Annotated in this window: 51 protein-coding genes and 3 riboswitches (2 of these 54 cut by a window edge); of the genes, 5 read left to right on the top strand and 46 right to left on the bottom strand. The window is 46.9% G+C overall.

The window, feature by feature from the left end; genetic code table 11:
* The 9 genes from pruA to GLV98_RS13525 all read right to left on the bottom strand — a co-directional run.
* Positions 1-1,539, bottom strand: partial view of an L-glutamate gamma-semialdehyde dehydrogenase gene (pruA, locus tag GLV98_RS13565; RefSeq protein WP_160916097.1) — the 5' portion only. Its footprint begins 12 nt before the window's first position; only the first 1,539 of its 1,551 coding nucleotides appear in the window; it begins with the start codon at positions 1,537-1,539; its stop codon lies beyond the left edge, outside the window.
* A 437-nt stretch (positions 1,540-1,976) separates the two neighbouring features.
* Complete coding sequence (locus tag GLV98_RS13560; protein WP_160916095.1) at positions 1,977-3,152, bottom strand: CamS family sex pheromone protein; 1,176 nt, start codon at positions 3,150-3,152, stop codon at positions 1,977-1,979.
* 88 nt (positions 3,153-3,240) lie between these two features.
* Positions 3,241-5,241 carry an NAD-dependent DNA ligase LigA gene (gene ligA, locus GLV98_RS13555; RefSeq protein WP_160916092.1) on the bottom strand — a complete coding sequence of 667 codons (2,001 nt, stop codon included), beginning with the start codon at positions 5,239-5,241 and terminating at the stop codon, positions 3,241-3,243.
* Between the two features lie 14 nt (positions 5,242-5,255).
* Complete coding sequence (pcrA, locus tag GLV98_RS13550) at positions 5,256-7,490, bottom strand: DNA helicase PcrA (protein ID WP_160916090.1); 2,235 nt, start codon at positions 7,488-7,490, stop codon at positions 5,256-5,258.
* Positions 7,487-8,197: a heptaprenylglyceryl phosphate synthase gene (locus tag GLV98_RS13545; protein WP_160916088.1), complete on the bottom strand. Its 711-nt coding sequence runs from the start codon at positions 8,195-8,197 to the stop codon at positions 7,487-7,489. The genes pcrA and GLV98_RS13545 overlap by 4 nt, the downstream gene beginning before the upstream one ends.
* Before the next feature lie 281 nt (positions 8,198-8,478).
* Positions 8,479-9,066, bottom strand: coding sequence for a YitT family protein (locus tag GLV98_RS13540; RefSeq protein ID WP_160916341.1), 588 nt, complete (start codon positions 9,064-9,066; stop codon positions 8,479-8,481).
* A 129-nt stretch (positions 9,067-9,195) separates the two neighbouring features.
* Complete coding sequence (locus GLV98_RS13535) at positions 9,196-9,498, bottom strand: YerC/YecD family TrpR-related protein (protein ID WP_089651501.1); 303 nt, start codon at positions 9,496-9,498, stop codon at positions 9,196-9,198.
* 13 nt (positions 9,499-9,511) lie between these two features.
* Positions 9,512-10,570 (bottom strand): DUF3048 domain-containing protein, encoded by a 1,059-nt coding sequence (locus GLV98_RS13530; protein ID WP_160916086.1) that lies wholly within the window; start codon positions 10,568-10,570, stop codon positions 9,512-9,514.
* 37 nt (positions 10,571-10,607) lie between these two features.
* Positions 10,608-12,353 (bottom strand): adenine deaminase C-terminal domain-containing protein, encoded by a 1,746-nt coding sequence (locus tag GLV98_RS13525; RefSeq protein WP_160916084.1) that lies wholly within the window; start codon positions 12,351-12,353, stop codon positions 10,608-10,610.
* Positions 12,354-12,426: 73 nt separating this feature from the next.
* On the opposite strand from GLV98_RS13525, the gene GLV98_RS13520 reads away from it, so the two are divergent.
* Positions 12,427-12,681: a YgaP family membrane protein gene (locus tag GLV98_RS13520; protein ID WP_160916082.1), complete on the top strand. Its 255-nt coding sequence runs from the start codon at positions 12,427-12,429 to the stop codon at positions 12,679-12,681.
* Positions 12,682-12,874: 193 nt separating this feature from the next.
* Positions 12,875-12,982: an EYxxD motif small membrane protein gene (locus GLV98_RS20350; protein ID WP_337193754.1), complete on the top strand. Its 108-nt coding sequence runs from the start codon at positions 12,875-12,877 to the stop codon at positions 12,980-12,982.
* Here GLV98_RS20350 and purD read toward each other — a convergent pair.
* The 14 genes from purD to GLV98_RS13450 form a co-directional block, all read right to left on the bottom strand.
* The gene (gene purD, locus GLV98_RS13515; protein WP_160916080.1) at positions 12,944-14,227 is read right to left on the bottom strand and encodes a phosphoribosylamine--glycine ligase; all 1,284 of its coding nucleotides are present in this window, start codon (positions 14,225-14,227) and stop codon (positions 12,944-12,946) included. The genes GLV98_RS20350 and purD overlap by 39 nt on opposite strands.
* Positions 14,228-14,245: 18 nt before the next feature.
* Positions 14,246-15,778 (bottom strand): bifunctional phosphoribosylaminoimidazolecarboxamide formyltransferase/IMP cyclohydrolase, encoded by a 1,533-nt coding sequence (gene purH, locus GLV98_RS13510; RefSeq protein WP_160916078.1) that lies wholly within the window; start codon positions 15,776-15,778, stop codon positions 14,246-14,248.
* Positions 15,775-16,353: a phosphoribosylglycinamide formyltransferase gene (purN, locus tag GLV98_RS13505; RefSeq protein WP_160916076.1), complete on the bottom strand. Its 579-nt coding sequence runs from the start codon at positions 16,351-16,353 to the stop codon at positions 15,775-15,777. The genes purH and purN overlap by 4 nt, the downstream gene beginning before the upstream one ends.
* Positions 16,350-17,354 carry a phosphoribosylformylglycinamidine cyclo-ligase gene (gene purM / locus GLV98_RS13500; RefSeq protein WP_160916074.1) on the bottom strand — a complete coding sequence of 335 codons (1,005 nt, stop codon included), beginning with the start codon at positions 17,352-17,354 and terminating at the stop codon, positions 16,350-16,352. The genes purN and purM overlap by 4 nt, the downstream gene beginning before the upstream one ends.
* 12 nt (positions 17,355-17,366) lie before the next feature.
* On the bottom strand, positions 17,367-18,779 hold the full coding sequence (gene purF / locus GLV98_RS13495; protein ID WP_160916072.1) for an amidophosphoribosyltransferase: 1,413 nt from the start codon (positions 18,777-18,779) through the stop codon (positions 17,367-17,369).
* Positions 18,755-20,980, bottom strand: a complete 2,226-nt coding sequence (purL, locus tag GLV98_RS13490; protein WP_160916070.1) for a phosphoribosylformylglycinamidine synthase subunit PurL — start codon at positions 20,978-20,980, stop codon at positions 18,755-18,757. The genes purF and purL overlap by 25 nt, the downstream gene beginning before the upstream one ends.
* Entirely contained in the window at positions 20,964-21,647 is a 684-nt protein-coding gene (gene purQ / locus GLV98_RS13485) for a phosphoribosylformylglycinamidine synthase subunit PurQ (RefSeq protein WP_160916068.1), read from the bottom strand. The genes purL and purQ overlap by 17 nt, the downstream gene beginning before the upstream one ends.
* 1 nt (position 21,648) lies before the next feature.
* Positions 21,649-21,894: a phosphoribosylformylglycinamidine synthase subunit PurS gene (purS, locus tag GLV98_RS13480; RefSeq protein WP_160916066.1), complete on the bottom strand. Its 246-nt coding sequence runs from the start codon at positions 21,892-21,894 to the stop codon at positions 21,649-21,651.
* Positions 21,882-22,604, bottom strand: a complete 723-nt coding sequence (gene purC / locus GLV98_RS13475; RefSeq protein ID WP_160916064.1) for a phosphoribosylaminoimidazolesuccinocarboxamide synthase — start codon at positions 22,602-22,604, stop codon at positions 21,882-21,884. The genes purS and purC overlap by 13 nt, the downstream gene beginning before the upstream one ends.
* A gap of 128 nt (positions 22,605-22,732) precedes the next feature.
* Entirely contained in the window at positions 22,733-24,025 is a 1,293-nt protein-coding gene (gene purB, locus GLV98_RS13470; RefSeq protein WP_160916062.1) for an adenylosuccinate lyase, read from the bottom strand.
* Between the two features lie 10 nt (positions 24,026-24,035).
* Positions 24,036-25,163 carry a 5-(carboxyamino)imidazole ribonucleotide synthase gene (gene purK, locus GLV98_RS13465; RefSeq protein ID WP_160916060.1) on the bottom strand — a complete coding sequence of 376 codons (1,128 nt, stop codon included), beginning with the start codon at positions 25,161-25,163 and terminating at the stop codon, positions 24,036-24,038.
* Positions 25,153-25,644 (bottom strand): 5-(carboxyamino)imidazole ribonucleotide mutase, encoded by a 492-nt coding sequence (purE, locus tag GLV98_RS13460; protein ID WP_160916058.1) that lies wholly within the window; start codon positions 25,642-25,644, stop codon positions 25,153-25,155. The genes purK and purE overlap by 11 nt, the downstream gene beginning before the upstream one ends.
* Before the next feature lie 106 nt (positions 25,645-25,750).
* Positions 25,751-25,851: riboswitch (purine riboswitch) on the bottom strand.
* Positions 25,852-25,932: 81 nt separating this feature from the next.
* On the bottom strand, positions 25,933-26,142 hold the full coding sequence (locus GLV98_RS13455; protein WP_160916056.1) for an NETI motif-containing protein: 210 nt from the start codon (positions 26,140-26,142) through the stop codon (positions 25,933-25,935).
* On the bottom strand, positions 26,102-26,680 hold the full coding sequence (locus GLV98_RS13450; RefSeq protein WP_160916054.1) for a DUF2179 domain-containing protein: 579 nt from the start codon (positions 26,678-26,680) through the stop codon (positions 26,102-26,104). The genes GLV98_RS13455 and GLV98_RS13450 overlap by 41 nt, the downstream gene beginning before the upstream one ends.
* A gap of 142 nt (positions 26,681-26,822) precedes the next feature.
* On the opposite strand from GLV98_RS13450, the gene GLV98_RS13445 reads away from it, so the two are divergent.
* Positions 26,823-27,248: an Hsp20/alpha crystallin family protein gene (locus tag GLV98_RS13445; protein WP_160916052.1), complete on the top strand. Its 426-nt coding sequence runs from the start codon at positions 26,823-26,825 to the stop codon at positions 27,246-27,248.
* 151 nt (positions 27,249-27,399) lie between these two features.
* Here the strand turns inward: GLV98_RS13445 and GLV98_RS13440 are convergent, their stop codons facing one another.
* The 13 genes from GLV98_RS13440 to GLV98_RS13380 form a co-directional block, all read right to left on the bottom strand.
* Positions 27,400-28,734, bottom strand: a complete 1,335-nt coding sequence (locus GLV98_RS13440) for an NCS2 family permease (RefSeq protein ID WP_160916050.1) — start codon at positions 28,732-28,734, stop codon at positions 27,400-27,402.
* Positions 28,735-28,797: 63 nt separating this feature from the next.
* Positions 28,798-28,941 carry a hypothetical protein gene (locus GLV98_RS13435; protein WP_160916048.1) on the bottom strand — a complete coding sequence of 48 codons (144 nt, stop codon included), beginning with the start codon at positions 28,939-28,941 and terminating at the stop codon, positions 28,798-28,800.
* 75 nt (positions 28,942-29,016) lie between these two features.
* A riboswitch (purine riboswitch) is annotated at positions 29,017-29,119 on the bottom strand.
* A 79-nt stretch (positions 29,120-29,198) separates the two neighbouring features.
* On the bottom strand, positions 29,199-30,737 hold the full coding sequence (guaA, locus tag GLV98_RS13430) for a glutamine-hydrolyzing GMP synthase (protein ID WP_160916046.1): 1,539 nt from the start codon (positions 30,735-30,737) through the stop codon (positions 29,199-29,201).
* A gap of 108 nt (positions 30,738-30,845) precedes the next feature.
* A riboswitch (purine riboswitch) is annotated at positions 30,846-30,947 on the bottom strand.
* 34 nt (positions 30,948-30,981) lie between these two features.
* Positions 30,982-33,177 carry a transglutaminase TgpA family protein gene (locus GLV98_RS13425; protein WP_160916044.1) on the bottom strand — a complete coding sequence of 732 codons (2,196 nt, stop codon included), beginning with the start codon at positions 33,175-33,177 and terminating at the stop codon, positions 30,982-30,984.
* The gene (locus GLV98_RS13420) at positions 33,177-34,442 is read right to left on the bottom strand and encodes a DUF58 domain-containing protein (RefSeq protein ID WP_160916042.1); all 1,266 of its coding nucleotides are present in this window, start codon (positions 34,440-34,442) and stop codon (positions 33,177-33,179) included. Before GLV98_RS13420 ends, GLV98_RS13425 begins: the two co-directional genes overlap by 1 nt.
* On the bottom strand, positions 34,439-35,404 hold the full coding sequence (locus tag GLV98_RS13415; protein WP_160916040.1) for an AAA family ATPase: 966 nt from the start codon (positions 35,402-35,404) through the stop codon (positions 34,439-34,441). Before GLV98_RS13415 ends, GLV98_RS13420 begins: the two co-directional genes overlap by 4 nt.
* 573 nt (positions 35,405-35,977) lie before the next feature.
* Positions 35,978-37,051, bottom strand: a complete 1,074-nt coding sequence (locus tag GLV98_RS13410) for a HAMP domain-containing sensor histidine kinase (RefSeq protein WP_160916037.1) — start codon at positions 37,049-37,051, stop codon at positions 35,978-35,980.
* Positions 37,038-37,721, bottom strand: a complete 684-nt coding sequence (locus GLV98_RS13405) for a response regulator transcription factor (RefSeq protein WP_160916035.1) — start codon at positions 37,719-37,721, stop codon at positions 37,038-37,040. The genes GLV98_RS13410 and GLV98_RS13405 overlap by 14 nt, the downstream gene beginning before the upstream one ends.
* Positions 37,722-37,731: 10 nt before the next feature.
* Positions 37,732-38,295, bottom strand: a complete 564-nt coding sequence (locus GLV98_RS13400) for a redoxin domain-containing protein (protein WP_160916033.1) — start codon at positions 38,293-38,295, stop codon at positions 37,732-37,734.
* Between the two features lie 15 nt (positions 38,296-38,310).
* Entirely contained in the window at positions 38,311-39,063 is a 753-nt protein-coding gene (locus GLV98_RS13395; protein WP_160916031.1) for a cytochrome c biogenesis CcdA family protein, read from the bottom strand.
* Positions 39,053-39,655 (bottom strand): hypothetical protein, encoded by a 603-nt coding sequence (locus GLV98_RS13390; protein ID WP_160916029.1) that lies wholly within the window; start codon positions 39,653-39,655, stop codon positions 39,053-39,055. Before GLV98_RS13390 ends, GLV98_RS13395 begins: the two co-directional genes overlap by 11 nt.
* Positions 39,656-39,823: 168 nt before the next feature.
* Positions 39,824-40,510, bottom strand: a complete 687-nt coding sequence (locus tag GLV98_RS13385) for a cytidylyltransferase domain-containing protein (RefSeq protein WP_160916027.1) — start codon at positions 40,508-40,510, stop codon at positions 39,824-39,826.
* A gap of 95 nt (positions 40,511-40,605) precedes the next feature.
* A complete protein-coding gene (locus GLV98_RS13380; RefSeq protein ID WP_160916025.1) occupies positions 40,606-41,589 on the bottom strand; it encodes a ring-cleaving dioxygenase in 984 nt (327 codons plus the stop codon).
* 244 nt (positions 41,590-41,833) lie between these two features.
* Between GLV98_RS13380 and GLV98_RS13375 the strand changes: the two genes are divergently transcribed.
* The gene (locus GLV98_RS13375) at positions 41,834-43,228 is read left to right on the top strand and encodes an L-cystine transporter (protein ID WP_160916023.1); all 1,395 of its coding nucleotides are present in this window, start codon (positions 41,834-41,836) and stop codon (positions 43,226-43,228) included.
* 42 nt (positions 43,229-43,270) lie between these two features.
* On the opposite strand, the gene GLV98_RS13370 is transcribed toward GLV98_RS13375, so the two are convergent.
* From GLV98_RS13370 to pgsB, 4 genes are read right to left on the bottom strand one after another with little or no spacing between them, the layout of a single operon-like run.
* The gene (locus GLV98_RS13370; protein ID WP_160916021.1) at positions 43,271-45,118 is read right to left on the bottom strand and encodes a gamma-glutamyltransferase family protein; all 1,848 of its coding nucleotides are present in this window, start codon (positions 45,116-45,118) and stop codon (positions 43,271-43,273) included.
* A gap of 13 nt (positions 45,119-45,131) precedes the next feature.
* Complete coding sequence (locus tag GLV98_RS13365) at positions 45,132-46,388, bottom strand: CapA family protein (protein ID WP_160916019.1); 1,257 nt, start codon at positions 46,386-46,388, stop codon at positions 45,132-45,134.
* A gap of 13 nt (positions 46,389-46,401) precedes the next feature.
* Positions 46,402-46,851: a poly-gamma-glutamate biosynthesis protein PgsC gene (pgsC, locus tag GLV98_RS13360; RefSeq protein WP_160916017.1), complete on the bottom strand. Its 450-nt coding sequence runs from the start codon at positions 46,849-46,851 to the stop codon at positions 46,402-46,404.
* A 20-nt stretch (positions 46,852-46,871) separates the two neighbouring features.
* Positions 46,872-48,119 carry a poly-gamma-glutamate synthase PgsB gene (pgsB, locus tag GLV98_RS13355; RefSeq protein WP_202410063.1) on the bottom strand — a complete coding sequence of 416 codons (1,248 nt, stop codon included), beginning with the start codon at positions 48,117-48,119 and terminating at the stop codon, positions 46,872-46,874.
* Between the two features lie 375 nt (positions 48,120-48,494).
* Between pgsB and GLV98_RS13350 the strand changes: the two genes are divergently transcribed.
* Positions 48,495-51,014 (top strand): cyanophycinase, encoded by a 2,520-nt coding sequence (locus tag GLV98_RS13350; protein ID WP_160916013.1) that lies wholly within the window; start codon positions 48,495-48,497, stop codon positions 51,012-51,014.
* A 66-nt stretch (positions 51,015-51,080) separates the two neighbouring features.
* Here GLV98_RS13350 and GLV98_RS13345 read toward each other — a convergent pair whose 3' ends face one another.
* The 6 genes from GLV98_RS13345 to GLV98_RS13320 form a co-directional block, all read right to left on the bottom strand.
* On the bottom strand, positions 51,081-53,075 hold the full coding sequence (locus GLV98_RS13345; protein WP_160916010.1) for a penicillin-binding transpeptidase domain-containing protein: 1,995 nt from the start codon (positions 53,073-53,075) through the stop codon (positions 51,081-51,083).
* Between the two features lie 128 nt (positions 53,076-53,203).
* Positions 53,204-54,736: a BCCT family transporter gene (locus tag GLV98_RS13340; RefSeq protein ID WP_160916008.1), complete on the bottom strand. Its 1,533-nt coding sequence runs from the start codon at positions 54,734-54,736 to the stop codon at positions 53,204-53,206.
* A gap of 110 nt (positions 54,737-54,846) precedes the next feature.
* Positions 54,847-56,070 carry an MFS transporter gene (locus GLV98_RS13335; RefSeq protein WP_160916006.1) on the bottom strand — a complete coding sequence of 408 codons (1,224 nt, stop codon included), beginning with the start codon at positions 56,068-56,070 and terminating at the stop codon, positions 54,847-54,849.
* 312 nt (positions 56,071-56,382) lie between these two features.
* Positions 56,383-56,826: a DUF6376 family protein gene (locus GLV98_RS13330; protein WP_160916005.1), complete on the bottom strand. Its 444-nt coding sequence runs from the start codon at positions 56,824-56,826 to the stop codon at positions 56,383-56,385.
* A 55-nt stretch (positions 56,827-56,881) separates the two neighbouring features.
* Positions 56,882-57,253, bottom strand: coding sequence for a VOC family protein (locus tag GLV98_RS13325; RefSeq protein WP_160916003.1), 372 nt, complete (start codon positions 57,251-57,253; stop codon positions 56,882-56,884).
* 55 nt (positions 57,254-57,308) lie between these two features.
* A protein-coding gene (locus GLV98_RS13320) for a ZIP family metal transporter (RefSeq protein ID WP_160916339.1) crosses the window boundary here: on the bottom strand, positions 57,309-57,671 show its 3' portion. Its footprint extends 348 nt past the window's final position; the window shows 363 of its 711 coding nt (coding positions 349-711); its start codon lies beyond the right edge, outside the window; its stop codon occupies positions 57,309-57,311.

Raw genomic sequence — 57,671 nt, 5'->3', positions numbered from 1 at the left:
AGACGTTGTTTTTCCTTGCATATGATGAATAAGATAATCAGGTCCTCCGGCTTTCGAGTCGGTTCCGGACATATTGAAGCCCCCGAACGGATGATAGCCAACAATCGCTGCCGTACATCCACGGTTGAAGTAAAGGTTCCCCACGTGGAAATCTTCACGTGCTTTTTCAATATGTTCGCGGTTATTGGAAATGACCGCACCTGTAAGTCCGTATTCGGTATTGTTCGCAAACTCGATCGCTTCATCAAAAGATTTCGCCTTCGTGAAGCCTACCACAGGACCGAAGATCTCCTCCTGCATGAGACGTGCATCCGGCGCAAGGTCAGCAAAAACGGTCGGCGCGACGAACCAGCCTTTGCTGTCGTCTCCTTTTCCGCCTGTCATCAGCCTTCCTTCTTCCTTACCGATTCCGATATAACTCATAATCTTGTCATACGCGCCCTGATCAATGACCGGCCCCATGTAGTTGCTGTTATCGGTTGGATCCCCATAATTCACTTGTTCCTTCGTCTTCTGAACCACTCGATCGAGCAGCTCATCATATACAGCTTCATGTGCAATGACACGGGAACATGCGGAACATTTCTGTCCAGAAAAACCGAAAGCCGAGTACGTAATCGCATCTGCCGCTAGCTCAAGGTCAGAATCGCTGTCAACGACGATCGTGTCTTTCCCACCCATTTCAATGATGGTACGCTTCAACCACTTTTGACCTTCATGAACTTTTGCGGCACGTTCGAACAAGCGTGTACCGACTTCACGTGATCCTGTAAAGCTGATAAAACGCGTGCGAGGATGATCGACAAGATAGTCACCGACCTCTTTTCCGCTTCCCGGGATATAGTTGATGACCCCCTTCGGCAGACCCGCTTCTTCCAACACTTCCATCATCTTATAAGCGATGATTGGAGTTGCACTCGCCGGCTTCAGAAGAACCGTATTCCCGGACACCATTGCAGCAACAGTCGTTCCACACATAATGGCAAAAAGGAAATTCCACGGAGAAATAACCACCCCTACCCCGAGCGGGATGTAATGGAACCGGTTATTTTCAATCGGACGGGAATTGATTTCCACGCCTTTATCAATTTCAAGCATTTGTCGCCCATAATATTCCATGAAGTCGATGGCTTCTGCTGTATCCGCATCCGCTTCTTTCCATGGCTTCCCGCCTTCTTTCACGAGATGTGCCGTGAACTCATGCTTACGACGGCGAACAATCGCAGCAGCGCGGAAAAGGATGTCCGCACGGAATTTCGCTTTCGTCTTTCTCCACCAGTCAAACGTCTCGTCTGCCACCTGGTGAGCTTTCTCAGCCAAATCCTGGTTCGCCTTCGACACGTAGCCGATGACTTCTTTCTTGTTGGCTGGATTGACGACTTCGATTTTGTCATCCGTCATGATCCGCTCCCCACCAATGATCAGAGGATACTCTTTTCCAAGGTCCGCTTCTACCTGCTTGATTGCCGCCTGCAGAGCTTTCCGATTTTCTTCCACTGTGAAATCAGTAAATGGTTCGTGTTTGTAAGGGACTACCATAAAAAACCGCCTCCTTGAAAAGTAAAATGGGTGACGCTATGCAATAGTTTGAAAATTACCACATTAAGCGTTTCCACAACTATTCTATCGTAACTACGCATCTAGTTCAAACGATTGAGGCTGATTTCAACGCAAATATTACACTGTGTAGAACTGAGTCCAAACATTTGCTTATATAATCAAAATTCCTCGATATTTTTCTACTTTTGTCGAAATTCCACCAATCCATTAGCCAGATCTCTTAAAAAAAGCTCCCGATTGTGGAAGACTCAGTTTCTAGATACCCGGGGTTCGTTGCCTTTGTTAAGCGTTAGGGGTGGCTGGGAAACTACTCATTTCCATCAGCCCTCAATCCGCTCAACAATAGTCTCGAAATTGATTCTTCCAGTTTATTTAATAATAAAGACCGCATGGGGCAGGCCCACGCGGTCTTATTGTTACTCGTACACATGAACGAAAGGTTCCTGCTCGCCGGCTTTTTTGACGATCAGGCTTTCCGGTTCATCCATACTGTGGATATTCACTTGAACATGATAATGGTCTGCAAACATTTCGTTTACAAGACTGTACACATATTGTGTAAAACCGACAACTTCCGATTCGGATTGGAATTGAATCGGTATTTCAATCGACACTTCACGCAATTCGTTATTGACGTAAAACCCATTGGCGATCATCCCTACGAAGTTCGGGAAATAGTCGGAGACCTCTTTTCTGAAGTCCGTAAAGATCTGCGAATCATCGAAGTGATCCTCTTCTGCTTCGTTTGAAGGAAACAAAACATGCTTTTCTTTGATATTATCCCAACCATTGATGGTCATATCGGAACCCTTGACGTATGTTTTACTTAAAAACTTACCTGGAACTTTCGAACTCGCTTCTTCTTCTTCATACAGGGCAAATACGACCGGAACATCGTTGAGCTCTTCTCTTTTACGAATTCTTTCTAATATTTCCCCCGCATATTCTTTCCCTTTTTTGAGGAGCTCTTCCGTTGAATGATCTTCAGATAGACTCTGCCCCTCTACAGTGAAATTATATACCGTTCGCAAGGAAATTCCGATGGTTATTCCACTCAGTTCGACCTTATTTTCGGCTTTTCGAACTAAATAATTCTGTTCAATGATGTTGGAGATATACCGAGGACTCTGTCGAAAATCCTCCTCCGTTGCTTCGTCTTCATTCAATTCAGGATTCAATCCATCTTCTACTTCTTCAGGATCCTGATCTTCTTCTACTGGCACGTTCCCATCACGCCCCAACCATGTAAGAAGCGTATCTCCATCTAAGTATTGTCCTGGCTGGAAAAAGTAATTTTCCGGATCGAAGTATTCTTTAGAATGACGACGGAGACCACTTTCGAATTCATCGATGTCCATCCGGTTCCCCATCTGGTTCGTCGTCACGGCCCGGGCAGATGAAACCTTCGGACTGCTTTCTGTCAGGATCATACGGTAATCTTGTTCCGACATGTTGTAGTTCGGGATGATGGCGGATTGATTGTTTTTTTCATCTTTCGTTTCTTGTATGACTTCTTCTCTGTTGTCAAAAACGGGCGTACACGCGCTTACGACGAGCAACGAACTAAGCAACAGTGCGTGCATCTTCCTCATGCTTTCCACTCCCTTAATGAGACCAGCCGGAGCGCGTATGACCTCTCACGCTCCGGCTCCTCTTGTATAACCATAAAACGTTTGTCAATCAGGAGAGAGCGTTTTTGAACTGCTCTTCATCCCAAATTTCAATCCCCAAGTCTGATGCTTTCGTGTATTTGGAACCGGCGTCTTCGCCAGCGATGAGAAGATCGGTTTTCTTACTGACACTTCCTGTCACTTTCCCGCCCAGTTCCTCGATCAATTTCTTCATTTCCGAACGGCTGTATTCTTCCATTTTCCCTGTAAGGACCACAGTCTTATCGTTGAAAGGAGAATCGATCGGCTGATCGCTTTTCTTCGCACCCTTGTATTCCATGTTAAGGCCGAGCTGCTTCAATTCTTCCAATAACTGTATGACCTGGTCTTCATCGAAATAGCTGGCGATCGATTCGGCCATTTTGCTGCCGATTTCAGGGATGGCTTCAAGCGCAGCGGCATCCGCTTCAACAAGCGCGTCCATATGTTCAAAATGCTGGGCGAGTGTGCTTGCCGCTTTGGAACCGACGTAACGCACGCCCAAACCGAACAGCAAGCGCTCGAGGGAGTTTTCTTTTGAAGCTTCAATGGCTTTCAAAAGGTTCTCCACTGATTTTTCACCCATCCGATCCAGCTGTAGCAGCTCTTCGCGGTCGAGCTTATACAAGTCTGCGATCGTATGAATCAAGTTTTCCTGGAACAGTTGAGCAATCACTTTTTCTCCGAGACCTTCGATATCCATCGCATTTCTTGATACGAAGTGAATCAAGCCTTCCCGTAGTTGAGCCGGGCAGTTCGGGTTCACACAGCGTAAGGCGACTTCTTCATCGAGACGGACGAGCTGGCTGCCACATTCCGGACATTCTTCCGGCATGCGGTACGGCTCTTCTTCACCAGTCCGCTGATCTTCAACCACACGGACGACTTCAGGGATGATGTCTCCGGCTTTTTTGATGACGACCGTATCTCCGATGCGGATGTCTTTTTCGATGATGAGGTCTTCATTATGCAAAGATGCGCGTTGGACCGTTGTTCCCGCGACCTTGACGGGATCAAGAATCGCTGTCGGAGTCACCGCTCCTGTACGCCCCACACTGAGTTCAATGTCCTTCAGTTTCGTAATCGCTTCTTCGGCTGGGAATTTGTAAGCCGTTGCCCAGCGCGGGCTCTTCGCTGTAAAGCCGAGGTCTTCCTGTTGATCGAGACTGTCTACTTTGATGACGATGCCGTCAATCTCGTAATCAAGATCGGCACGGTGTTCGACCCAGCTATTTACATAGTCGATAACCTCTTCGATATCGTTACACTTTTTCCATTCTGGATTCGTTTTCAGTCCAAGCTCTTTCATTTTCTCCAGGCGCTCACTGTGAGCTTCGGTCGGATCGTTCTCCCACACGCCAATGCCGTATAAGAAAATGTCCAGATTACGCTTGGCGGCGATTTTCGGATCCAACTGTCTTAAAGATCCCGCAGCTGCGTTACGCGGGTTGGCAAAAGGTTCTTCACTATTGGACTCTTTCGCTTCATTTAATGCCATGAACGACTTCTTCGGCATATAAGCTTCGCCGCGGACTTCGACGGTCATCGGCTCTTTCAGGCGAAGAGGGATGTTGCGGATGGTACGCAGGTTTTTCGTAATGTCTTCCCCTGTCGTCCCATCTCCCCGTGTCGCTCCTCGAACGAAAATGCCATCTTCATATTTCAAAGAAACCGCAAGGCCGTCGATTTTCAGTTCACATACGTAATTGACCTCGGCATCGGTGCCATTTTTGACACGACGGTCGAAGTCGCGCAGTTCTTCATCATTGAAGGCATTTCCCAGGCTCAGCATCGGGATATCGTGCTGCACTTTTACAAAAGCATCAAGAGGCTTGCCTCCAACCCGCTGAGAAGGTGAATCGGGTGTCTGTAAATCTGGATGCTCTTCTTCAAGCTTGATCAATTCCTGCATTTTTTTATCATATTCATAGTCCGAAACACTCGGATCGTCGAGCGTATGGTATTCATAGCTGTACTGCTCGAGGTCCTGTCTCAGTGCTTCGATCTTTTGCTTAGCTTCCGTTGCGTTCATATCCATCCACTTCCTTACGCTTTCGTAATCGGAGCAAAACGGGCAAGCAGGCGCTTGATGCCTGTCGGTGCCGGGAAGGCGATATCGAGTTCCATCGCATCTCCTTCGCCCTGCACTTTAACGACCGTGCCTTCGCCCCACTTCTTGTGCTGCGCTTTGTCACCTGGTTGCCAACCGATTTTCTCGCCGCCGGAAGATTTTTTCTCAGGTTTCTTCGCGGCACGTTTTTTCGGAGCGGCTTGAGGCTTCGTACCGAACGGTGTGCTTTCACGTTTTTTATTGAAAAATGGCAGTTCTTCTTTCTGTTCTTTTCCTTCAACCAGCTCTTCCGGAATTTCATGGATAAAGCGACTGATCGGGTTCATGTTCGTACGGCCATAAAGGGTACGCATTTTCGCGTGAGAAATGAACAACTCTTTCTCTGCACGAGTGATCCCGACATAAGCAAGACGGCGCTCTTCCTCCATTTCCTCTTCCTCCATAAGTGCACGGCTGTGTGGAAAGACGTTCTCTTCCATTCCGATCAGGAAAACAACCGGAAACTCGAGACCCTTCGCTGAGTGCAGCGTCATCAACGTAACCGTATCGTCACTACTAGGGTCTTCATTCATAGAATCAATATCCGCAATCAAAGCGAGATCCGTCAAGAAAGCGACCAGCGTCTTATCTTCCGCGTTTTCTTCAAAGTTCTTTGTAACAGACTTGAATTCTTCGATGTTCTCAAGACGGCTTTGCGCTTCGATGCTTTTCTCGTTCATCAGCATCTCTTCATAGCCGGTCTTATCGATAACTTCCTGGACCATATCGGTCGCAGAAAGGAACTCCTGCTGCTCGGCCCATGTCTGGATCATTTTACGGAAGCCCATGATCGCTTTCGCTGCTTTGGCACTGACGCCGACAAAGTCGACTTCGGCCGCGGCTTCATATAGGGAGATGTCGTGATCTGCTGCATAGGCAAGCATCTTGTCCATACTCGTTTTCCCGACACCACGCTTCGGTTCATTGACGACACGCTGGAAGCTTAGGTCGTCGTTCGGGTTGGCGATCAGACGGAGATAGGCAAGCATGTCCTTGATTTCCTTACGATCATAGAACTTCGTCCCACCGATCATCTGATACGGGACACCTGCTTTGACGAACGTTTCCTCAATCGTACGGGACTGCGCGTTCGTGCGGTACAAAATCGCCACGTCCTGGTAACGGAACTTTCCTTGGCGGACGAGGTCCTCAATTTTATCTGTAACAAAAAGACCTTCCTCACGCTCCGTGCCTGCCTGATGGTAATGGATTTTCTCTCCACCTTTATTATCTGTCCAAAGACGCTTCGGTTTACGGCCACTGTTTTTATCAATAACATTGTTGGCAGCATCCAGGATTAATTCCGTCGAGCGGTAGTTCTGCTCAAGAAGAATCGTCCGTGCTTTGGGGTAGTCACTTTCAAAGTTCAGGATGTTTTGAATATCCGCTCCGCGCCACGCATAAATCGACTGATCGGAATCACCGACGACGCATAGGTTCTGGTAACGGCTCGCCAAATGTTTGACGAGTTGATACTGGGCATGGTTCGTATCCTGATACTCATCGACGTGAATGTACTGGAAGCGGCGCTGGTAGGATTCCAGCACTTCCGGCACTTCGTCGAAAAGTCTCAGCGTCTGCATAATCAAGTCGTCGAAATCGAGCGACTGATTTTTGCGGAGTTTCTTTTGATAGCCTTTATAGATTTGGGCGATTTGTTCTTCGTGCATGTTGTTCGCCTGTTTTTCATAGTCCTCTGCGGTCATCAATTCGTTCTTCGAATTACTGATCGCGCCGAGCATCGCACGCGGGTCCCATTTCTTCGGATCGAGGTTGATTTCTTTCAGCACTTGTTTAATAACAGAAAGCTGATCGCTCGAATCCAAAATGGAAAAGTTACGGTCATAACCGATCCGGTCGATGTCACGTCTCAGGATACGCACACACATCGAGTGGAACGTAGACATCCAAATCTTTTCCCCGTCTTTGCCGACAAGAGATTCGACACGCTCTTTCATTTCGCGTGCCGCTTTATTGGTAAACGTAATCGCTAATATATTCCGTGGTGCTACATCTTTTTCACTAAGTAGATAGGCGATGCGGTGTGTCAGTACACGTGTTTTACCACTTCCGGCACCTGCCATGATGAGCAGCGGGCCTTCTGTGTGGGTCACCGCTTCTCGTTGTTCTGTATTCAAGCCTTGAATCAATGCGTTCATAGCCTGTGTCATGAGGGTCCACCATCCTTCATCTTCATTGATTTAACGGCTTCGACCGTTTTAAGAGCAATCTCTAGGTTATCATAAATCACATCGCCGACAACGATGACATCTGCATAGGCGGCCATTTCTGACGCCTGTTTTTCCGAAGTGATGCCTCCGCCGTAGACGAGGGATGTGTTTTTTAATTCACAAGCCACGTCTCTGACCAAGCCGGGGTTCCCGTAAGTACCACTGTATTCCATATAGAAAACGGGCAGATGGAAGATGTGTTCCGCCATCCGGGCATAGGCGAGGACATCTGCATGATCCGGGAGCGAGCATTCGGTCCGTTTGAAAACCTTCGCTTCAGGATTAAGTACACAGTACCCCTCGGTCAGCATGTCCTGCCATTCGATCACATCTGCATACTCTTTGATCGCCTGGTGCTGCACATCCATCATCCACTTTTTATCTCCGCTATTCAGCACCAAAGGAATGAAATAAGCGTCAAATCCAAGCGTGATCGCTTCAATATCCGACACTTCAAGTACGAAGCTGATATCATACGCTTCGATGCGTTCCTGCAAATCCGTGACGTTTTCGAACGTGACGCCGTCTGTGCCACCGACAATGATCGCATCCGTCCCTGATGTGCATATCTTCTCTAAGTCTGCGTCTGTGATCGTCTTATTCGGATCAAGCTTGAACACATGATCCCACTCGCTTATATTGTACATTTCCGTCCTCCAAAACAACAGTTATCCATCTACCCATTATAGCAAATTTTCATCCCCGGGTTGAGGGGCACAACCAAACAATTCTATGACCATGATGAGAAGAGGATGTGAATGGGCATGGAAATATATGTATGACCTGGTACACCATAAATTGTAAACACAAAAAACCCATCCTCTCTACCTTAAAGAGAGCTGGGCTTTGGTTTTGTACTGCTATAAAATGATAGATGACCAGGTCATACAAATGGGTCATACAAATTTTCCCATCACCCCCCCTCAAATCAGGAAGGCTGTTCGGGGAGAAGGCGGGTGGATGTGAAGGTCATGGTGACGAGTCCGACACTTAGGATGGTGATGGCGGAGAGCATAAGCGTCTCGAGTGAGAACAGGTAGCCGCTGGCACCGATGACCACAGCGTCGATCGCGAGGATGACGAAGCCGACATTGACTTTAAACCAATCGGCGATCATTTGCGCGAGAAGGTCGGTACCGCCCGTACTTGTATGCACCCGGAGCATCAATCCAATTCCTCCTCCCACGAGCGCCCCTCCAATGATGGAGCTGATTGCTGGATCCAGCGACAGGTGATGGACCCGTAACCCTTGGAGGACGTCAATGGAAAAAGAAGAAATCAACAACCCGTGCAGACTATTGTAGAAATACGTACGATAATAGAACCAGGCGAGCGTAAAGATCGGAATACTGAAGCAGATGATCGTCAGTCCGACTTCAAGCCCCCATATATAATTGGCGATCATTCCTATTCCAATGATGCCACCATCTAAAACATGATCCGGAATTAGGAAAAAGTTGATGCCGAGTGAAAGTATCATACTGCCGAGGATAATCATCGCGCCTTTTTTCAACATCGTTTTCATCGGACAGGTCCCCTTCCATAGTACTAGCCTATGCCTGTCCGCTTTTCCTTAGAATCATGGAAATATTTCTCCAACGCCAACAAAAAAGACTGCCCACAAACGGTGGCAGCCCCTCATAAACTATTCGGTTTGTTTCGCTTGTACACGGTCAAGCGCTTGTGTATAAGCGTCATTGCCATAATTCAAGCAGCGTTTCACACGGGAGATCGTCGCCGTGGATGCACCTGTTTCGGTTTCAATTTTATGATAAGTGAAGCCTTCACGCAGCATACGCGCGACTTCCAATCGCTGAGCGAGTGACTGGACTTCATTCATCGTTGCGAGATCATCAAAGAATTCATAGCACTCTTCTACACTTTGCAAAGATAAAACCGCTTCGAACAGTTGATCGAGCGTCTTTCCTCTCAATTTATCGATCTGCATGCCTTTTCCCTCCTTACTCTGTTTCTACTGCAGCGCTTCCTGGAATGATGTTCACCCAAGTCTTCCCGGGCGTGAATGCCAGAGGGCTGCCGTCTTTATAGGGAAGCAATCGTCCATCGACGTTCTTCCACTGTACTTCTTTCATTTTTCCTTTTTGCAAAAGATACCCGTTCCCGCCTGATGTAAGATCAATCGCACGCCGTCCGACGTTATCGATGATCTGATGGTCTGTTTCAATGATCCACACATTGTCGACAGCCACCCGTTCTTCGTTCAAGCGGTCGATGGTCGGCTCTCCATCACTAGAACGTAAAAACTGCTCGTTCTCGTCATCGTAAGTAAAACTCACATTCGTCCGACTGCCATAAGTGATCTGGACGTCATCCACGGGTGTTCCGTCTAACGAACCTTCTTCAGCAAACGGCAGGGCCTCAGGTTCTCCTGAAGCATCGTAGCCTTTACTTGAAACGGCTTGCTCAACTCCATCAGTCAAAAGGTAGGAGTTGTGTGGAGCTTTACGTTCCGAGGACCGTTCGAATAACCAGCCATTGTTGTCATACATCGCTCCATCTAAGTGATCGACACCGCTATTGGCAACTTTTTGATTGATGGCCGCCGACGCACCGTGGTACGTGTACAGCGCATCAAATCCATCAGCGATTTCGAAATAGTATGGGCGTGCACTTCTTACCGGACCTATTGTATCAGGAATGTCACTATGGAACAAAGCAAGGAAGCGCGTGATCTGCCCCTCTGCCAAAATCTCATAGACGATATCGGCATGACTCAACCCTGATTGAGGCCTTGCCTTCGGATGGTTATTCACCATAACGGATAAAATCCGGCGCTCGGTTTGTTCAGCCTTCGGTTTCCCAGTCAGTGGAAACGTTTCTGTGTAGGCTTGTTCGGTTTCTTCCTTTTCATCAACGGTCACGTTCTCTTCTGTCTCTATTTGTTCTTCGACCGCTGTTTCTTTCTCTTGCGTTTCTTCAGGTTGTGCGGCCCCTGCTTTCTCATTACAAGCGCTGAGAAAAAGGACGACAAGCAAGCTGAAGAATGTAAGCTTTCTCAATAAAAGCACTTCCCTTATCTGAATTCCCTCTCTTATTTTAACGCATTATTGAAGGAAAGAGTACCTCTTTCTTTTTCACATCCATGATTCCAAGCGGTGTGATTCGGATGAATGGCAGATGCATAGATGACAAAAAGAGAAGCGTGTAAACAGGATCATTGAACGTAAACCCATGCTCCAACAGGCATTCTTTCAATTTCGCTTCTTCCTCCATCAACTCTTTCATCGGCAGATCGGCCATCACTCCGCCAAGAGACAACGGCAGTTCAAAAAGAACGTCCCCATCATTCACCAGAACAATCCCGCCACCGATTTCCTTCATGCGCTGAAAGGCCTTTTTCATATCTTTACGCGATTTTCCTGTCAATATGATATCCCCTGTATTGCTATAGGAGCTGACGAGGCCACCCAACGTTTGTGTAAATCCTTTCAGCATCGTATTGACCATCCATTCCCCTTCACGGTCCATCAGCATGAGGTAGGATTCTTTATTGTCCTCACCCAGCCGGTCCGTGGAAGCGTCCGTATCCATGGCATAAGGTTTCATGATTACATCGTTCACCATCTCAAGACCGATGGGCATGGAAAATTGCATATCCGCATCGGTCACTTCCCAATCAAGATCGAGCGGCTTCACCCCATTTTTCTTCCACTGGATCGGTGTTTTTTTCCTCAAAACCTTTCCGTCCCGTTTCGTCCATTCGCCTTTAGCAATGACGGAGTGCGGCGTCGGGTCTTTCGGGTCTGATAAAAAGTTCAAGTGAGCGACGCGCCCGGCGTTCAAGCTTCCTACCCGATTCTCGATTCCGAAGTGACGGGCGGCCTGATACGTAGCCATCATGTACGCATCGATGTCAGGCACGCCGGCATCCAATGCGATTTGGATACATGGATTGATCAGTCCTTCACGATAAAAGCCAGGCGTCGACCCATCCGTTGTGTACATCATATGGTCGAAATGGGTGTGCCCTTTCTCCACAAGCCCTTGTAAAATATCCGGAAGATCCGGGCGGATGGAGGAATAACGCAATCCTGTCTGATAGCCGATTTCCAATCGCTTCAGAACATCGTCAGCACTCATCGATTCGTGTTCTGAATCCATGCCGAGCAGGCGCATCTTCACAAGCGTCTGTTCAGAAGCACCCGGCAAGTGGGCTTCCAAAGGCTTCCTTGAGCGTTTCGTTTCCTGCATAAAGTGCAGAATCTGCTCGTCCCCACGATGAAGAACATCCGGCCATGCCGTTAGTTCCCCACCCTGAATGACGGCATCGTGAGCAATCCAATCCGGAATCTGCGAATCAAAAGTGTGACGATCTTCGTCCCGAAGCACCGACTGCGGGTCAAAACGCGCCCACCAGTACATCGTTGCCGGTAAATCCATGAATTCTTCCAATAAAGAAAACGCTTTCTCTTTTTCTGTTAAAAAAAGCCACATCAAGTTATCGTTGACGAGCGTTGTGGTCCCTGTCTCTGCCGCATATTCTGCAAAGCTCTGGGGATTATATAACTGAAATGGGTGGGCATGCGGTTCAATATAGCCAGGCACGATATAACTGTCTGTGCCATCAATGATTTCCGTACCTTCTGTATGGGAAGGAAGCTCTTGGCCGGTGTATATGATGCGATCATCATACAACCAAATGTGGCCATGCATCCATTTCTTTAAGTAAACATTCAAGTATGTTGTATTTTTGATTAATTTCGTCGGCGCCGTTCTTCCATCAATGATAGCTGCATGTTCACGCAGCTGACGGTTCCGCCAACGGAAACGTGTTTCGTTCATGGAGCGTACCTCCCTGAGATCATTATGTTCTATGGTAACACAGGAACTTCCATTCTGGTAAGGAGGAAGCACAATGAAACCGAATATCGGAATCATCAACAGTATGGTCCGCATCACGGCGGGTCTTAGTATGCTGACCTATTTAACCATCCGCGGTGCACGTAGAGAAGACGATTCTTCCCACCCGCTTCTGATCATGTTGTCTGCATTGAAGGTTGCGGAAGGGATTGTACGCTTCTGCCCTTTGACCGCCGTCTATGAAGAAATGGCTACTGAAAAAGACGGCATCGAGCAAAGCTGGCAGCAAAATATTCCGCAGGACCAATAACCGCGGAGGTGTACGGCATGTTTCTGCCGATGATTTTCTTGTTCCGTCGATATATCAAAAGTTTGGCCGATAAAAATAAGGTTTAGCCGATAGATCTAGGTTTTGGTTGATATAACTAATTTTCAATTGATAAATTCCAATAACCAAAGAAAGAGCGGGATTGCCCCGCTCTTTCTTCAAAAGGATGAAACCTATGGATTTTATGGAGTACTTTACAGACGTCGGTTTCGTCATCGTCACCGTCATCGGTTCCATTGCCGCTTTATTCTACGTCGGCATGCGGAGCCGCCGAAGAGACTGATGAACGTCCGATATCTCTTCGATAGAAAAAGTCGCTTTGACCCTCAAATGGCCGGAGCGATTGATACGTACGGTCCAGCGCTTGCGCCAAGTCCTCTCCTCTATTTCCAATCAGAAGGACGCGCCCGCCGCTGGATACATACTTCCCGTTTTCCCAGGCTGTCCCTGCATGGACGATAAACCCATCACCATCCACTTCCACCATAGGTAATGGACGTCCTTTTTCATAAGCACCAGGATAGCCTTCGGAAGCGACGACCACTCCCGCACAAACGTCCTTCGACCATGTCAGGTCAGGATTCTTCCCATCAAGCACATCCATCATCACTTGCACCAGATCATTTTCTAATAAAGGTAAAACGACCTGTGTTTCGGGGTCACCGAATCGTGCATTGAATTCAATCACTTTAGGGCCCTCCGTCGTTTCAATCAGTCCCGCATACAAGATCCCTGTAAACGGTCGTCCTTCTTCGACCATAGCTGCCGCTACCGGCTTCACGATCGACTCTACGGCAAACGCGTACGAAGATTTACTCACTTCCTGCACAGGAGCGAAGGCGCCCATTCCACCTGTATTCGGCCCCTGATCTCCATCATAGGCCCGCTTATGGTCTTTCGCAGGAATCATCGGATAGACATTCGAATCATTCACAAACGCCATCAATGAAAATTCATCCCCTGCCAAATACTCCTCTACGACGATTTCACGGCTTGCATCGCCGAACTGGCCATTTTCAAGCATGTCTTCCGCTGCTGACAGCGCCTCGTCCACGGTTTCAGCTACGACGACCCCTTTTCCTGCCGCCAGCCCGTCCGCCTTTACGACAATCGGTGCGCCTTTTTCTTTAATGTAGGATTGGGCAGCCTCCACATTTGAAAAAGCTTCATATCCAGCAGTCGGAATCTCGTACTTGTGCATCAGCTGTTTGGCAAAATGTTTGCTTCCTTCAATGAGTGCGGCTGCTTTGGTCGGACCGAACACCGGCAGGTCCGCTTCTTGAAAAGCATCCACCAATCCATCAAGCAAAGGGTTTTCCGGGCCTACCACGGTCAGTCCCACATTGTTCTCACGGGCAAAAGCTACCAGCCCGTCAAAATCCTGCTCACTCGTATCGATGCATTCAGCCACCTGACCCATCCCTGCGTTTCCAGGAGCAGCGAATATCCGATCCACTTGAGCACTTTCAGCGAACTTTTGTACAAGGCTGTGTTCCCGGCCACCTCGACCGACGACCAATACGTTCATAAGACTCCACCCTTTCGATTAGTGTTTGAAGTGACGCATTCTTGTAAAGACCATCGCGACGCCATGTTTGTTGCAGGCATCAATGGAATCCTGATCACGCTTGGAACCGCCAGGCTGAATGATCGCGGTCACACCTGCTTGCGCTGCAGCCTCTACGGTATCCGGCATCGGGAAAAAGGCGTCGGAAGCCATGATGCTGCCTTCTGCTTTCTCACCTGCTTGTTCAAAAGCAATTTTCGCTGCGCCGACACGGTTCATCTGACCGGCACCGACACCGAGTGTACGGTCCCCTTTTGCTACGACGATCGCGTTCGACTTTACATGCTTGACGACTTTCCAGCCAAGTTTCAAATCTTCAAGTTCTTGCTCTGACGGCTCACGTTCGGTCGCTACTTCAAGCCCCACGTCCTCAAGCGAACCTTCATCAGCATCTTGCACGAGCAGCCCGCCGTTAACAGTCACAAGCTTGTGAGCCGGGCGATCCGCCTTTTTCATGTCCACTTTCAGCAATCGAAGGTTCTTCTTCGTAGTCAGGATATCAAGCGCATCTTGACTGAAGGACGGAGCAATGATGATCTCAAGGAAAATTTCTTTCAACTTCGCTGCTGTATCAGCATCCACTTCCCTGTTCAAGGCAACAATGCCTCCGAAAATGGAAACAGGGTCGCCTTCATACGCTTTTACATACGCGTCATACAAGTTCTCACCAACTCCAACACCACATGGGTTCATGTGCTTAACTGCGACCGCTGCCGGCTGGTTGAACTCAAGCACCACTTCAAGGGCCGCGTTAGCATCCTGGATGTTGTTGTAGGAAAGTTCTTTCCCGTTCAGCTGTTCAGCCTCAGCAAGAGACGTTCCTCCGAAGTTCGCTTTCTTATAAAAAGCAGCGTTCTGGTGCGGGTTTTCTCCATATCGTAAGGATTGAACTTTTTCATAGGTGACGGAATATGTCTCTGGAAATGGTTCTTCGGTCAAACCGGAAAAGTATTCGGCAATCATTGAGTCGTAGTTGGCCGTATGACGGAACACTTTGGCCGCAAGCTTACGTCTGGCCTCATAGGAAAGCGCATCGTTCTCTAGACCTTCAATGACCTCATCATAATCGGCAGGATCAACGACGACCGCGACATCTTCAAAACTCTTCGCAGCCGAGCGCAGCATCGTCGGGCCACCGATATCGATGTTCTCAATCGCATCCGCTTCTGTGACGCCTTCTTTTGCGATCGTTTCCTTGAACGGGTACAAGTTGACGGCGACAAGGTCGATGGTTTCGATATTCAGTTCCTCTAACTGCTTCATATGCTCTTCATTGGAGCGCTTAGCAAGTAGCCCACCATGGACCGAAGGGTGAAGCGTCTTCACACGTCCGTCCATGATTTCCGGAAATTCAGTCACCTCGGAAATGGATTGCACCGGGACTCCCGCTTCCTCAATGGCTCGTTTCGTGCCACCTGTAGAAATAAGCTCATAGTCGAGTTCGTGTAGTTTTTTTGCAAAATCAGTCAATCCTTGTTTGTTGGATACGCTTAGTAGGGCACGTTTTTTCATTGAGATTCCTCCTTGATGAATAATGATTGAATCACTTGTGGGTAGAGGCGGTGTTCGACCGCCTGGATTTTGTCTTTTACATCATCCGCTGTGTCGTTTTCTTCTATAGGAATAGGTTCCTGGGCAATGATCGGTCCTGTATCCATGCCGTCATCGATATAATGGACCGTTACGCCAGTCACTTTCACTTTTTTCTCCAACGCCTGACCGATGGCATCTTTCCCCGGGAACGCCGGAAGCAGGGACGGGTGGATGTTGACGATGCGACGCTCATACGGCTTCAATAATGTCGGCCCGATCAGCCGCATATATCCGGCGAGCACGATGAATTCAATGCCCCGCTGCCGGCAGTCCTCCAGCACGGCCTGTTCATAAGCCGCTTTGTCTGGAAAACTTTTCGCACGGTAAACGACGGTATCGATTTCATGCTTCTGTGCCTTTTCGATGACAGGAGCCCCGATGCGGTCACAGACGAGCAGAGCGATGTTCGCTTCAAGCTCTCCAGATTCCACCTTGCTGACGATCGCATCAAAATTCGAACCGGTGCCGGAGGCGAAGACAGCGATGTTGATCATATTCCCTGCACTCCTTCCTCATTGGTCACTTTTCCGATGACGACCGCATCCTCTGACGCTCCGAACGCAGCATTTACATCAGAAGGATCAAGCACGACGACCATGCCAATGCCCATGTTGAACACACCGAACATTTCCTCGTCACTGATGTATCCTTTTTCTTGTAAAAAACGGAACACCTCCGGTACCTGCCAACTGTCAGGATCAATCTCGCAGCCAAGTCCTTCCGGAAGGGTGCGTGGAAGGTTTTCGTAAAAGCCGCCTCCCGTGATGTGCGCGATCCCTTTGATGGTGGTGTTTTTCTTCAGCGATTGAATCTCAGGAACATAAATCCTGGTTGGCGTCAGCAGGACGTCTCCAAGCGTCCGGGTCCAGCCCGCCGGTACCGTAGCAAGGTCCAGATCTGCGATGAGTTTCCTGACCAGAGAGAATCCGTTCGAATGGACGCCGGAGGAAGGAAGACCGACTAAGACATCTCCTTCTTTGATTTCAGCACCTGTAATGATCTGCTCTTTATCCGCCATTCCAACAACAAAGCCGGCGAGGTCGTATTCATCTGCCTCATACATGCCCGGCATTTCTGCCGTTTCGCCGCCGACTAAAGCAGCTCCGGATTGTTCACAGCCATCCGAAATTCCTTTGACGATCTGCTCGATACGCGCAGGATCATTTTTTCCACAGGCGATGTAATCCAAAAACAGAAGCGGATCTGCGCCTTGGGCAACGATATCGTTGACACACATCGCGACAACATCTATGCCGATTGTATCATGCTGATCCATCTCGAACGCCAGTTTCAGCTTCGTTCCGACTCCGTCTGTTCCTGTCACAAGGACGGGTTGTTCATAGCTCATGCCGCTGAGGTCAAACAATCCAGCGAAAGAACCGAGTCCTCCCATCACTTCCGGCCGCATCGTGCGGGCGACATGCTTTTTCATCCGCTCGACCGCTTCGTAACCAGCTTCGACATCGACGCCTGCCTGTTTATACGATTGACTCATCTCGCTTCCCTCCTATGCTTTTTCATATGGATGCATCGTGTTCGGATAAATTTCTGTCGGGTAATTGCCAGTAAAACACGCCATACATCCGCCGTGCTTCAACGACTCTTCACCCTGATAAATACTGTCGTTCAATCCCTGGACCGATAAAAAAGCGAGACTGTCAGCGCCGATCTGCTCTTCAATTTCTTCGACGGAATTGTTCGCAGCAATCAGCTCACCGCTGTTGGATGTATCAATGCCGTAGTAACAAGGGTTTTGAATCGGTGGAGACGCGATCCGCACATGGACTTCCTTCGCCCCCGCTTCCTTCAACATCTTCACGATTCGCCGGCTGGTCGTCCCCCTTACGATGGAATCATCGACCATGACGACTTTTTTCCCCTCGACGATCCCTCGGACAGCAGAAAGCTTCATTTTCACCCCTTGTTCACGAAGTTCCTGCGACGGCTGGATGAACGTCCGGCCGACATAGCGGTTTTTGATCAACCCCAGCTCATAAGGAATGCCGGATGCTTCCGCATATCCGATGGCTGCCGAGATACTTGAGTCTGGTACACCAGTCACGACATCCGCATCAACCGGTGCTTCTTCCGCAAGCGATTTTCCCATCCGTTTACGGGAGGCATGGACATTTTTCCCGTCAAGGTTGCTGTCCGGTCTTGAAAAGTAGACATATTCCATGGAACAGAGCGTGCGTTGAATGGGAGCGGAGAACCGTTTGGATTCTATGCCCTCATCTGATATGATCAAGAGCTCACCAGGATCGATTTCCCGGTCATACTCAGCCCCTATTACATCAAAAGCACACGTTTCTGAAGAGACGACCCACGATTCGCCGAGATGCCCAAGGCTCAGTGGACGCAATCCACGCGGATCATTGGCAACAAACATGCGATCCTCAGTCATGACGAGAAAGGCATACGCGCCTTTGATCATCGACAGAGCTTCCATGATCGCCTGCTCAAGAGGAAGATGGCGTGCGCGTTTGATTAAGTGGGCGACCACTTCGGTATCAGAAGTCGTCTGCAAAATACTCCCCTGCGCCTCCAGCTGATTTTTCAACGCCTGGGCGTTCACAAGGTTTCCATTATGAGCAAGAGCCAACCCGCCTGTCTGAGAACGGAAGTGGAGCGGCTGAATATTCTCATAGCCGCCATCCCCTGCCGTTGCATAGCGCACGTGGCCGATTGACGCATGACCACTCAAATCTTCGAGCTGATTTTCCGAGAAAACTTCATTGATGAGGCCGTGTCCTTTGGCAAGCTTCAGCTGTTCACCGTCCGTTGTGACGATTCCAGCTCCCTCCTGACCGCGGTGCTGGAGGGCATGTAAGCCGTAATACGTCAGCTGGGCCGAATCCTGATGCCCCCAAACGCCGAAAATGCCGCATTCTTCATTTAACCCTTTGATTTCAGCAAGCATCCGATCGCTCCTTTCCATGCTTCTTTCAACACTGATGTCTTTTCTTCCAGAACGACGCCTTCCTGCTTGATTCTATACACCCCGTTTTCCGTCACGGTTCCGATCAAACGAGCGTCTGTGACACTCTGTTCGAACGCGCCCTTTTGTTCCGGCGCTACGGTGACGATGAAGCGTGACTGTGATTCTGCGAACAGCGCGGTGACTGGTTCACCTTTGAGAGTCACCTCGCAACCGAACTCATTCTCAAACAGCTTTTCTGCAAGAGCTACAGACAAACCACCTTCGGACACGTCATGGGCAGAGACCACAAGGCCTGCGCGAATCGCTGTCAGCAGCTGCTTTTGACGGTTATACTCTGTCTTCAGATCGAGTGAAGGAGCTTTTCCGAAATGCTTTCCTTCGAGCATGCCCTGCAGTTCACTGCCGCCGAATTCCGCGAGCGTTTCTCCGATGACGTAAATTAAATCACCAGCATTCTGAGCATGGGAACGCGTGATATGTTGGACATCATCAATCAAACCGACCATACCGACAATCGGTGTCGGGTAAATGGCCTGACCTCCGAACGATTCGTTGTACAAGCTGACGTTCCCACCGATGACAGGTGTTTCAAGATCACGGCACGCCTCGCTCATACCATCGACGCTTTTTTCCATCTGCCAGAAGATTTCCGGGTTTTCCGGTGACCCGAAATTGAGCCCGTCTGTAATTCCGAGTGGACGACCACCGGAGCAGACGATGTTTCTTGCTGCTTCAGCGACAGCGATTTTCCCACCGACTTCTGGATCTACATAGAGATAGCGGGAGTTGCAGTCGGTCGTCATCGCGAGCGCTTTGTTCGTACCGCGTACGCGAAGCACAGCCGCATCCGAACCTGGAGTGACGACGGTATTTGTTTGGACCATGGAATCGTACTGATCGTACACCCATTCTTTGCTGGCGATTGTCGGCTGTTTCAATAGATTCACCAATGTTTCCCGGTAGTCTGTGACTTCAGGTTTATAGTCTTCCATTCTTTGAAACTTTTCATAGTAAGCAGGAACGCGGGACGGCTGGTGGTAGACCGGCGCATCCTCAGCAAGAGAATCGACAGGAACATCAGCAACAACCTCCCCATGATGCTCGAGGCGGAAGCGTTTCGCATCCGTCACTTCCCCGACCGCTACTGCTTCCAGATTATACTTACGGAAAACTTTCGCAATCTCTTCTTCGCGTCCTTTTTCTACGACGAGCAGCATGCGTTCCTGAGATTCAGAGAGCATCATTTCATAGGCCGTCATATGTTCTTCACGCTGCGGGATGTGATCGAGATTCATCGTCATCCCCGTACCTGCTTTACTCGCCATTTCACTTGCCGATGAAGTGAGACCTGCTGCCCCCATATCCTGAATACCGACAAGAGCATCATGCTGAATGACATCAAGACAAGCTTCAATGAGCAGTTTTTCCATAAAAGGGTCCCCTACTTGTACAGATGGACGCTTTTCTTCGGACTCTTCCGACAATTCTTCTGATGCGAAAGTAGCGCCGTGGATGCCATCACGTCCGGTTTTGGCTCCGACATACATGACCGTGTTGCCAACACCTGCAGCAATCCCTTTTTGAATATCCTTATGATCGATCAAGCCGACACACATCGCATTGACGAGCGGATTGCCATTGTATGCATCATCAAACTGGACTTCCCCGCCGACGGTTGGAACGCCGACGCAGTTGCCGTAACCCGCAATGCCGCGGACGACTTCTTCAAAAAGGTACTTCACACGGGGCTGTTGCAATGAGCCGAACCTAAGCGAGTTCAGAAGCGCAATGGGACGGGCGCCCATCGAGAAGACGTCACGCAGAATGCCGCCGACGCCTGTCGCTGCGCCTTGATACGGTTCAACAGCAGAAGGGTGGTTGTGGCTTTCAATTTTGAAAACGACAGCCTGATCATCACCGATGTCGATGATTCCCGCCCCTTCCCCGGGACCTTGCAGCACGTGCGCACCTTCCGTAGGGAACTTTTTCAAAAGCGGTTTGGAGTTTTTATAGCTGCAATGTTCCGACCACATAACGGAAAACAACCCTGTTTCCGTGTAGTTCGGACGTCGACCGAGAATCGAGCGGATGGAAGCATACTCGTCATCCTTCAGACCCATCTCTCTATAAACGTGCTGTTCTTCGATTTGTTCTGGACTGATCTCAAGCATTGATGGCATGGTGTTCCCTCCAGTGTGTCAAAATCGATTGAAATAGACGCAGACCGTCATCGTGACCAAGAAGCGCTTCGACCGCCCGCTCCGGGTGTGGCATCATGCCGAGTACATTCCCTTTTTCATTGGTGATGCCAGCAATGTTACCAACGGACCCGTTCGGGTTTTGGTCATACGTAAAGACGATCTGCTTGTTGTTTTGAAGCTTCTGAAGCGTTTCTTCGTCACAAAAGTAATTGCCGTCTCCGTGTGCAATCGGGATTTGGATTTTTTCCTTCTCGCCGTATTGACGGGTGAACATTGTGTCGGCATTTTCGACCGTCAGGGTTTCAAAATGGCACATGAACTTGAGCTTTTCATTCGGAAGCATCGCTCCCGGAAGAAGTCCCATTTCGAGAAGGATCTGGAATCCGTTGCAAACACCAAGGACTGGTTTTCCTGCCTCTGCCGCTTCGCGGATTTGCGTAATGACATCAGAAGTAGAAGCGATGGCACCCGAGCGGAGATAGTCACCGTACGAGAAGCCGCCCGGGATTAAAATTCCATCATAGTTTGCTAGATTCGCTTCCTTATACCAGACAAGATCCGCTTCTGCTCCGAGTTGATCCTTCACAGCGAAGTACATATCACGATCACAGTTCGATCCTGGAAAAACAATGACAGCAAATTTCAAGTTAACCCGCCTCCTCAATCGTATAGCTGTAATTTTCGATGACAGGGTTAGCAAGAAGCTGGTCACACATGCGATCAATCTCCGCTTCGAGATTGTCACTATCTTCAACCATCACTTCCATGTACTTTCCGACGCGTACGTCCTGGACGTTGTTGTATTGTAACGATTGCAGGGAGTTGTGGACGGCTTTTCCCTGTGGATCAAGGACACCTTCTTTTAATGTGATGTGGATCTTTACTTTGCGCATACGCTCTCCTCCAGTCGATGTAGTATTTTGGTGTACGTATCGATCAAGTCGCCGGTACTTTCCCGGAAGACGTCTTTATCCATTTTCTCGCCTGTTTCCTCGTCCCAGAGCCTGCACGTATCCGGGGAAATTTCATCAGAAAGGACGATCGTGCCATCTTTGAGGCGTCCGAATTCCAATTTGAAATCAACAAGCGTCAATCCTGCCGAGCGGAACAGCTTTTGTAGTTCAATGTTAATGTCTAAAGCTTGTTGTTTGATAAACGTGAGTTCTTGTTCTGTAATGTCCGTCAGGTGATAAGCGTGGACATCGTTGATGAGTGGGTCATTCAATTCGTCTTTCTTGTAAAACAATTCAATGATCGGTGGAGTGAAGCTCGTTTTTTCCTCGATTCCGAGACGGCGAGTAATGCTGCCAGCCGCCTGGTTGCGTACGACGACTTCAAGAGGAATGATGTTCGTTCGGCTGACCAGTTGTTCGGTGTCGTTCAGAGCTTCGATAAAGTGGGTCGTAATGTTGTGCTGGTGTAAGTATTGGAATACTTTCGAGGTAATCAAGTTGTTGAGGCGTCCTTTGCCTGCGAACTCGTCTTTTTTCTTGCCGTTAAATGCTGTCGCGTCATCTTTATATGATAAAACGAGCTGATCCGACTCATCTGTCGTATGATACACCCGTTTCGCTTTCCCTTCGTACAATAAAGAACCCTTCATACAGAAACACCTCGCTAAGGAATTGGGATTTTTTGTATGACCTGGTACACCAGTTTCTGGTGTACCAGGTCATACAGTATTTTCCATCATCTTACCGTTCACTTACCGTTCTTCTCTCCGGGACAGACCTATAGTCCGATACGGTCGAAAATACGGTCGACTTGTTTCAGGTGGTGCTTGTAGTCGAAGCAGGCATCCAGCTGTGCTTGGGACAGAGTGGATGTGATCTTGTCGTCTGCTTCAATCAGCTCACGGAACGGGATCCCGCGCTCCCAGGATTCCATGGCCTTCGGCTGGACGAGGTCGTACGCTTCTTCGCGGACCAGGCCTTCATCGATCAGCGTCAACAGTACGCGCTGGGAGAAGATCAAGCCGTATGTTTTCTCCATGTTTTCCTGCATCCGTTCAGGGAACACAGTCAAGTTCTTCACGATGTTGCCGAAACGGTATAACATGTAATTCAAAGCGATTGTTGCGTCAGGCAGAATGATTCGCTCTGCGGAAGAGTGAGAAATGTCACGTTCATGCCAAAGCGGCACATTTTCAAAGGCCGTCAGCATATGACCGCGTAGCACGCGTGCCATTCCGGTCATATTTTCAGAACCGATCGGATTCCGTTTGTGCGGCATCGCAGAAGATCCTTTTTGACCCTTAGCGAAAAATTCTTCGACTTCACGTGTTTCCGTCTTCTGCAGACCGCGAATTTCCACAGCAATCTTTTCGATCGATGTCGCAACCAAAGCAAGGGTGCATACATAATGAGCATGACGGTCACGCTGCAACGTCTGTGTAGAAACAGGCGCAGGCTTCAGACCAAGCTTTTCACACACATACTCTTCCACAAAAGGATCGATGTTGGCATATGTCCCGACGGCTCCGGAAAGTTTTCCGAACTGGATGTGGTCCATTGCAAGATCCAAACGCTCCAGGTTCCGCTTCATTTCTTCATAATAAAGCGCAAGCTTCAAACCGAATGTCGTCGGCTCGGCATGCACGCCATGGGTACGGCCCATCATGACCGTGTGTTTGTGTTCCTTCGCCTTTTCACCAAGGATCTCGATGAAGTTGACGAGGTCCCGGCGGATGATTTCATTCGCCTGCTTCAGTTGATAGGAGAGCGCCGTGTCAACAACGTCTGTCGAAGTCAGGCCGTAGTGGACCCACTTCCTTTCTTCACCAACTGTTTCGGAAACGGCACGGGTAAAGGCTACAACATCGTGACGGGTTTCTGCTTCAATTTCGTGAATACGATCGATGGAAAAAGAGGCACCCTCGCGCAGCTTCTTCACATCTTCTTTCGGGATGACCCCAAGTTCACTCCAAGCTTCACACGCTAAAAGTTCAACCTCAAGCCATGCCTGGTATCTATTTTCTTCTGTCCAAATCGCACCCATTTCCGGGCGTGTATAACGTTCAATCATTGTCTTCCTCCTACCATAAATGGATCTGATTTTCTGTGATGCGTTTGTCGATTTCTTCTAAGTTGTCACCAACAAAGGTGATGTGCCCCATTTTACGAGTCTGACGGGCTTCTTTTTTCCCATAGTCATGGAAATGAAAGCCGTGGTAATATTCGAGACGATCCAGCAAAATGCCACGATGTTTGCCGAGCACGTTCACCATCACCGCGGCGCCGAACGAATGGACCGGCAGTAGCGGAAGGCCGCAAATCGCACGGACATGCTGTTCGAATTGCGATACGCTGCACGCTTCAATCGTATAATGACCGGAGTTATGCGGACGTGGAGCCATTTCATTGATGAAAATGTCATCACCTTTTACAAACATTTCCACAGCAAATGTACCGACCACTCCGATTCGTTCAGCCAAAACTTCGACCGCTTCACGGGCGCGCTCTTCCACATGACCAGAGACGGTTGCTGGAACTCGTGATTCATGCAAAATGTGGTTCTTATGGATATTTTCCGCAATTGGGAACGGGTTAATTCGTCCATCCATTGATCTTGTAAACACTTGAGAAATTTCAAGATCGAATTCAAGCCACTGCTCCACAATATAGGTGCCGCCTTCTTTCAAAAAAGAGCGGACATCCTCGAGATGGGTTTCGTCTTCGATTTTCTGCTGTCCCTTGCCATCATAGCCGCCGCTGACTGTCTTGATGACAGCAGGATAGCCTGTGGCTTCCAACGCTTCTTCCACCTCTTCAAAAGTGGTTACGATGCGATACTCAGGAACGGACAATCCAGCATCGACGGCGATTTCCTTCTCTTTGGCTCTGTTTTGAGTTACCTCAAGCGCGAATGCTCCTTGCGGCAGCTTCCCTTTTTCTTCAAAAAGCCGTGCCACATTAAGATCGACGTTTTCAAATTCGTAAGTAATCACGTCACTGACCGAACTCAATCGCTCCGCCGCTTCCAAGTCATCGTATTCAGCGATGATGTGCTCCTCTGCAATCGGGGCACACGGACAATTTTCCGCAGGATCAAGCACAGCGATTCGATAGCCCATATGTCTTGCAGCGACAGCCATCATCCGACCGAGCTGTCCGCCTCCTAGAATGCCGATTGTTCTCCCTGGTCGAATCACGTCAGCTTTCACGAAGATCCCTCCTCATTCCGTCCACTTTGTCTACCATCTGCCGGCGGTAGTCTGCTAGTTTTGATGCAACTTCCTGATCGAAAGCTCCCATCATTTCAGCTGCCAGAAGTCCCGCATTCTTCGCGCCGGCCTTTCCAATCGCAACGGTTGCAACAGGAACGCCCCCAGGCATTTGCACGATGGATAAGAGCGAATCCAATCCTTGCAAAGCTTTCGATTCTACTGGAACGCCGATAACCGGCAGTGTCGTTTTGGATGCGACCATTCCCGGTAAGTGAGCCGCACCCCCTGCTCCTGCAATAATCACTTTCAACCCTTTTTCCCGGGCTGTATCTGCGTATGTGAACATATCTTCCGGTGTACGGTGTGCCGAGATGATTTCTTTTTCATAATCGATCGAAAGCTCATCCAAAACGCTGCACGCTTCTTTCATCGTTTCCCAATCTGAAAGGCTGCCCATGATTACACCAACACTTGCCATCGAATCCCTCTTTTCTTTCGTAGCATTAAAAAAGCCTACCCGACGCCCCTCAAAAAATGAGAGGAGTCGAACAGGCACACGTGTGTCCGGTCTGAGAAAGCTTCTTTACAGCTTAAGCTCCCCTCATAGTCCGGAAATTTACGGTTCCCAGGTAGAGACGTACGGGCCATATCCCCGTCATATATGAGGTCGTCTATGCAATTCTGCCTTCATCATATCAAGTTCTATTCCAACATGTCAACGCAAATATCGAACATTAATAAAAACGTTACATTTGATCGTTCGGTTTTATTCCTTCACTGCATGAAATACGATGGTTTTCCCTACAGGTTCCATCACTTTTTCCCCATTACGGGTTTCTTCACGGAAAACAGGCTCTTCCGCACGGCGGATCGGCGTGAATCCTTCTTTCTTCATGCGGTCAAGACATTGACCGATCGTTTCATTTTCACCGACTTCAAAGCGCTTCTTGCTGTTCTTGTTGTTCTTTTTGGGCATCACGAATCTTTCCTCTCTTCACGGATTTCGCCCAGAATCCACCATGAATCTGCTTCGGTTCATATGCCACGATAAAAGCTTTCGGATCGATATAACGGATCGTTTCATACAAAGCAAGTTCATACTTCCGAGGCGTCAGGATCTGCATCGCCAAGCGGTCGCCTTCCATGCCATACGCGTACCAGCTCGTGACACCATACCCTTTTTCACGGAGTCTGCGGGTGAATTCAATGTCTGGGTCTGAAGATATCACATTAACTGTAATATACCCGAGAGCGAGCTTCTCTTCAATCTTCATCCCGACGATGACACCGAGACCATAACCAACGGCATAAGCAATGACGTTTTCAATTTGATCCAGGCGGTCGAGGACGAGCCCCAGTCCAAAAATGTACGTCACGATTTCGAACATGCTGATGAACGCAGCAAAATACCGCTGCCCCTTCAGCGTAAAAATCATACGGAGGGTAAAAAACGACACATAGACAATGTTGACAGCTAAAATAATCCCAATGAGCAATAACGGATTTTCTAACATAGTTGAAAGCCTCCTACGCTAGGGTTGCACAAATCGTGACATTCACCTAGACGATGTTCTTTGCATACACTATAAACCATGAGAAGAGACGTGCACAATAGGTTTTTAACGCAATCTATGACATTTTTTGGAGGCTGATGACATGAATCAATTCAAAGACTGGAAAACCAACCTCGACCGCTTCTTCGGGCAGGATTTCTGGGGAGACTTCGACGGCATGATGAAGCCCGCCGTTCCAGCAATCAACATGTATCAATACGACAATGAACTGCTTTGCTTCGTCAACATCCCGGGCATGAATCACCCGAAAAATGTCGACGTCCTTGTCGACCATTCGACATTGACATTGAGCGGAAAGATCGAAATCAACAATCGTGGCGGACACCAGATCAAATCAGAGATTGCCGACGGCTCGTTTGAGCGAAGCATCGACCTTCCTTTCCCAGTACGGCACGACAAAGTAGAAGCGACGTATAAGCACGGACTGCTCGTCATCCAGCTTCACCGCTATATATCCGATTCCACAAAACAGCGACCGATTACGATCCGCCATTTAGAGGATGAATAAAACCGGCAGCCGTTCGAACGGCGCGCCGGTTTCTTTTTTTGACTGGATGAATCTAGCTGCTGCCAAGCTATATTAGCAGCTTTGCAGCTTTTATTAGCGGGTTTCGCAATTATATTGGCAGATTCACCTGATCAGTGATTCACCCGTACCTTTACGCCAGGAAGATAAAGTACAGCACAAAAATAACGAATAGGAAGTACATAATCGGATGAATCTCTTTTCCGCGCCCCTTCAGCAGCATCGTGATCGGATAGAAAATGAACCCGATGGCAATCCCTGTTGCAATGCTGTAGGTCATCGGCATTGCAGCAATCGTAAAGAAAGCAGGGACGGCGATTTCAAACTGATCCCAATCGATATTTTTTAGCGTAGAAGCCATGAGCACACCAACGATAATCAATGCTGGCGCCGTCACTTCCGCGGTAACCACAGATAATAGTGGTGAGAAGAAAAGCGCCAAAATGAAGAATCCAGCTGTGACTACAGATGTGAACCCTGTACGTCCACCTGCTCCGACACCAGCTGTAGACTCAATGTAAGATGTCGTAGTTGAAGTACCGACAGCAGCACCAACAACTGTTGCCGCTGAATCTGCAAATAACGCACGGTTGGCACGCGGCAATTTATTATCTTTCATAAAACCAGCCTGCGTCGCTACAGCTACAAGCGTTCCGGCTGTATCGAAAAAGTCGACGAATAAGAATGTTAAAATGACGACAAGCATCTCAATCGTAAAGATTTCACCAAAATGCGTGAAGGCCGCACCGAAAGTCGGCGCAACGCTAGGAGCTGTGCTCACAATATCTCCAAAACCAGCCGGCGGAACGATCAACCCTGTCACCATACCTGCAATCGATGTCAGGACCATTCCGTAAAAAATACCGCCTTTCAATCCCATCGCCATCAGCATGACACTGACGATGATCCCGAAGATAGAAAGCAACGTCGGCCCTGCCGTCAAGTCGCCAAGCTGTACTAGTGTTGCATCACTGTTCTGCACGATTCCGGAATTCTGGAAACCGATGAATGCGATGAACAAACCAATCCCCGCACCGACCGCGAGCTTCAAGTTCGCAGGAATCGCATCAATGATCATCGTCCGCAGGCCTGTTACCGTCAATACTATAAATATAAGTCCAGAAGCCAAAACGCCTGCGAGCGCTGTTTCCCACGGAATCCCGAAACCTAAAACGACCGTGTAGGCGAAGAATGCATTTAACCCCATGCCCGGAGCGAGGGCAATCGGGTATTTGGCGAACAATCCCATAATGAGCGTACCGACAGCGGCTGCGATTGCCGTCGCTGTAAATACAGCTCCTTTATCAATCCTTGTTACACCCTCAGGAAGCTGCTCAATTCCATCAAGTGCAAGTGTAGATGGGTTAACGAACAAAATGTATGCCATCGCGAGGAAGGTTGTTAAACCAGCCATAAACTCCCTGCGATATGTCGTCCCAAACTTTTCAAACTTAAAAAACTTACTCATAAACGTTTCCTCCCCTTTTCCCTCTATTCATCTCACGCCTTACTCGTGCACGGTACGCACCGGTTACTTCTGCATACCTGGCACTACGTTCACTCCAATCGGTACCGGGTACGCTTTCTCTTTTTTCGTACCTGGTACCGGCCGGAGCCTATCCGGTACCAGGTACACATGAAGCATGTGGGTGTACCTGGTACCAAAAAAAGACACTCTTGGAAGCTCCAAGAGTGTCTACATCTATACGAAGGAAACGGACGAAAGGTGAGACTATCATACAGGTCTCCCTCATCGTCTATTCACCAACGTAGTCAGACCGATTTACGGTAGTCTGGTAGAAACTCATGGGCCTTATCCCCAAAATTATACGACGGTGTTGCTTTATTCATTTGTCTCTATCTTACAAGGTTCGACATCATCCGTCAACCTTAAATCCGAACATTAAATATAAAATTAAAACTAATGTTCGATTATTCCCACTCGATCGTTGCAGGTGGCTTACTCGTTACATCATACACGACACGGTTGATGTGATCGACTTCGTTGACGATTCGAGTAGAGATCTTCTCAAGAACGTCCCATGGAATACGTGCCCAATCCGATGTCATGCCATCAATGGATGTCACAGCACGGATACCGATCGTGTAATCATACGTACGCTCATCGCCCATGACTCCTACGGAACGGATATCCGGAAGTACTGTGAAGTATTGCCAGATGTCACGGTCAAGACCTGCTTTTTTGATTTCATCACGAAGGACAAAATCTGATTCGCGAACGATTTCAAGCTTTTCTTCTGTCACTTCACCAAGTACACGGATTGCAAGTCCCGGCCCTGGGAACGGCTGGCGCCAGACGATATGTTCAGGCACACCAAGCTCTGTTCCTAGCGCACGCACTTCATCTTTGAACAACGTGTTCAGCGGCTCGATCAATTCGAACTGCATGTCCTCAGGCAGGCCACCGACATTGTGGTGGGACTTGATCGTCTGCGCGGTCTCTGTACCACTTTCAATAATATCCGTGTAAAGCGTTCCTTGTGCAAGGAAGTCGATTTCCTTGAGCTTCTCTGCTTCATCATCAAAAACATAAATGAATTCATTGCCGATGATTTTCCGCTTCTTCTCAGGGTCGGATACACCCTCAAGCTTGCTCATAAAGCGGTCTTTAGCATCAATCTTGATGATGTTCATGTTGAAGCCGTCTCCAAGGGTACGCATAACATCATCGGCTTCATTTTTACGAAGCAGGCCGTGATCGACAAAAATACAAGTGAGCTGATCACCAATGGCACGGTGAATCAAAGCAGCGACGACAGAGGAATCCACGCCACCACTCAAGGCGCACAATACTTTACGGTCGCCGACTTGTTCACGGATCTTGTCAACTTCCATCTCGACGACATGTTCCATCGTCCAATCATCGGTCGCTTCACATACGTCAAAGACGAAACTGCGGAGAATATCATTTCCGTATTCGGAATGACGGACTTCCGGGTGGAACTGGACACCGTACATGCGTGCTTCATCGTTGCTGATGGCGGCAACTGGACAGGACGGGCTAGTCGCATCCACTTGGAAACCTTCAGGAGCTTCGATGACTTTATCACTGTGGCTCATCCAAACCGTTTGTTCTCTCGGTGTTTTAGCAAAGATCACTGGCTCTTTCGCCACGTTGATGTCTGCTTTACCATATTCACGCTCTTTAGCCCGTTCGACTTTCCCACCGAAATGATGGGTCATCAATTGCATACCGTAGCAGATGCCAAGGACTGGAATGCCGAGTTCAAAAATCTGCTCATCACAACGGAAGCTTTCCTCCCCGTAGACGCTGTTCGGTCCACCGGATAGAATAATCCCACTTGGGTTCATCGATTTAATCTCTTCGATGCTCATTTTGTGAGAATGAAGTTCACTATACACACCGAATTCACGGATTCTTCGTGTAATCAATTGGTTATACTGGCTCCCGAAGTCCAGCACGAGAATCATGCCTTGTACTTGTTCCATCTGTTCCACTCCTTGATCTATAGACTTTTATTTTCATAAAAAAATGGATGGATTCCCTGCCTCCAATCAACGACGACGAAGGCAGAAATCCATCCATGTACATACATGTCACGTGATTCCTACCTTCATAGTCAGGGCGTTTACGGTGCCCCGGTAGAGACTCTCGGGCCATATTCCCGAGGATATACGAAGGAAGAATGCATCTGATAATTTTCATTCATTCTATCAACCGCATGAAAAGGAATCAAGACAATGTCTTTTTGATTAAATTTTCCCATAATTCAGTGACTTTCGGCCACTGCGTACTTTGAGCCTCATTCCGGTAGATGACACGCTCATAATGGTTAGTCAAACGGCGCATGTCATTTGACTGGTAATGCTGATCGACCGATAGCGCGAAATCACGCAAGGTCTGTTCCGGCTTCCGCTTGAACCCTTTATGGTCAAGCACTTTCAAAAGGTAATGGTACGCTTTTTCGTATGTCTCTTCATCTTTGTTCTTCCGGTACTTACGGATGAGAAGCGCCGTCATCCAACGATACCTTGTGAAGTAAAGTATGATCGCTGCTACAAGGATTGCACTTAGGAGCACCCATAACCATGTGTAACTTTGATCCGATGAACCTGCGGCGCCTGCAGCATCAGAACTTTCTTCTTCTTCCATTTGCTGCGGGTTCCCCATTTGATCTTCTGGTGTCTCACTATCCGGGGCCGCTGCTGGATCTTCCCCTTCTTCTGTTTCTACATCGGTATAGAAATCTGTGTTGTTCGTAAACCCTTTGGTCGGCTCAAAAGGTACCCAGCCGATCTCAGGGAAATAAACCTCTACCCAGGAGTGGGCATTTCCGCTTGTGACTTGATAGACATTTTGCAGATCATCACTAAGTTCGGTTTCAAGCGTGTCTATGCGCTCTCCTCCGGTAAATCCTTTCACCCAGCGGGCTGGAATTCCTTCAGATCGAAGCATGACGACCATCGATGTAGAAAAGTTATCACAATAACCGAGCTGGGACTCGAATAAGAACTGATCGACATAGTCCTCATTTTCGTCTGGCACAGGTACATCCGTCGTGGAGTATTCAAAGCCATTAGAAGAAAAGTAAGACTCGATCGCTTTAGCACGATCATATCGATTGTCTTCGGCTTCGACAATTTGACCTGCCAAGTTCCTCACACGGTTCGGCAAACCTTCAGGAAGCTGAAGGTACTGATCACGAATTTCTTGAGGATCGTCATCTCCCGCTTCACGCAGTTGATTGTATTCAAAGGATGGATACTCATAATTGGCGATGAACTCATTCACCTTCGCAGGAGAATCACCTTTCACGGTATCCATTTCCCCCGTGTTCTCATGGACACGAAGTTCATAGTCATTCGGGAACCTGACGAGAGAAGATAAGCCATAGGGATAGACCAGCTTTTGGAAAGAAGCCTGTCGTGACATTTCAATCATGACCGTCTGCTCTTCCACTTCCACATTGTCCGTAAACAATTCGTAGCTGATGTTTTGCGGGTCCATGTTCGTCACTGGCTCTTCCAGCGTGTCTTCCCACCCTTTTCCTGTGTACGTATCCTTCGACTCAATCCTCCAGTAACGTTGACCATCCGCTGTCGCACGGAACATTGGGGTATCATCTTGAATAAACGAACCACCAAGCCGGCTGTCGTCTTCTCCATATCCAACTTTTTGGACAGTGCCACTGCCACTTCCACCTGGTCCAGCCCCGCCTGCCGCACTTTCAATATAAGGGACAGGATCCGGCCATTGCGGATCAAGCTTCGGTGAGGCGTAAGCAGCCGCAGAGGAAAACAGAATGATAGCAAGGAGTGGAAGCGCCCACACCTGCGCTTTTTGCAATCCTTTAAAGGAAATCGATTCTTGATCCATCACTCTGGCGAAACTCGATAAGCCAAGCGCAACCATGCCCAGGATGAACGTTCTTACAATCGCCCATTTGCCATCAAAGATCGTAAACGTATCGACGACTGTGACGTATATAAGTGTCAATATGACGAAAAAGAACATGCGACGGGCAACGACGAACCAATAATAAAGCAAATAGCTCATCAGCCATAGAAGAATCAAAAACAATAAACTGCGGAAAAGTGGCGTCATCTGCCACCATTCCTGCGACTGGATCATTTGGATGTTGAATAACACCTGTTCATATAAAACAGAAAACCAGTCACGTGAAAAGATGCGTTCCGCGATATAAAGTCCATCAAGGATGAACGCAAGACCCAATCCTTTTAAGGGAATGGATAGATACCACGGCACCTGCAAAAACGATATAAAAAAGCAGAACGTCGCGTAGATGAAGAAAACGCGGACATCATCCGTATCGGAGATCTGCTCCATCGGCCGCATCCATTCGCAGAACAATAGAAAACCAGTAATATAGAGAATCAGTTTATAGATGAACGATTGCCGCTCTTCCATCATGTGTTCACCTCAAATTGTTGTTGCGTCAGCTGTTCCTCATTCAATACGTTGACTACGACGCCTTGACTTTTCATCTGCTTCACCGCTTGATGGTCCTGGAACGACATTTGCCCATGAGGACGCACATAGAAAAAGACGACACGCTTGCTTCTCTTTGCGAGTTTACTAATCGCAACCTGGATATCCTTATCCAAATGATGACTGACGATCATAAGCATCACACCACTCGGGATCAAAGACTTTTCGCGTTCAATCTGTTGCGCAAAAGGAATGCGCCCGACAGGACGAATTTTCGCTAAATGGCCTTGCATCTGCTGTTGGTGAGCGTGGTCCTGATGAAAAGGAAAGTATTTACGTCTGTCACCCAAGGACATGAAAGACAGAGGGGAAGATTTTTTATGGAACTCCCTCATTAAAGAAGCCGTGAATTCCACCGCTCCTTCAAAACTCAATTCACTCATGTTGGGATGATAGACGCCATTCAGGATCAACATCATGTCGACACTTTTTTCCTGCTCGAACTCCTTCGTCATCATCTCATTCTTCTTCGCCGTCGTTTTCCAGTCCACCCAGGCAAAACGGTCGCCAGGCATGTATTCACGCACACCTGTTACCATGTTCGTGTTCTTTTCATTCAGCTTGAAAGAAGGGCTCGCCCCCTGTTCAAAGCTGTACACCCGGTCTTTCATTTTCACAGGGCGGATATAAGGAAAAACAAGCAATTTGCTTTCTTGATGGTAGACGTGCTCCTTTTTTACAAAACCGAAAAAATCACCGGTTTTGATTCTAAGTGCCTTCAACTTATGGTCTCCACGAGGGACTTTGTCCAGTTGGTACCGGTAAGTGATTGTTTTACTGAACCAAGGAAAAACAACCTTTTTCACTTTACGAGGTTCATAATACTGATCCGCTTTATCCATATTCTTGTATTTATCCAGGTGCTCATCCACTTTTTTCAGAGATTCCGGTAAGTGTTCTTCGATAATACAATAATAGATTGGAAAAGGAACTTTCCTTTTTAACTTCACTTCGACATCAATGGTTTCACTTCCCATTGCCATCCGTTTTGATAGATTCCGTTCGATTTTCCAATTATGAACCGGATAAATGAGGACGGCCGCCATATAAAGGAGAAACGGCAGAAAGGCATAAAAGAGGAACCAGCTGACAAAACCACCCTGGAACATGGCATAGGAAAACAGGATGACGAAAAGGATCGCTACGACAAGGCTTCTAGCGATAATTCCAAGTCTCCGTCTCATTCACTAATGTTCCTCTTCACTGGAATGGACGTAGAGGATAGCAGACTGTCAATGATCGACTCAGCTGTCTGTCCTTCAAACCTTGCTTCCGATGTAAGAATCATGCGGTGGGAAAGGACGTAAGGAGCCATGAATTGAACGTCATCCGGTACGACATAATCGCGGTCATGAATGAAGGCATATGCCTTAGCTGCTTTCATCAATGCGATCGATCCACGTGGACTGACCCCAAGGTAAACGCCGTCATGCGTCCGTGTCCCTGTCACAAGGTCGATGATATAGCGGTTCACCGTACGATCGACATAGACATCCAACACTTCTTTTTGCAACCCCACGAGTTCTTCCCTTGTCAGTACAGCGGAAATGTCTTCAATCGGGTGTCCGTTCGATGTCCTAGAGAGCATCTCCATTTCCTGCTTCGCTGAAGGATATCCCATCTTCATTTTAATAAGGAAACGGTCGAGCTGGGCTTCTGGCAATGGATAAGTCCCTTCATACTCAATCGGGTTTTGCGTTGCCATGACGAAAAACGGATCACTGAGCGGAACCGTATTCCCATCCACCGTAATACTCGTCTCTTCCATTCCTTCCAAAAGAGCGGACTGGGTCTTTGGTGATGTCCGGTTGATCTCATCAGCTAAAACGATATTACCAAGGATCGGACCAGGTCTGAATTCGAATTCCATACTTTTCGGATTATATATCGATACACCCGTCACATCAGAAGGAAGCAAATCTGGCGTGAATTGGATGCGCTTAAAGTCACAATCCAGAGATTTAGCTAACGTTTTCACAAGCATCGTCTTTCCGACACCCGGAACATCCTCTAAAAGGACGTGCCCTTTCGCAAGTAACGCGACAAGGCTCAACATTGCTGCTTCTTCCTTCCCGATCATGACCTTCCTCATATTTTTAAGTACTTCCGATATTTTCGGTTGATACAAAAATGTCTGCTGAGTCATTTGGTGTACCCCTTTCTCCCTAAAATACTATTTTTTCTGAAAAATCAAGCTCATTTTAACTATACTATAACGCACGGGCATGAACAAAGGTTGTGAACCATTGGATATTAAAGGAAATCGCGCCGTTACAGTTCTCATCCTCCATAAAAAAATTTGTCGATAGGAGAAGAATAAGATTCTGCCTTGCCCTACTGTTTTATTGAAAAAAATGGTTAACTTCCATGACTTTTTATGGTATCTTGAATTTGAGCCATCTTAATTAAAGATATATAAAGATTAAAAGAGACGAAAGTTTGTATAGGTATAGGTGGCGGGGCCTCAGCGTTGAGCTGGGGCTTTATATATGTGTTGGTTTGTGAATGTATGATCATAAAGTCTGACACCGTGTAAACCGATTGCGGTGCCTGGCACCGTCGATACCGGTTGTGGTGCCTGGCACTACTTTGTCAGACATGGTGCCAGGCACCGTTTTTTCACTTTCAGTGCCTGGCACCAGAAAGATCAGAAACCGTAAACACTCCACTTCGCTAAAAAACCCTCCTCCGCCCAACAAAAAAAGCGCAAACCTTTCGTCTACGCTCTCATCGGTAATGTTATAGAAAAGCAGTGCTTCCGGCCGTCGGTTTCCAATTGTATCTGTCCCCCATGACGTTCCACAATCTGTTTACTGATTGAAAGCCCAAGCCCGGACCGGCCATCTGAACGGGAAGGATCCACGCGATAAAAGCGATCAAAAACCCGATCCTTTTCATTTAAAGGAATCGCCCTTCCTTCTCCTTTCAGCTGGATCACGTATTCTTCGCCTTTCGGTAACCCTATGATCTCCACCCGGTCTTTGCCCTCATAGTAGTCCAGAGCATTCCTCAGTAGATTCGTCAGTACCTGCTGGATGCCTTGTCTATTGACTGGCACTTCCGCATTTTCAACCTCACTCTTCAAGCTGATGCCCTTTTTCTCAAATTCCAAAGTAAACATTTGACTTACCTGAGCGATGACTTGGGTCATCTCCTCGTAACGCACCTCCATTGGTTTGGAGGAAGTCTGAGTTGTCCAGGATTCCATGTCATCCAGCCGGGAGAGCAGTTGAGAGACTCGATCAGTTTCTTCTGCAAGAGAACGGTAAATCGCCTGATCACCTGAAATCACTCCTTTTTCAAGGGCTTCCAAATACCCTTGCAAATTGGATAACGGAGTACGTAATTCATGAGACAGATCACGAAGCATTTGGTGACGTGAACGCTCCTGTTGCTGAAGACGACGATTCATCCGATTGAAGTGATCGACAAGTTCCCCTATTTCATCGTTGGTGTGGACGTTTAAATTTCCTGGGTAAGTCCCTGATTTCATCATTTCCATGGCTGAGGACAATTTTTTGACAGGGACAAGCACTTTCCTTGTCACCGTTGAATATAAAAAAGCCCCCATCACGATGACGGCTCCTCCGATCACCCATGCATAAATGAGCAAGGAGTTGTTGAACGTCAACTGAGCTTCACGCTCGACACCTGTAATGTCAGCAGCGAGAAAGCAGGCCGTCTGGTAGAGTGTCATTCCTGTAACGATGACGACTCCAATAAGAAGCGCAATGTTTACAATGGTCATCTTCACCCAAAGTTTTGGCGGAAGGAGCCGTTCAATGAGACGCATATTTATACCCCATCCCTCTTACCGTTACAATCCTCTTTGGTTCAGAAACATCCGTTTCTATTTTACGGCGCAGCTTTTTGATGTGCGCATCAATGGTACGGGCCATAATGTCCACTTCGCCGTGCGGATGGATTTGTTCAAGCAGCTGCTCTCTCGAAAATACTTGGTCTTTGTGTTCCATCATAAAATAAAGCAGGTTAAACTCGTAGTGGGTCAACTCCAGCCGTTCGCCGTCCAACCATACTTCCCCTTTCCGCGGCTTCACTTCAAGCCCTTCATGGGAGAGCTTTTGACACACATGTCCAGTCCTCCGTAAGACAGCTTCCACGTGCGCCATCAATTCTTCCGGGCTGAACGGTTTGGTCATGTAATCATCCGCACCAAGGCGCAGTCCTGAAATGCGGTCTTCCGTCGTACCCTTCGCAGACAACATAATGACGCCAGGAGAATCTTTGCTTTCTTCCTTCACAAAGCGGCATAATTCTTCTCCACTCCACTTTGGGAGCATCAAATCAAGGATCAGCAAACAGGGGCGGTGCAAAAGGTAGAGCTCTTTGCCCTCTTCTCCGTCATAGGCCTGTTTGACGCTGTAGCCTTCATTCGTTAAGTAAATGCTTATGAGATTTGAAATCTTCCGGTCATCTTCAACGATCAGTACTTCTGGTTTCATGTGATCACCCTTACATTTCTTCCATCCTTTGTACCATCATATCGTAATTCATTGCCCCGAGCATAACAGAACTGATTTTCCCATCCTCATCTACAAATATAGAGGTCGGGACAGGATTGACTTCATATTGGTTGGCGACGGACACGTCTTGATCAAGTAAAATTGGGAACGTTAAACCGAATTCGTCGACGAAGTCCTGCACTCCTTGGACATTTGCTTCTGTTTCTGTTAAATTGACGGCCAACACTTGGATGTCTTCATTTGCCGAAAATTCCTGCATGTCCGGCATTTCGGCCCGACAAGGTGGGCACCACGTAGCCCAGAAGTTGATCATGACTTTCTCTCCCCGATAATCGGATAAAGAAACCTCCTCTCCATTAAGCGTCTGCAGCGTGAAGTCCGGCGCCTGCTGTCCTTTTTCCAAACCAATGTCAGCTTCTTCCGTGGCTGGCCCTTCGGCGACCATCTTCTCGCCTTCAGCAACCTGTTCGTTGGTTTTTCCTTCATATACAAAATCATAAACAGCCCAACCAAATAAGGCGGTTACAATGACAATAAGCCCCCATTTCTTCATTCAACCTCTCCCTTTCTATAAAAAGATCATACCTAGATTCGCAAACCATGTATCCTGAACCAAATTCAAAAGCAGTGTTGAAATCCTCGTCATATACCCGGTATAGAGAAACGCACCAGCTAAAATCATTGCAACTCCCCCGATTTTCAAGATCCGCTCACTATATTTCAAGATGACTCGAGTGGATCCTATGAAAAAGGAAAATACGAGAAACGGTAAGGCGAACCCGATGACATATACAACGGTGTACAAGATCCCCTGCGTCGGGTTGCTTGCGGACAACAAAAGAATCGATGCAAAAATCGGGCCAATGCAAGGGGTCCACCCTGCCGCAAAACCCATTCCTGCAAAAAACGTTCCCACTAAGCTCAGTGACGATTTCGGTTTCGTCTGTACTCTTTTCGTTTTCATGAACCAACCGATCTTCAACCAACCGGCGACGAACAGTCCCATCAAGATGATGAAAACCCCAGCCAGCCGCTGCAAGAGCAGACCTGAGCTCCCAGTTAAAATGTTTTGTACAGCACTCCCTACATAAGAAGCGCCAATTCCTAAACTGATGAAAATCGAAGAAACACCTAATAAAAACAACAAAGAGTGCGTGAGTAACCTCTTCTTCACCTCAAGGCTTCGATTCTCTTTCATCTCTTTTACACTCATCCCAGTGATATAAGATAAATAGGCTGGGAATAAGGGCAGGGTACACGGCGATAGAAAAGAAATGATCCCTGCGCCGAGCGCAAGCCAAAGCGTTACATCAGCCCCCATGATTCATACCTCCTTTTTTCACTAAAACCAACGTTAAACTAATCAGAGCAATCACAAAATAAAATCCGAGATCCATCCGATATCCCATCACATCAGGAATCCGATACAGCCATCCTATGAGCAGAGCACCACTGAATGCGAAAAATACCCCCCATAGACGCTGCTTATGTATGACAACTAGAAAAAAGAGTCCGAAAGCAAAGATGAGATCAACAAGATGGCCTTGATCCAACACGAGCCTCTCTAAAAAGGCATAGGTAACAAAACTACCTGCCAACATCAGAATATAAGCCTGCAAATAAGGCTTATGAACCTGACGCTTCCGCCACTCCCACAAGACTACAGCTATAGAGGCGATGTAAAATTCAGCCGTTCCACTCGGATAAGCAAGCACCGAGAGCGGATAGTCCAATAAAAGCTCCCATTGTGTCAATCCTTTCGCTCCTATAAATAATAGAAGCCATGTAGTGAGGATCGAAGCATAGTTTTCCATCGGTTTCTTTTTTTCTTTTTGAGAGGAAAGAATCCAAAATAAAGCCAGCCCCATGAGTAATGCGATGATCCTGGTGACCAGCAGTGGTTGCAAAATCATATGAAAACCTCTTTTCCTTCTTTCTATCCTAAATGACGTGTGTGAAAATATCATGAAAGATCAAACATCCATGATATTTTTTCCATAATAAAAGAAGCCTATGGACTCAAAAGCCCCGGCCTCCCCTATCTTACACTATGATCCTTCCCATCGGCTCTTTTATGATATTCAATCGTTTTCGATAAACGTGAGGACATCTTCCATAGAAAAGGCGGGGTTGCTGGGGTGGACACGTTCGAAAATTGCCTTCATAAACGTAAACCCTTCCATCGTATCCACAGTCCAGTCATGATGACTGAGGTCCTGATCATGGACAAACTTCGCAACAGCTGTCTCTCCCACGCGTTTTACGATAAATGGGGTGACCTGTTCAAAGTCATGCGACGAGCTTGCATTCATGTAGGCATCTTTCAAAGACTCATAAGTAAAGATTTCGATATCCATTCCTTTAGGATAAGTCCTTTGAAGAGTATTTGAAACATACAAGCGATTCGGATACTGCTGAAAGAACATTTCAACCGCATGATCGATGATTGCAGGATCTATAAGAGGGCCTCTCGCAGACAGTCGAACTACCACATCCGCTTTATATTTTCGCCCGGTTTCATAAAAACGACCGAGGACATCTTTTTTTGAACCACGAAACGTCTCCACATTCAACTTTTTACTACAGTGAACAATGGCATCATCGCTTTCCTTTATTGATGTACTCACTACAAGTTGATTGATCCTCTTTGAGCGCCGTACTCTTTCTATTAAATACGCTAGCAGCGGTTTTCCGTTCACCTTGTTCAAGATCATTCCCGGGTATGCGGTTTCTTCCAATTGCGCCTGTATAATAGCTACAACGTTCATGGTCTCCCTCCCACTATGACCATCTTATGAAAAAAAGAGGGAAATCATTAATCATAGAAAAGCCAAGGTGCCTCCTCCAGCACCTTGGCTTCCTTTCATTCATATTCTTTTTCGATGTTCTTCGTACTCCGGATGGTATCAATAGGACGCACATAATTCTCAATTTCCTCACGCTTCGGTTCAAGCTTCGGCGGAAGAGATAACTTTTCACCAAGGGTTTCATACGGTTCATCACCCATAAAACCTGGTCCATCCGTCGCCCACTCAAACAAAATCTGTGGGGAAACTTTCGCATACAACGAACCGAAATAGTGACGGTTAACGAACCCAGAGTTCCTTAAACCGAACTTCGACAAGCGCTCGATCCATTCCTCTAACGCTTCCTTGTCTTCCACACGGAAAGCAGCATGGTGAACGGTTCCGTACCCTTGACGTGCCGGAGGGAGAATCGCATTATATTCTACAATGACAGAAGCTCCATTTCCACCTTCTCCCACTTCGAATAAGGTGAACGCCCCTTCTTCATCCACTTCCCTAAAGTTCATGACTTTCTCAAGCATTTCCTTGAAATATTTCTTGTTATCGACTCTCACGTATAATGGTCCAAGACCGGTAATCGCGTACTCCAATGGAACAGGGCCTTTTTGCCATGGTACACCCGGCGCTACTCCATCATCGTTTTCATCGGATACAAGTTCATAAGCTTGATCATCAAAATCGACGAACGGAAGCACCTTTTTGCCGAACCGTTCCTGGATTCCTTTGTGATTTACTTCCAAACGGTCGAATCGCTTCAACCAGTAGTCCAAGGCCTCATCACTCGGTACACGGAAGGACGTTTTAGCGATTTCATTCGTTCCGTGGGAACCTTTCGGAATGCCTGGAAAATCAAAGAAGGTCATATCCGTACCGGGATTCCCCTCGTCATCTGCGAAGAATAAATGGTACGTTTCAATATCATCCTGGTTGACCGTCTTTTTGACAAGACGCATGCCAAGGACATAGGTAAAAAACTCATAATTCTTCTCTGCACTGCTTGTTATGGCGGTTACATGGTGAATGCCTTTCAATTCATTCATTCGATCGCCTCCCATTCATCTATAGCTACATCATAAATATCTCAGTTTCAAGATAAATATAATATATCTACAATCTCTTGTCAATTTATAAGTTCATACAATAATCTTCGCTCTCATACCATTTGTATATGGAGGCTCCTTTATTTAATTTAATCGTTGACAGATGTTAAATCCTGGGGTAAATTAAAAACCAACCATTTCAATCGGTTTACTACAATAATGTTTAAAAGGAGGTAGAAAGAACATGGAAACATTTCTCGTCATCGTCAACATTGCTCTCATTTTAGCGCTTATTTTTGTTCTCATCCGTATGCAGCAAAAACACGTCTCGTTCAGCAAACGCGTCTTTGCAGGGCTTGGACTTGGGGTGCTCTTAGGTGTGTACTTACAGTTCGCTTTTGGAACTGATTCCAGCATCACCGCACAGACAACAGATTGGTACAACATAGCCGGACGTGGGTATGTACGGTTACTTATGATGATTGTCATCCCGTTAATTATGGTGTCCATCATCCAATCCATTATCAACCTTGAAAAAACTTCACAGTTAGGGAAAATTTCGCTATGGATCATCGGTGTCCTTGTTGGCACCACGGCGATTGCAGCCCTTGTGGGGATCGGAAGTTCCTTTTTGTTCGATTTGAATGCAAGTGAAATTGAAGCCGGTCAAGCGGAAGAAAGCCGGGGGTTATATTTAGAAGAACGCCTGACAGATGTTCAGGATATGTCCACACCACAAAAGATACTTGAATTCATTCCAGCGAACCCTTTTCTTGACATGACTGGAGATCGCGCAACGTCTACCATCGCTGTCGTTATCTTCTCTGCCATCATCGGAATCGCTGTTCTCGGGGTGCGTCGTAAACAGCCGGAACATGCAGAAATGTTCATCAAGGTCGTCAATTCTTTTTATGCCGTCGTCATGAGAATCGTCACGCTTGTCCTTCGGCTCACACCCATCGGAATTTTAGGCTTGATGGCAGTCACCGTAGCGAAAACGGATATAGCCGGAATCCTTGAATTAGGAAAATTCGTACTCGCTTCCTATGTCGCCTTAGGTGTAATGTTCATCATCCACCTTATATTAATCGCGATCTTCGGGTTAAATCCTTTCACTTATTTACGAAAAGTATTGCCCGTTCTCAGCTTCGCCTTCACATCAAGATCGAGTGCAGGAACGATCCCACTGAATATTTCTGCACAGAAAAACAGCCTCGGAGTTGAGGAAGGGGTCGCCAACATGTCGGCTTCCTTCGGTGCCACCATCGGGCAAAATGGCTGTGCCGGCATCTATCCAGCCATGCTCGCTGTCATGATCGCCCCTTCTGTCGGGATCGATCCGTTGAGCCCTGGTTTCCTGATTCAGCTCGTGTTGATCGTAGCCATCAGCTCATTTGGAGTCGCCGGTGTCGGAGGCGGGGCAACATTTGCAGCATTAATCGTGCTCTCTTCCATGAACCTCCCTGTCGCCCTTGCCGGGTTACTTATTTCGGTTGAGCCTTTGATTGACATGGGGCGTACAGCATTGAACGTTAATGGTGCGATGACTTCAGGAACGTTGACCTCACGTGTCATGAAGACCTTGAACCTCGAGCACTTCAACGATAAAAAAGCGGTTGAAAAAGATATTGCGGTTTAATCCAAAAAAAGGCCTCTCCAATTAAGGAGAGGCCTTTTTCATCTATTGTGCTGTACTCACATCATCCATACCATCCTGGTTCCCAATCTGCCATGTTCCTAAACGTCGAGGATCTCCGCCTCCGTACATTTGGAGGACATCCCCGTTTGTGCGGATTCCAAGTCCCTGAATACCGCCATAGAAAACAGGAGAATCATGCTCAATGACAGAGTAACCTTTCAAATCCCTCAAACGGGCGATGGGCTGCTGCTCAATCAAGTTTTCAACATGGACGACGTTATCTTCTGTATAAAAACGACTGCGGCTGATGGCTTCCTGCAAAGTCAGCTGCTCACCAGTGTCTTCATTCCGTCCATATTCGTATTGAATCAATGTTTGAATCAGCATCGCCGGGATCCTTTTCCCACCTGGAGAACCAATACCGAGGACCGCTTTTCCTTCTTTTGCGAAAATCATCGGCGAGACGAAGGAACGAGGGCGTTTGCCCGGTTCATAAGCGTTCATGGAATCCTCCGCTGTATCGAAATTGTTCATTTGGTGGTTTAAAAAGAAACCGTCGATATACAAGCCTGAGCCGAAGAATTTCCCCAAGGAGTTGGTCGCAGAAACCATCATCCCGTCCTTATCGACAACGACAAAGTGTGTCGTATTGCGGTGATCGGCTTTCTCACCTGGTGCGGTATACAGGTCCGCAGAACTTGTCAGCGCACCACCACCTACAGAAAATTCCTCTTCAAACAACTGATTTGTATATTCTGTCGAGGTCAATTTTTCCTGCTCCACTTCCTCAAATGCAGGATCGCCAAGGGTATACACTCGATCTGTGTAGACCTTGTCGACAATTTTGTTTACAAGGTGGATATAGATATCTTGATATTGTTGATCATTGACAATCTGTTCCATGTTTTCTGGAAGGTTTCCATCCAAAAAGGCAGGCCATCCTCCACCAGGCAAAGCATATTCCTCTTCCAAGACTTCATCCAGGTTGGCTTCCAACTGCTCAAGCATCTTCAAGGCCTGGATGACGATGATTCCTGATGTCGGAGAGGATCCAGCATACAAAGTCTGTCCTTTGAATTCTCCTTTTGGTGCAGGGCGTTTACCGACTTCATAAGCTTCAAGGTCACCCGGTTGAAAACCAAGTTGACTTGTAAGTGAGTCAGCGACCTCCCCTTCATAGAAGGATTCCGCCCCTCCTTGCTGCAGTTTTTTCAAAGTCTCCGCAAGCTCTGTTTGAACAAGGGTGTCATTGATCTGCAACGGGCGGTCTTCTGGATAAAACATGTTGTAAACGGCCGGGTCTTCATTTCCTGATTGAATGAAACGTCTGGAGTTCTGTAGCTGCTCATTGAAAATCCGCCCAACTTTTATGCCTTCTTCACTGTGAGTGACGGCATCTTCAAGCAGCTCATTCCACTCCATTTCACCTCCGTAATCTTCATAGACCTCGCCCATCCCTTTCACAAAGCCAGGCACAGCAATTCCGCGTTGAGGGCGTGCCCCGCTAACAGGAGCTGCTTCGCGGTAATCGTACGTGATTGCTCCTTCGTCCGGTTCGTGGACAATCATTTGCCCACCTCCGCCAATTCCAGAGCCATAAGGTTCAACGACATTCAGCACAAAGGAAACGGCAATGGCTGCTTCAGCAGCATTTCCTCCCTCGTTAAGCACCTTCATCCCTGCTTCTACAGCAAGGGGGTGCACGGCACTGACGCCATACACAAAAGCTTCTTCCTCAGAAGAAGTATCCACTTCAACCGTCTCCTCACGACCTTGGACTTCATAAGGTTCACGGAACTGGTCAAATTCTTCTTCAAAATAAACATTCCATCCAACTAAGCCGACGAAAATGATGCCGGCAAGTATATAGGTCACTTTCAAATCATTCAAACCTGTGGACCTCCTATCCTTCAATGACGCCAGCTTTTTTCAAATCGATCACAAGTCTGCCGTCTTCCATCCGCCATAGTTCATCGTCCAGTTCTTTCCTAAGCGTCCGGAAAATACGATAATCGCGGAACGGCTTTAGAATTCCATCTGTCTCTCTCGGTCTTGTATCGGAAATTTGCATAGGTATGAAGGAAAGTTCCGCCCCTCCGTCCTGCAAAAAGTCAAGTTGAGCGAGTGTCGAGTCTTTCGTACGCGACCATCCCTGGTCAAAGACGAAATTCCCGAGACTGTTCATGACGATCGACGTCTTATCTTCACTTTCCGGATCATCCGGGTCTTTTTCGATATGTACACGAGTGATGGGCTCGAGCACGTGAGAGTGGTGGCCGATGATGACATCCGCCCCCATATCCGTCATCAAATACGCAAGCGTTTCCTGTGTATCATTGGAGCCGACCTGGTATTCATCGCCCCAGTGAGTATGGACCATGACGACGTCCGCCTGTTGTTTCGCTTCACGGATACGACTTTGCAAAACGCCAAGCCCTGCATTCGTCAAAACACCGCCGACGTATTCACTGGCACTGTATCCTTGTACGAATACATCCGTAAAACCTAGGATGGCTACATTTCTTCCGTTCGCATCGAAATAATGTATTTCACCCGCATCGGTCAACGTTTCTTCTTCCTCAAACATTCCCTCAGCAGGATCTAATGCACGGCCGATTCCGAGCAAATCAAGATCAACCTTTTCCATATGCTCCAAGGTTTCTTCTAAGGAAAGATTCCCGTAATCCATGATATGGTTGTTTGCTAGATTGACAGAGTCGAAACCAGCATCCACCAGCGCCTCTTCGGCTCCTTTATCTGCATACAAATGGATATCTTTATTACGCAGCTCAAAATCTTCCATAACCGATTCAACTTCAGGATCTTCTGCATCAATGACCGGGTTTTCAAAGTTTCCCGTAACATAATCGGACTGTTCAAAGTATGGAGTCACATAATCAAACACACGACCAATCGGTTCCCCACTTCTGACAGCGGCATCACGGACGTGACGACCGAGCATCATGTCCCCAACCATCGAAATTCTGAAATCGACATCATCCGGACGTGTATCCTCCGGCATATCCGGCTTATCGATCCATTGATGACCAAAGAAAGGCACAGCTAATAGAGCTGCGAGAACCATAGAATGGAAAGGCGCTTTCTTTTTATGCTTCTTCGTCCATACTTTCATCTTATATTTAAGATCTTTTTCTTCCATTGAAAAATCTCCTCTAAATCAAATGGTACGCCGAAATCAATACAAAAGTCGCGAACGCAATAAGGAAAGTGGCACTGAATGTAGGCAGCACTCCCTGCTTTTGTACCGAGTTTGCGATCAATCCGGGAACAATGACTCCGATTCCCCTTAATTCCATGACAGGAAAAGGGGTGAGGGGATATAAATAATCCATCGACATCTTCATCAAAACCCCGACGGTCAACATCGCAGCAAATTTACGACGACCGTAAAGAACCGTAAACCTTGATAGAACTTGAGAAACGAGTAAGTATGTAACCAAGCTGATTAAACCAACAGCTACTACGTACATCACTTGATCGAATATCAGAGCTATGTAGCCCGGGACAACCAAACCCGCGGGCACGATCCCTGTTTTCTCTGCATACAACAAACTTAATAAAACACCAATGACAATCGCGATATATAAATCAGTACCGAACACGTGGACTCCAACTCCCTACATTATTTGTTCGTCTGCAAAACCTTACGAGAAAAAGGTCGTCTCTCTTCCGACTCTTCGATGACATCCCAACCTGTTTCTTCTCGAGGAGATGGACGGAATTCAAGTTCCTCGACAGCCGCCGCCACTTTCTCACCAGCTCCGACAATGTTTCCGATTCCGTAAATGACACTATCATCCGGAAGCTCTTTCAGTTGATCGACAATTACCTCGGTCGATGCTTTTTCCAAGTTTATGAGATTGAGAGGCCTGATTTTTCCTTCTTCATAGGCTTTCGTAATCGGCCACACACTTTCTCCCATGACAATCAACCGCTCCATTTCAATATGGGGCAGGACGTTTTCTGCAAAATCGATGGTCCGCTCAACCCGGTCACTACGGCAGCTCATGACGACCGTACGCTCCTGATCTGGGTAATCCAACTGTTGGATTCTTTCCCAAATGTTCAACGTTGATGTCGTATCATTCGCAGCAAATCCGTTGAAGAAGTATTTAGGCGCTTCTTCTTTACCAAAACGGTGCACACGCATCGCTCCAGGATCGACAGGTGCCTGAAGCATCCCTTCGAGCGCGACTTCACGATCGATATCCAAAATCTCAGCAACAGCCATCGCAAGAGCCGCATTTTGAGGGAAAATCATGAACGGGAACTTTTGCAAGTACGCTTCATCAATCCAACTTTCATCTGCAATCACGACTTTTGAATTCTTCCGGCGCGCGACTTTCTCAAAATACTTCTGATATGGCGTTTCCGGTATGATGACATATCCGTTTTCCGGAATGGTCGAACCGAAAGCTTCCGCAATATCATCAAGGGTCGGCCCCATCACATCCATATGGTCTTCAATGACGTTAGCGATGATGGTAATATTCGCCTTCACCAATCGTTCCTGGAAGACCTTCTGATATTCAGGGTTCACTGCCATACATTCACTGACGAAAGCGTCCGCACGTCGTTTCACCACTTTTTCCGTGATTTTCATTTGTTCATTAATATTGGGACCTTGCAGACCACGAATAATCGGGTCTTCATCATCCTTATACCAATAAAACATCCGCGCTGACGTTCCTGTCGTTTTTCCAACCACTTTCCGCCCGTCCTGTTTTAAAATTCCCATAACAAGACGAGTGACCGTCGATTTCCCACGGATTCCGTTTACAAGAATCCTTGTAGGGATTTTCTTCAGTCGACGATCAAGCTTATATTTTTCCCAAAGACCTACAACAAGCACAAAAACAAAGAAGATCATCAGGTACGCTAACTCATCCACTAACTTTCACATCCTTATCTAGTTCCAAAGATACCACGAACTCGCTCTCTCTAAAACTAACAGATTATTACAACATACGCCACCACTCGGCATAAGTCCTAGTATTCTACCATACCCTAATTAAGAAATTTTAATTAGAATTTTCAAAATAGTTCATCCTTAACGGTAATAACTCTTCCAAATGAATCTAATGTTCCTGTACATTTATGCGTGAAAATTGGTGCTATTACGACTTTTCTATAACACCCATTAGAACCCAATATAACTTACAACCTCCATTCGGACAGCTTCCTTTTTTTGGCATGAAAATTGCTTAGTGTGTATTGAAATCAAAATTTGAAAGGAGCATGAACCATGTACAATCGAAAATGGCTACTTACAGTGTTCGTCACCGTTTTAACTTTTTTGTCTCTCGTTCCTTCCGTCTCAGCGATAAAAAGTGGAGAAGAATCAATTAAAGGAAATCTGGTCATTGTAGGCGGAGCACTTGGCTCAAGCAACGGTGAAGTCTATAAAGAATTCATCAGTCTCGCCGGAGGGAAAGAAAAAGCTCGAATCGGAATCGTACCAGCCGCTTCTGGCTCCTTGAAATCCTCCCATCAATTCAAAGAGGACATGATCACCTATGGAATGGACCCATCAGATGTGGAGATTCTCGAATTATCGAATCATGACTTTAAAGATACGGAGACAAATGAACGAAAATGGAAAAGCAATGCGCAAAAAAATCAAACTGCCAATCACATCCAGCAACTTACAGGTATTTGGTTTGTTGGGGGAGATCAATTAAAAATTACAGACACCCTTCTCAAGCCGAACGGAAAGAACACGAAAGCCCTTGATGCTATATGGGACATTTACCAAGACGGAGCTGTTCTTGGTGGGACAAGCGCAGGAGCTGCCATCATGAGTGACGTCATGATTACAGGGGGCGGCAGCCTTGGAGGATTCGATCAATCTTTCATTTATGAAGATATTTCAAGCCCTGACGAAGAGTCTGTGCCTGTCTTCATTGAAAAAGGTCTCGGTTTCTTTCAATGGGGCATTGTAGATCAACATTTTAACGAACGATCAAGGCTTGGCAGATTAGCCGCAACTGCGCTTAAGTATGAAAACCAAGGGAACTACGCCTATGGTATTGACGAAGACACAGCAATGGTTGTATCGAACAAGAAACAAACAATTGAAGTGATTGGCAGAAGCACTGTTACAGTTCTTGATGTTTCTCATGCTGCAATTGAAGGCGAGGGCATAAAAGGATTGGATCTAAGCTACCTCTCAGAAGGGGATCAAGTGAACGTACAAGATAAAAGCTTTCAAATAGATGAGGCACGCGACCTTGAAACCACAGGCTATGAGTATTTTAATTTTGATCCCCTACCTGCTACAGGTGTGCTGACTTCCTATGGTACATTACCCAATTACCTTTCCTACTCCCTTGTAGACAACGCATCAGCTGACAAAGTGGAGAGTTACCTCTATGACAGTACAGGAGAAGGATATGAACTTACTTTTGAACAAACGTCAGATACGAAAGGGTATTGGGGATATGAAGATGGTCAAAAAGATTCCTATTCGATCACACATGTCACGATGAACGTCACTCCTGTTAACGTACAGTTCAAAGACAACGAAGAACTTTTCCAAGATTACCAGCCTTCCCAGTTCACCATGCCCGACTCTTCCTTTAACACCGATACTAAAGGATCACTGATCATGGCGGGTGGTGCATTAGGAAGCTCAAACGCAGAAGTATACGAAGCGTTCATCTCAAGAGCCGGAGAAGATGGAAAATATGGGATCATTCCTGCTGCAAGTTCAAGTCTTAAGAGTTCCCACCAATTCAGGGAAGATTTAATTTCCTATGGCGTGGATTCAGAAAAGATAGAGATCCTTCCTCTCTCAAATCATGATTTTAAGAACACGGAAGAGGATGAAAGTCAGTGGTTAAAGAACCGGAATGACGAGGGTCTAGCAAAACAAGTAGGAAGCTATGACGCGATTTGGTTTGTTGGTGGCGACCAGACGGATATTACCGCTGCCTTGTTGAATGATGATGGATCATATTCTAAGGTCCTGGAAAGCTTATGGACCATTTACGAGGAAGGTGCTGTATTAGGAGGGACTAGTGCAGGGGCCGCCATTATGAGCGACGTTATGATTGCTGGTGGTGGAAGCTTTGATACATTAAGCAAAGGATTCACCATAACCTATGACAGCATGTCTCAGCAGGAAGGCGGTCCTGCTTATCTTGAGAAAGGTCTTGGCTTCTTCCCATACGGAATCATTGATCAACATTTTGATAATAAAGCACGAATAGGCCGATTGATTGCGACAGATGCTCCTCATGGAGAGAAGGATGAATATTCTTATGGAATTGATGAGGATACCGCTTTAATCTTGGATAACAAAGAAAAATCACTAAAAGTGGTTGGTCGCGCCGGCGTTTCTGTCATAGATTTGAACGCTCAAGAAGAGGGCGCTGTATGGAAAGGTGACGAAGATATTCGTCTATCCTGGCTTACTTCTGGTGACCAATTGAACCTTGATACAAAAAAAATCACTATAAGTGATCATAAAGTAACAACAACAGACTATGAGTATTTCGATTATGAGGCTGCTCCACACTCAGGTGTGCTGACTCCTCATGCGGAATTAAATAAATATTTATCTTATGCTCTATTAGATAACGCTCGTGAAAATCAGGTTAAAAGCTATAGTTTTAATAAAGAGAAAGGTTTCGAACTGACCTTTAGAGAAGAAGAAGACACAGAAGGATTCTGGGGATACAAGGACGGTAACAAGGATGACTACTCTTTCTTGAATGTCTATTTGGATATTCAACCCGTAGAAGTCAGCATCCAAAACCGTTAAGAACAGATACAAAGGAGATAAACAAATAACAAAAGGGTCTTCCGCTTTCCGGAAGACCCTTTTGTATTATTGTAACTTCTCGAAAACATTCTTCACTTTCGGAACAACATAGTGACTTCCACCTTCGGCATCTTCAATCATCATCGACACCATAAGATCCTGTCTTTCCGTATCCCAGGCAATGAACCATCCATTCTCCTGGCCATCCTCCTCCTGGGATTGCTTCAATTCGGCCGTTCCCGTTTTTCCGGCGAGACTCAACCCTTCTACCACAGGCTCATGAGCTGTCCCTGCCGAATCCTCAACTACAGCTTTCAAATCCTCCCGTATAATTGAAGCCGTATCTTCACTCATCACGTTCTCATGCCATATCTGCCCCGCTTCTTCATAAGAGACTAACCTTGGTTTCATTAAGTCCCCTCCGGTCACAAAAGGCGTATAAGTGAGCGCTAAGTGAAGGCTGCTCATTTGCACTTCCCCCTGTCCAAAACCAGTATCACCGAGTAACGCTTCCCGGTCGAATTGTTCTCCATTCAACAGCTGAGAATTTTCAATTGGGAAAGTCAACGGGAGATCTTCCCCAAAGCCGAACTCACGGGCCTCTTGAAGGAAGGTTTCCCCACCGATTTCAAGGGTTTTGCGAGCAAAGTAAATATTGTCTGAACGGACGAGCGCGTCTTTTAAATTCACTTGTTCATCCTGGGCTGCCCCTGGCACCCTTGTCACTGTGTATCCGTTCTGCTCATATGTCGTTCCTTTAATTGAAAGTTCTTCTTTTGGTGTAATCACACCTTGGTCAAGGCCGATTGCTGCTGTGATCGGCTTGAATGTCGATCCAGGTGAATAGGTGCGGTTGAATTTGTTCAGTGTCGACTTTACGTCCCGACCTAGGACAATTGCATTTGGATCATAGGCAGGGGCACTGACGAGAGCCAAGACATCCCCTGTCATCGGGTTTACAGCAGAAGCTGTCCCTGATTCTCCTGACAACTGTTCATGAAGGGATTTCTGTACTTCCGATGTTATCGTCAGGTTGAAATCTTTTCCGTCCTTTGCCGCTGTTTCAGCTAAGACTTCTTTCGTTTCTCCAGCCTCTGTCTGGATGACGACTTTTCCGCCTTCCACACCTCTCAATTGATCTTCAAGAACACTTTCAAGTCCTGTCTTTCCAAGTTGATCGGCAGCTGTGTAGCCTTCATCCTTCAATTCTTCAAGTTCTTCTGCTTGAATCGGACCTATATACCCAATTAAGTGAGCAGCAGCTTCTCCTAAAGGATAGCTTCTTGCATCTGGATTAGGCTGAAGTTTCACACCTCTTGGTAATTCATCATCTTCTAGAGCCTCTTTAGTCTTTTGATCATTTTCAGCTATAGATCCCACAGGTACAAACGTGTCAGCTGTAACCCAGGATTGATTCAACTGTTGATCAATATCCTCTACGGTTGTATCCAAAATCTCAGCAACCGTTTGTTTCAGTGTTTCTTTTTCCTCTTCCGTGTGCTCTTCCATCCTGCCTGGTACGAGACCGACATCAAGGACGCCTCCATTGACAGCCAGCGGTTCCCCCTTCACATCAAAAATTTCGCCACGCTTAGGATCCAAGGTCCATGCTCGTACCTCGTCTCCTTCTTCCATCTGAGGAAAAATCATTGAAGAGTTCCACTGCACCGCCCATCGGTCACTCTCCTCCCCTTCTTCATAGACGAGCGTTGCCGCATTCGAAAACTCAATCGGTCCTCCCAACGAATCCAGCTCTCCGTCAAATTCAAAGGAAGGTTTATCGTCTGTTTCATACTCTTGTTCTTCTTCCGGAAGATCGTATGTAAATGAGAGATTCTCCATGTCAATTCCTTCATAAATCGCTGTATATCGCTCGACAAACTCCTCTTTACTCAAGAGTTGCTTGGAATTCTCACTAAGAGCTTCATACATTTGTCCATATTCCCCATTCTCCCAGTGATCCATATAGGATTGAAAAGCATTACCAGGCTTCGGCTGTTCCGAACAAGCCATTAGTAAAATTAACCCGATCCCAACAAACATGAGTCGCCACCACTTCATATTACCTCTCCCCTTTACATATATAGACAAAAATACCTTATTTTCATCATAGTACATTCCTGACTAAATGAACAGAAAGCCACCCTACACAAAACCCTCTTCATCGAATGATGAAGAGGGTTTACGATTTATCTTATATTATTACTCCATGCACGATCTTCATCGATCATCCGCTTCGCAGCGTAGATGAGGATGAATTGAATGATAATGACCGGTAGACCCATTAATCCTGAAATGACCTCCAGAGGTGCTAATCCTCCAATTCTCATCAGCACAAGGGCAAACCCTGTGATGATCGCAGCAATGATAATCCTTAATAGTTTCGGTGGTTCAAATTTACTCATGTCTCTCGTGCTTGTGTAAGCGGCTACGGTATATGTGGTCGAATCCAGCGTTGTCGTCAGGAAAATAAGAGCGACGACCATAAAGATGACGATAGCCACTTCACCGAACGGAAGAGTAGAAAGAATATCCGGAATCGCAGCCATTCGTTCATTTTCTTTCACTAAATTCAATACGGAAAGATCTCCAGAGAGATAGCGATGGACCCCCAGTCCACCGAGCACTCCTGTCGCTATCCAGGAGATCAGTGTTGGCGCAAGCAAGTAGGTCAAAATCATTTCCTTGATCGTGCGCCCTCTGGAAATCTTTGCAGCAAACACACTGTGCAGCATCGCCCATGTGGCACTGTATGCGAACCAGAATACGGTATTACTCTGAACATGCGAAGCCTCTCCCTGGTGAACGGAGTCTGTATTCAGGGACATATTCAAATAATTGGATAATAAAAACGATAAGCTATCTGAGAAATAATTGAGGATGAATACGCCTGGTCCACCAATTAAAATAAACACAGCAAAGAAGCCTGCGATATACATATTCCAAGTACTCAACCTTTTGATCCCTCGTTCGATGCCGAGATAGGCACTTAACGAGAATAAAAGCACCCAAATGATCGTAACGGTAATCGTCAGTGTGAAGTTCACTTCAATACCAAACAAGTGGGATAAATTCTGCGTGATGATTGGTGCTCCGAGACCTAACGTTACAGATGCTCCTCCAAGAATACTAATCAGAAACAAGACATCCAACATTCGGCCACCGAGGCCGTCCGTAAATTTGTCCCCGAACAGCACCCGACAGGCTTCTGAAATTCTCATCAATGGGCGCTTACGGACATGAAGAATATACCCCATGGCTGGTGCAATCATGACGAAAATGGCGAATACTTGGAATCCCCACAGAAACATACTGTAAGCATTCCCCCACAGTAATGCCTCAGCGGAACCTGCTTCCACCCCGGCAGGTGGATCGTTAGCGACAGAAGTCCATTGGAGCATCCCTGTCCGCATGATCGTCGAACCCACACCCATCGCAATTAAAATGGACGCATATTCAAATAGCGTAAAGCGCGGTTTTTCTTTGGGATCACCAAGAACCACCTGCCCGTATTTAGAAAAAGATAAATACAATCCGGCTACCACTAAAATCACACCATACCAAAGATAGCCCCAACTAAAGTTATTTACGATGGAATCAAAAATGGCATTCAACAGTTCCAGTGATTCTGCCTCATAAAGGGCAAATGGAATGCTGATGCCAATCATTATAATTAATGAAGGAACAAAAATTTTATAATCAATCAACTTTTTCTTTCTCATCCAATCCTCCTAAGTTACGTAAGATTCTCCTCCCCTTCTACCCGCTAGAGGCTGATACATAACTTAAAAGAAACAATTTTCATATAATAATTTGAAGCTGTAGTCTTTTCTTATTTCACCCTCTTCAATTCTTGAGGAGTTTCTATACCTTCTTCATCTTCTTGTTCCTCTTCTTCCGCTTTCTTTATCTGCTCATACCGTTGACGCTGACGGTAACCATAAGTGGAAGAGAGCACAACTTCTTCTTTTTCAAGCGCAGAACCGAGCGCTCCGATAATTGTAGAAACACTCGTTGCGGTCCAGGCGATATAAAAATAATTGATATACCCAACATCACCCGTTAACTGTGACTTCAACATCCCCATTGGAATGAAGGCAATCACCGCAAGAGAGAAGATAAAGAACAGAAGCACATAATACAAACTGACAGATACAAAAAGTGTCAACACAGTAGCCGCGTTATACAGCTTCCGTAAATACGGTGCTCTTTTGTCGTTCGGTTTTTCCCATAGCTTATGTGCAAGGATGATCCACCCGACCATCGCTACGATGGATACGATGGAAAGCATGAACATGCGCCATATGCCATAATTGTTGCTCAGATTCCATAATGTCGGGAATACCAGCGCATACGCACCTGTCGTAAAAGCAAAAACGATGACTTTCAGGAAGGCCGGAAACATGGCCCACGGACGGTTAGCACGAACCATTCCGGTTAAAAGGCGCAAAGCTCCACTGATGCGGGACTTCACAGTGAACCGAACATCAATGTTGGCATCCTCTTCATGAGGGGTTTCTCTCTGAATCGGCGAAAGCCATTCAAATCCCCTCTTTCCCATCAGTCTTGTTGAGCTTTTATTTCTCAATTCTTCATGTTGGTCATCATCCTTCGACTGAATCCTCTGTTCTGCATGCTCGCGCTCCTCGTCAGAACTTCCATAATAGATTTCATTCACTAGTTGTAAAATAGACTCTCTCACTCTCTTAATCATAGGAGTCGATCCAAGACCTGGAAGACTGATTAAAGCCACATGCCCCTCTTCATACGCTTCCGCCACAATTGGGTACTTCCCTTTGAATAAAGGCAGGTCTGTCAGGCATACAGCAAAATCCCAGTTTTCCTTTTCACTCCTATCCATCGTCGCCTCCAGAACATCTTCAGAGTCTTCCGTCACACCTGTAAGCGCGTCGACGGTATATTCCACTTCCCAGTTGTAATTGTCTTCCACATAATAGCTGAGGAGCTCCGGCAGCTCTTTCTCCAAAGCCTCTCCCAATTCCTTTGGGTAACCCGGTGCTGTAATCAACCCCAGTCGTTTCTCTCCTCGTCCCATAACCTTCCCTCCACATCCCAACAAAACTATTTTTTAAGTATATATAACCGTCATAGAGGATTTTAAACAGAAAAAATGACACAATCCTTCAAAGACTACCTTTTCAAGTAGAAAGGAGGAATGTTTAATCCTTGATTATTGAAATTTTTTAGGGTGCAGGGCTGCACGAAAGGGTTCGTCTCCCCTGTCACCATGACTTAAAAAATCTTCGCAACCGTATTCAAAAGGGGAAGGCGTTCACACAAAAAAGACTACAGCCCTGGTGAAAAGGGGCTGTAGTCTTTTTTATTTACATTCGTATGCGGAGAAGGATCACTCACCGAATTGTTGGATTTGTTCAAGGAGACTTGTAAGCTCGTTGAGTGTCTGGAAGACTTCTGTATTTTCAAGCACCGACGGATCAAGCTGACCATTTTCCATATTGGAGAGGTAGACATTGATTCCCTCAAGGGCTCGGTTATTTTGATCGACCACTTGTTGGTGCAAGTCGGAAGCGACCTCCGGGGCATCCAGCCCATTGAATTCCTCGATATCTTCTTTCATTCCCTCTAGCTTTGTTTCAAGGTCCTGTGCCGCTTGCGGATCTGTGATGGCACGTTCGGCGAGTGCCGGGGCTTCTTCTGCAAACGTATTGGCTTCATTGGCATATTCTGTTGCTTCATTGACGTACGTGAGAGTATCATTCACTCCATCAATCAGTCCACACCCTCCAAGAAGGGAGGCACTTAATAAAACGGTAAGAGCAGCTTTTTTCATACCTCTTCACCTCTTCCCTTAGATCATCCGAGTACCTCTTGTATAATGCACGATATTATTTGTTAAACTCAATGATATTTCCATCTGGGTCACTGATGTACACCTGATGCCATTCGGTTTTATTCTCAGGCTTGTTCAGCATTTCGACTCCATGCTTTTCCAAACGATGAAGGAATGCCTCGATATCCTTCACTCTTATTGCAAAATGTCCGTCACGGGAATCGATTTCTGTCGTCCCTCGGAAGGTTCGTCCTTCCTTATGGACAATCAAATGGATCTGCGTCGTCCCCACCTGATACCATGCACCTGGAAATCCAAAATCTGGACGATCCGGGCTCTCTTCAAACCCTAATACGTCACGATAAAAATGTTTCGCTCTTTCGATATCTGATACTAATAAGGACACGTGGTGAATACCTTCGTACATCTCTTCCACTCCTTTTCCCCTTTTCTATCAGTGTAATCGAAAAGAAGACGAGGAGCTACCTGAACCACTCTACAACCCCAATCATACTGAGAAGTCCCAGCAGAAAGGAAAAAGTAGCGAGCCTTTCATAACCATGACCATGCGTTTCTGGGATCAGTTCTTTATATACGATGAATAACATCGCTCCCGCAGCAAAGGCAAGACCATATGGAACGAGAAACAAGGCAATATGAACCATAAAAAAGCCAAACACACTAGCTAAACATTCGATTGCTCCTGTCAAAAAGGCCATCGCCACCCCTAAAGATTTACGGACGCCCTGATTCAACAAAAACAAGGCCACCAAAAACCCTTCCGGTGCATTCTGCAACCCCATCGATAAGGCCACAACAAGTCCAAGATTTTCGACTTCACTCGC

Origin of the sequence: Halobacillus litoralis (assembly GCF_009856415.1) — a bacterium.
Lineage (GTDB): Bacteria > Bacillota > Bacilli > Bacillales > Halobacillaceae > Halobacillus > Halobacillus litoralis_C.
Note: the sequence above shows the minus strand (reverse complement) of the source record. Positions and strands in the feature narration are given on the sequence as shown.

Excerpts from the sequence above, each read along its gene's own strand:
- GLV98_RS13560 (WP_160916095.1), bottom strand. The coding sequence starts at position 3,152 with ATGAGGAAGATGCACGCACTGTTGCTTAGTTCGTTGCTCGTCGTAAGC.
- ligA (WP_160916092.1), bottom strand. The coding sequence starts at position 5,241 with ATGAACGCAACGGAAGCTAAGCAAAAGATCGAAGCACTGAGACAGGAC.
- pcrA (WP_160916090.1), bottom strand. The coding sequence starts at position 7,490 with ATGACACAGGCTATGAACGCATTGATTCAAGGCTTGAATACAGAACAA.
- GLV98_RS13545 (WP_160916088.1), bottom strand. The coding sequence starts at position 8,197 with ATGTACAATATAAGCGAGTGGGATCATGTGTTCAAGCTTGATCCGAAT.
- GLV98_RS13540 (WP_160916341.1), bottom strand. The coding sequence starts at position 9,066 with ATGTTGAAAAAAGGCGCGATGATTATCCTCGGCAGTATGATACTTTCA.
- GLV98_RS13535 (WP_089651501.1), bottom strand. The coding sequence starts at position 9,498 with ATGCAGATCGATAAATTGAGAGGAAAGACGCTCGATCAACTGTTCGAA.
- GLV98_RS13525 (WP_160916084.1), bottom strand. The coding sequence starts at position 12,353 with ATGAACGAAACACGTTTCCGTTGGCGGAACCGTCAGCTGCGTGAACAT.
- GLV98_RS13520 (WP_160916082.1), top strand. The coding sequence starts at position 12,427 with ATGAAACCGAATATCGGAATCATCAACAGTATGGTCCGCATCACGGCG.
- GLV98_RS20350 (WP_337193754.1), top strand. The coding sequence starts at position 12,875 with ATGGATTTTATGGAGTACTTTACAGACGTCGGTTTCGTCATCGTCACC.
- purD (WP_160916080.1), bottom strand. The coding sequence starts at position 14,227 with ATGAACGTATTGGTCGTCGGTCGAGGTGGCCGGGAACACAGCCTTGTA.
- purH (WP_160916078.1), bottom strand. The coding sequence starts at position 15,778 with ATGAAAAAACGTGCCCTACTAAGCGTATCCAACAAACAAGGATTGACT.
- purN (WP_160916076.1), bottom strand. The coding sequence starts at position 16,353 with ATGATCAACATCGCTGTCTTCGCCTCCGGCACCGGTTCGAATTTTGAT.
- purM (WP_160916074.1), bottom strand. The coding sequence starts at position 17,354 with ATGAGTCAATCGTATAAACAGGCAGGCGTCGATGTCGAAGCTGGTTAC.
- purF (WP_160916072.1), bottom strand. The coding sequence starts at position 18,779 with ATGCTTGCTGAAATCAAAGGGTTAAATGAAGAATGCGGCATTTTCGGC.
- purL (WP_160916070.1), bottom strand. The coding sequence starts at position 20,980 with ATGCCATCAATGCTTGAGATCAGTCCAGAACAAATCGAAGAACAGCAC.
- purS (WP_160916066.1), bottom strand. The coding sequence starts at position 21,894 with ATGCGCAAAGTAAAGATCCACATCACATTAAAAGAAGGTGTCCTTGAT.
- purC (WP_160916064.1), bottom strand. The coding sequence starts at position 22,604 with ATGAAGGGTTCTTTATTGTACGAAGGGAAAGCGAAACGGGTGTATCAT.
- purB (WP_160916062.1), bottom strand. The coding sequence starts at position 24,025 with ATGATTGAACGTTATACACGCCCGGAAATGGGTGCGATTTGGACAGAA.
- purE (WP_160916058.1), bottom strand. The coding sequence starts at position 25,644 with ATGGCAAGTGTTGGTGTAATCATGGGCAGCCTTTCAGATTGGGAAACG.
- GLV98_RS13455 (WP_160916056.1), bottom strand. The coding sequence starts at position 26,142 with ATGCCCAAAAAGAACAACAAGAACAGCAAGAAGCGCTTTGAAGTCGGT.
- GLV98_RS13450 (WP_160916054.1), bottom strand. The coding sequence starts at position 26,680 with ATGTTAGAAAATCCGTTATTGCTCATTGGGATTATTTTAGCTGTCAAC.
- GLV98_RS13445 (WP_160916052.1), top strand. The coding sequence starts at position 26,823 with ATGAATCAATTCAAAGACTGGAAAACCAACCTCGACCGCTTCTTCGGG.
- GLV98_RS13440 (WP_160916050.1), bottom strand. The coding sequence starts at position 28,734 with ATGAGTAAGTTTTTTAAGTTTGAAAAGTTTGGGACGACATATCGCAGG.
- guaA (WP_160916046.1), bottom strand. The coding sequence starts at position 30,737 with ATGGAACAAGTACAAGGCATGATTCTCGTGCTGGACTTCGGGAGCCAG.
- GLV98_RS13425 (WP_160916044.1), bottom strand. The coding sequence starts at position 33,177 with ATGGAAGAGCGGCAATCGTTCATCTATAAACTGATTCTCTATATTACT.
- GLV98_RS13420 (WP_160916042.1), bottom strand. The coding sequence starts at position 34,442 with ATGAGACGGAGACTTGGAATTATCGCTAGAAGCCTTGTCGTAGCGATC.
- GLV98_RS13415 (WP_160916040.1), bottom strand. The coding sequence starts at position 35,404 with ATGACTCAGCAGACATTTTTGTATCAACCGAAAATATCGGAAGTACTT.
- GLV98_RS13410 (WP_160916037.1), bottom strand. The coding sequence starts at position 37,051 with ATGCGTCTCATTGAACGGCTCCTTCCGCCAAAACTTTGGGTGAAGATG.
- GLV98_RS13405 (WP_160916035.1), bottom strand. The coding sequence starts at position 37,721 with ATGAAACCAGAAGTACTGATCGTTGAAGATGACCGGAAGATTTCAAAT.
- GLV98_RS13400 (WP_160916033.1), bottom strand. The coding sequence starts at position 38,295 with ATGAAGAAATGGGGGCTTATTGTCATTGTAACCGCCTTATTTGGTTGG.
- GLV98_RS13395 (WP_160916031.1), bottom strand. The coding sequence starts at position 39,063 with ATGGGGGCTGATGTAACGCTTTGGCTTGCGCTCGGCGCAGGGATCATT.
- GLV98_RS13390 (WP_160916029.1), bottom strand. The coding sequence starts at position 39,655 with ATGATTTTGCAACCACTGCTGGTCACCAGGATCATCGCATTACTCATG.
- GLV98_RS13385 (WP_160916027.1), bottom strand. The coding sequence starts at position 40,510 with ATGAACGTTGTAGCTATTATACAGGCGCAATTGGAAGAAACCGCATAC.
- GLV98_RS13380 (WP_160916025.1), bottom strand. The coding sequence starts at position 41,589 with ATGAATGAATTGAAAGGCATTCACCATGTAACCGCCATAACAAGCAGT.
- GLV98_RS13375 (WP_160916023.1), top strand. The coding sequence starts at position 41,834 with ATGGAAACATTTCTCGTCATCGTCAACATTGCTCTCATTTTAGCGCTT.
- GLV98_RS13365 (WP_160916019.1), bottom strand. The coding sequence starts at position 46,388 with ATGGAAGAAAAAGATCTTAAATATAAGATGAAAGTATGGACGAAGAAG.
- pgsB (WP_202410063.1), bottom strand. The coding sequence starts at position 48,119 with ATGATCTTCTTTGTTTTTGTGCTTGTTGTAGGTCTTTGGGAAAAATAT.
- GLV98_RS13350 (WP_160916013.1), top strand. The coding sequence starts at position 48,495 with ATGTACAATCGAAAATGGCTACTTACAGTGTTCGTCACCGTTTTAACT.
- GLV98_RS13345 (WP_160916010.1), bottom strand. The coding sequence starts at position 53,075 with ATGAAGTGGTGGCGACTCATGTTTGTTGGGATCGGGTTAATTTTACTA.
- GLV98_RS13340 (WP_160916008.1), bottom strand. The coding sequence starts at position 54,736 with ATGAGAAAGAAAAAGTTGATTGATTATAAAATTTTTGTTCCTTCATTA.
- GLV98_RS13335 (WP_160916006.1), bottom strand. The coding sequence starts at position 56,070 with ATGGGACGAGGAGAGAAACGACTGGGGTTGATTACAGCACCGGGTTAC.
- GLV98_RS13330 (WP_160916005.1), bottom strand. The coding sequence starts at position 56,826 with ATGAAAAAAGCTGCTCTTACCGTTTTATTAAGTGCCTCCCTTCTTGGA.
- GLV98_RS13325 (WP_160916003.1), bottom strand. The coding sequence starts at position 57,253 with ATGTACGAAGGTATTCACCACGTGTCCTTATTAGTATCAGATATCGAA.